General features: G+C 70.1%; 61 protein-coding genes and 1 pseudogene (2 of these 62 cut by a window edge). 33 read left to right on the top strand and 29 right to left on the bottom strand.

The window, feature by feature from the left end:
- On the bottom strand, positions 1–1,153 hold the 5' portion of the coding sequence (locus HUS56_RS00560) for an Nramp family divalent metal transporter (RefSeq protein ID WP_371808280.1). It extends 104 nt beyond the left edge of the window; the window shows 1,153 of its 1,257 coding nt (coding positions 1–1,153); its start codon is at positions 1,151–1,153; the stop codon falls past the left edge of the window.
- Positions 1,154–1,480: 327 nt separating this feature from the next.
- Between HUS56_RS00560 and HUS56_RS00555 the strand changes: the two genes are divergently transcribed.
- The 4 genes from HUS56_RS00555 to HUS56_RS00540 all read left to right on the top strand — a co-directional run bounded on the left by HUS56_RS00555 (position 1,481) and on the right by HUS56_RS00540 (position 3,686).
- On the top strand, positions 1,481–1,792 hold the full coding sequence (locus HUS56_RS00555) for a hypothetical protein (RefSeq protein ID WP_173921457.1): 312 nt from the start codon (positions 1,481–1,483) through the stop codon (positions 1,790–1,792).
- A gap of 79 nt (positions 1,793–1,871) precedes the next feature.
- Entirely contained in the window at positions 1,872–2,567 is a 696-nt protein-coding gene (locus tag HUS56_RS00550; RefSeq protein ID WP_173921456.1) for a TrmH family RNA methyltransferase, read from the top strand.
- Between the two features lie 35 nt (positions 2,568–2,602).
- Positions 2,603–3,238 carry an MSMEG_1061 family FMN-dependent PPOX-type flavoprotein gene (locus tag HUS56_RS00545; protein WP_173921455.1) on the top strand — a complete coding sequence of 212 codons (636 nt, stop codon included), beginning with the start codon at positions 2,603–2,605 and terminating at the stop codon, positions 3,236–3,238.
- Between the two features lie 79 nt (positions 3,239–3,317).
- On the top strand, positions 3,318–3,686 hold the full coding sequence (locus HUS56_RS00540) for a nuclear transport factor 2 family protein (protein ID WP_173921454.1): 369 nt from the start codon (positions 3,318–3,320) through the stop codon (positions 3,684–3,686).
- A gap of 7 nt (positions 3,687–3,693) precedes the next feature.
- Here the strand turns inward: HUS56_RS00540 and HUS56_RS00535 are convergent, their stop codons facing one another.
- The 3 genes from HUS56_RS00535 to argG form a co-directional block, all read right to left on the bottom strand.
- Entirely contained in the window at positions 3,694–4,362 is a 669-nt protein-coding gene (locus HUS56_RS00535; protein ID WP_173921453.1) for a GAP family protein, read from the bottom strand.
- A gap of 31 nt (positions 4,363–4,393) precedes the next feature.
- Positions 4,394–5,866: a cardiolipin synthase gene (cls, locus tag HUS56_RS00530; RefSeq protein WP_173921452.1), complete on the bottom strand. Its 1,473-nt coding sequence runs from the start codon at positions 5,864–5,866 to the stop codon at positions 4,394–4,396.
- A 179-nt stretch (positions 5,867–6,045) separates the two neighbouring features.
- Positions 6,046–7,473 (bottom strand): argininosuccinate synthase, encoded by a 1,428-nt coding sequence (argG, locus tag HUS56_RS00525; protein ID WP_173921451.1) that lies wholly within the window; start codon positions 7,471–7,473, stop codon positions 6,046–6,048.
- Positions 7,474–7,663: 190 nt separating this feature from the next.
- Between argG and HUS56_RS00520 the strand changes: the two genes are divergently transcribed.
- From HUS56_RS00520 to HUS56_RS00510, 3 genes are all read left to right on the top strand, one after another.
- On the top strand, positions 7,664–9,109 hold the full coding sequence (locus tag HUS56_RS00520) for a S8 family serine peptidase (protein ID WP_173921450.1): 1,446 nt from the start codon (positions 7,664–7,666) through the stop codon (positions 9,107–9,109).
- A gap of 122 nt (positions 9,110–9,231) precedes the next feature.
- A complete protein-coding gene (locus HUS56_RS00515; RefSeq protein ID WP_173921449.1) occupies positions 9,232–9,771 on the top strand; it encodes a DUF3151 family protein in 540 nt (179 codons plus the stop codon).
- 1 nt (position 9,772) lies between these two features.
- Positions 9,773–11,059 carry an adenylosuccinate synthase gene (locus HUS56_RS00510; protein WP_173921448.1) on the top strand — a complete coding sequence of 429 codons (1,287 nt, stop codon included), beginning with the start codon at positions 9,773–9,775 and terminating at the stop codon, positions 11,057–11,059.
- 61 nt (positions 11,060–11,120) lie between these two features.
- Here the strand turns inward: HUS56_RS00510 and HUS56_RS00505 are convergent, their stop codons facing one another.
- Positions 11,121–11,342 carry an Rv0909 family putative TA system antitoxin gene (locus tag HUS56_RS00505; protein WP_173921447.1) on the bottom strand — a complete coding sequence of 74 codons (222 nt, stop codon included), beginning with the start codon at positions 11,340–11,342 and terminating at the stop codon, positions 11,121–11,123.
- Positions 11,343–11,445: 103 nt separating this feature from the next.
- Here HUS56_RS00505 and HUS56_RS00500 point away from each other — a divergent pair, with 103 nt between their 5' ends.
- Together HUS56_RS00500 and HUS56_RS00495 are read left to right on the top strand one after the other, a co-directional pair.
- Positions 11,446–12,093 carry a GNAT family N-acetyltransferase gene (locus tag HUS56_RS00500; protein ID WP_173921446.1) on the top strand — a complete coding sequence of 216 codons (648 nt, stop codon included), beginning with the start codon at positions 11,446–11,448 and terminating at the stop codon, positions 12,091–12,093.
- Between the two features lie 122 nt (positions 12,094–12,215).
- Positions 12,216–12,740, top strand: a complete 525-nt coding sequence (locus HUS56_RS00495; RefSeq protein WP_173921445.1) for a hypothetical protein — start codon at positions 12,216–12,218, stop codon at positions 12,738–12,740.
- 51 nt (positions 12,741–12,791) lie between these two features.
- Here the strand turns inward: HUS56_RS00495 and HUS56_RS00490 are convergent, their stop codons facing one another.
- Together HUS56_RS00490 and lpdA are read right to left on the bottom strand one after the other, a co-directional pair.
- Positions 12,792–13,154 (bottom strand): hypothetical protein, encoded by a 363-nt coding sequence (locus HUS56_RS00490; protein WP_173921444.1) that lies wholly within the window; start codon positions 13,152–13,154, stop codon positions 12,792–12,794.
- Positions 13,155–13,343: 189 nt separating this feature from the next.
- Positions 13,344–14,744, bottom strand: coding sequence for a dihydrolipoyl dehydrogenase (gene lpdA, locus HUS56_RS00485; RefSeq protein ID WP_173921443.1), 1,401 nt, complete (start codon positions 14,742–14,744; stop codon positions 13,344–13,346).
- A 155-nt stretch (positions 14,745–14,899) separates the two neighbouring features.
- On the opposite strand from lpdA, the gene HUS56_RS00480 reads away from it, so the two are divergent.
- From HUS56_RS00480 to HUS56_RS00420, 13 genes are all read left to right on the top strand, one after another.
- A complete protein-coding gene (locus HUS56_RS00480) occupies positions 14,900–15,904 on the top strand; it encodes a DMT family transporter (protein WP_371808279.1) in 1,005 nt (334 codons plus the stop codon).
- Positions 15,905–16,226: 322 nt separating this feature from the next.
- Positions 16,227–16,586 carry a GntR family transcriptional regulator gene (locus tag HUS56_RS00475; RefSeq protein WP_173921441.1) on the top strand — a complete coding sequence of 120 codons (360 nt, stop codon included), beginning with the start codon at positions 16,227–16,229 and terminating at the stop codon, positions 16,584–16,586.
- Complete coding sequence (locus tag HUS56_RS00470) at positions 16,583–17,491, top strand: ABC transporter ATP-binding protein (RefSeq protein ID WP_173921440.1); 909 nt, start codon at positions 16,583–16,585, stop codon at positions 17,489–17,491. The genes HUS56_RS00475 and HUS56_RS00470 overlap by 4 nt, the downstream gene beginning before the upstream one ends.
- Complete coding sequence (locus HUS56_RS00465) at positions 17,488–18,255, top strand: hypothetical protein (protein ID WP_173921439.1); 768 nt, start codon at positions 17,488–17,490, stop codon at positions 18,253–18,255. Before HUS56_RS00470 ends, HUS56_RS00465 begins: the two co-directional genes overlap by 4 nt.
- 194 nt (positions 18,256–18,449) lie before the next feature.
- Positions 18,450–19,157 carry an ABC transporter ATP-binding protein gene (locus HUS56_RS00460; protein WP_173921438.1) on the top strand — a complete coding sequence of 236 codons (708 nt, stop codon included), beginning with the start codon at positions 18,450–18,452 and terminating at the stop codon, positions 19,155–19,157.
- A complete protein-coding gene (locus HUS56_RS00455; RefSeq protein ID WP_173921437.1) occupies positions 19,154–20,476 on the top strand; it encodes an FtsX-like permease family protein in 1,323 nt (440 codons plus the stop codon). The genes HUS56_RS00460 and HUS56_RS00455 overlap by 4 nt, the downstream gene beginning before the upstream one ends.
- Complete coding sequence (locus tag HUS56_RS00450; RefSeq protein WP_173921436.1) at positions 20,473–20,805, top strand: chorismate mutase; 333 nt, start codon at positions 20,473–20,475, stop codon at positions 20,803–20,805. The genes HUS56_RS00455 and HUS56_RS00450 overlap by 4 nt, the downstream gene beginning before the upstream one ends.
- The gene (locus tag HUS56_RS00445; RefSeq protein WP_173921435.1) at positions 20,802–21,740 is read left to right on the top strand and encodes an SDR family NAD(P)-dependent oxidoreductase; all 939 of its coding nucleotides are present in this window, start codon (positions 20,802–20,804) and stop codon (positions 21,738–21,740) included. The genes HUS56_RS00450 and HUS56_RS00445 overlap by 4 nt, the downstream gene beginning before the upstream one ends.
- Complete coding sequence (locus HUS56_RS00440) at positions 21,737–21,928, top strand: hypothetical protein (RefSeq protein WP_173921434.1); 192 nt, start codon at positions 21,737–21,739, stop codon at positions 21,926–21,928. The genes HUS56_RS00445 and HUS56_RS00440 overlap by 4 nt, the downstream gene beginning before the upstream one ends.
- A 144-nt stretch (positions 21,929–22,072) precedes the next feature.
- The gene (locus HUS56_RS00435; protein WP_173921433.1) at positions 22,073–22,231 is read left to right on the top strand and encodes a hypothetical protein; all 159 of its coding nucleotides are present in this window, start codon (positions 22,073–22,075) and stop codon (positions 22,229–22,231) included.
- Between the two features lie 5 nt (positions 22,232–22,236).
- Positions 22,237–22,464, top strand: a complete 228-nt coding sequence (locus HUS56_RS00430; RefSeq protein ID WP_173921432.1) for a hypothetical protein — start codon at positions 22,237–22,239, stop codon at positions 22,462–22,464.
- A gap of 198 nt (positions 22,465–22,662) precedes the next feature.
- A complete protein-coding gene (locus tag HUS56_RS00425) occupies positions 22,663–23,082 on the top strand; it encodes a pilus assembly protein CpaE (RefSeq protein WP_173921431.1) in 420 nt (139 codons plus the stop codon).
- Positions 23,079–23,654 (top strand): hypothetical protein, encoded by a 576-nt coding sequence (locus HUS56_RS00420; protein ID WP_173921430.1) that lies wholly within the window; start codon positions 23,079–23,081, stop codon positions 23,652–23,654. The genes HUS56_RS00425 and HUS56_RS00420 overlap by 4 nt, the downstream gene beginning before the upstream one ends.
- A 107-nt stretch (positions 23,655–23,761) precedes the next feature.
- Here HUS56_RS00420 and HUS56_RS00415 read toward each other — a convergent pair whose 3' ends face one another.
- The 4 genes from HUS56_RS00415 to HUS56_RS00400 all read right to left on the bottom strand — a co-directional run bounded on the left by HUS56_RS00415 (position 23,762) and on the right by HUS56_RS00400 (position 29,000).
- On the bottom strand, positions 23,762–24,298 hold the full coding sequence (locus HUS56_RS00415; RefSeq protein ID WP_173921429.1) for an NUDIX domain-containing protein: 537 nt from the start codon (positions 24,296–24,298) through the stop codon (positions 23,762–23,764).
- Between the two features lie 36 nt (positions 24,299–24,334).
- A complete protein-coding gene (purL, locus tag HUS56_RS00410) occupies positions 24,335–26,743 on the bottom strand; it encodes a phosphoribosylformylglycinamidine synthase subunit PurL (RefSeq protein ID WP_173921473.1) in 2,409 nt (802 codons plus the stop codon).
- A 31-nt stretch (positions 26,744–26,774) separates the two neighbouring features.
- On the bottom strand, positions 26,775–28,445 hold the full coding sequence (locus tag HUS56_RS00405; RefSeq protein ID WP_173921428.1) for an HNH endonuclease signature motif containing protein: 1,671 nt from the start codon (positions 28,443–28,445) through the stop codon (positions 26,775–26,777).
- Positions 28,446–28,538: 93 nt separating this feature from the next.
- Complete coding sequence (locus HUS56_RS00400; RefSeq protein WP_173921427.1) at positions 28,539–29,000, bottom strand: DUF3817 domain-containing protein; 462 nt, start codon at positions 28,998–29,000, stop codon at positions 28,539–28,541.
- 367 nt (positions 29,001–29,367) lie between these two features.
- Between HUS56_RS00400 and HUS56_RS00395 the strand changes: the two genes are divergently transcribed.
- Positions 29,368–29,931 carry a hypothetical protein gene (locus HUS56_RS00395; RefSeq protein WP_173921426.1) on the top strand — a complete coding sequence of 188 codons (564 nt, stop codon included), beginning with the start codon at positions 29,368–29,370 and terminating at the stop codon, positions 29,929–29,931.
- Positions 29,932–29,971: 40 nt separating this feature from the next.
- On the opposite strand, the gene HUS56_RS00390 is transcribed toward HUS56_RS00395, so the two are convergent.
- Positions 29,972–30,805 carry a siderophore-interacting protein gene (locus tag HUS56_RS00390; RefSeq protein ID WP_173921425.1) on the bottom strand — a complete coding sequence of 278 codons (834 nt, stop codon included), beginning with the start codon at positions 30,803–30,805 and terminating at the stop codon, positions 29,972–29,974.
- Between the two features lie 289 nt (positions 30,806–31,094).
- On the opposite strand from HUS56_RS00390, the gene HUS56_RS00385 reads away from it, so the two are divergent.
- Positions 31,095–32,246: a M14 family zinc carboxypeptidase gene (locus HUS56_RS00385; RefSeq protein ID WP_173921424.1), complete on the top strand. Its 1,152-nt coding sequence runs from the start codon at positions 31,095–31,097 to the stop codon at positions 32,244–32,246.
- A 69-nt stretch (positions 32,247–32,315) separates the two neighbouring features.
- Here the strand turns inward: HUS56_RS00385 and purQ are convergent, their stop codons facing one another.
- Positions 32,316–33,014 (bottom strand): phosphoribosylformylglycinamidine synthase subunit PurQ, encoded by a 699-nt coding sequence (gene purQ / locus HUS56_RS00380; protein ID WP_173921423.1) that lies wholly within the window; start codon positions 33,012–33,014, stop codon positions 32,316–32,318.
- 113 nt (positions 33,015–33,127) lie between these two features.
- A pseudogene (gene purS / locus HUS56_RS00375) lies at positions 33,128–33,361 on the bottom strand (phosphoribosylformylglycinamidine synthase subunit PurS); the annotation flags it as partial.
- Between the two features lie 94 nt (positions 33,362–33,455).
- Between purS and HUS56_RS00370 the strand changes: the two are divergent.
- Positions 33,456–34,787, top strand: coding sequence for a wax ester/triacylglycerol synthase domain-containing protein (locus tag HUS56_RS00370; protein ID WP_173921421.1), 1,332 nt, complete (start codon positions 33,456–33,458; stop codon positions 34,785–34,787).
- A gap of 13 nt (positions 34,788–34,800) precedes the next feature.
- On the opposite strand, the gene HUS56_RS00365 is transcribed toward HUS56_RS00370, so the two are convergent.
- The 6 genes from HUS56_RS00365 to kynA form a co-directional block, all read right to left on the bottom strand.
- Positions 34,801–35,769: a calcium/sodium antiporter gene (locus HUS56_RS00365; protein WP_173921420.1), complete on the bottom strand. Its 969-nt coding sequence runs from the start codon at positions 35,767–35,769 to the stop codon at positions 34,801–34,803.
- Between the two features lie 50 nt (positions 35,770–35,819).
- Complete coding sequence (locus tag HUS56_RS00360; RefSeq protein WP_173921419.1) at positions 35,820–36,176, bottom strand: hypothetical protein; 357 nt, start codon at positions 36,174–36,176, stop codon at positions 35,820–35,822.
- The gene (locus HUS56_RS00355; protein ID WP_173921418.1) at positions 36,173–36,544 is read right to left on the bottom strand and encodes a hypothetical protein; all 372 of its coding nucleotides are present in this window, start codon (positions 36,542–36,544) and stop codon (positions 36,173–36,175) included. The genes HUS56_RS00360 and HUS56_RS00355 overlap by 4 nt, the downstream gene beginning before the upstream one ends.
- A 148-nt stretch (positions 36,545–36,692) precedes the next feature.
- Positions 36,693–37,916, bottom strand: a complete 1,224-nt coding sequence (locus HUS56_RS00350) for a kynureninase (protein ID WP_173921472.1) — start codon at positions 37,914–37,916, stop codon at positions 36,693–36,695.
- A gap of 32 nt (positions 37,917–37,948) precedes the next feature.
- A complete protein-coding gene (locus tag HUS56_RS00345) occupies positions 37,949–38,959 on the bottom strand; it encodes a hypothetical protein (RefSeq protein WP_173921417.1) in 1,011 nt (336 codons plus the stop codon).
- A gap of 69 nt (positions 38,960–39,028) precedes the next feature.
- On the bottom strand, positions 39,029–39,907 hold the full coding sequence (kynA, locus tag HUS56_RS00340) for a tryptophan 2,3-dioxygenase (protein ID WP_256368769.1): 879 nt from the start codon (positions 39,905–39,907) through the stop codon (positions 39,029–39,031).
- Positions 39,908–40,121: 214 nt separating this feature from the next.
- On the opposite strand from kynA, the gene HUS56_RS00335 reads away from it, so the two are divergent.
- Complete coding sequence (locus HUS56_RS00335; RefSeq protein ID WP_173921416.1) at positions 40,122–40,781, top strand: TetR/AcrR family transcriptional regulator; 660 nt, start codon at positions 40,122–40,124, stop codon at positions 40,779–40,781.
- A gap of 60 nt (positions 40,782–40,841) precedes the next feature.
- On the opposite strand, the gene HUS56_RS00330 is transcribed toward HUS56_RS00335, so the two are convergent.
- The 3 genes from HUS56_RS00330 to purD form a co-directional block, all read right to left on the bottom strand.
- Positions 40,842–41,693 carry a VOC family protein gene (locus HUS56_RS00330; RefSeq protein WP_173921470.1) on the bottom strand — a complete coding sequence of 284 codons (852 nt, stop codon included), beginning with the start codon at positions 41,691–41,693 and terminating at the stop codon, positions 40,842–40,844.
- Positions 41,694–41,810: 117 nt separating this feature from the next.
- Entirely contained in the window at positions 41,811–42,749 is a 939-nt protein-coding gene (locus HUS56_RS00325) for a phosphoribosylaminoimidazolesuccinocarboxamide synthase (protein ID WP_173921415.1), read from the bottom strand.
- A gap of 14 nt (positions 42,750–42,763) precedes the next feature.
- A complete protein-coding gene (gene purD, locus HUS56_RS00320) occupies positions 42,764–44,077 on the bottom strand; it encodes a phosphoribosylamine--glycine ligase (protein WP_173921414.1) in 1,314 nt (437 codons plus the stop codon).
- 180 nt (positions 44,078–44,257) lie between these two features.
- Here purD and HUS56_RS00315 point away from each other — a divergent pair, with 180 nt between their 5' ends.
- Together HUS56_RS00315 and HUS56_RS00310 are read left to right on the top strand one after the other, a co-directional pair.
- On the top strand, positions 44,258–45,142 hold the full coding sequence (locus HUS56_RS00315) for a polysaccharide deacetylase family protein (RefSeq protein WP_217423900.1): 885 nt from the start codon (positions 44,258–44,260) through the stop codon (positions 45,140–45,142).
- Between the two features lie 41 nt (positions 45,143–45,183).
- Positions 45,184–45,585: a sterol carrier family protein gene (locus HUS56_RS00310; protein WP_173921413.1), complete on the top strand. Its 402-nt coding sequence runs from the start codon at positions 45,184–45,186 to the stop codon at positions 45,583–45,585.
- A 61-nt stretch (positions 45,586–45,646) separates the two neighbouring features.
- On the opposite strand, the gene HUS56_RS00305 is transcribed toward HUS56_RS00310, so the two are convergent.
- The gene (locus tag HUS56_RS00305) at positions 45,647–46,177 is read right to left on the bottom strand and encodes a hypothetical protein (RefSeq protein WP_173921412.1); all 531 of its coding nucleotides are present in this window, start codon (positions 46,175–46,177) and stop codon (positions 45,647–45,649) included.
- Between the two features lie 270 nt (positions 46,178–46,447).
- On the opposite strand from HUS56_RS00305, the gene HUS56_RS00300 reads away from it, so the two are divergent.
- On the top strand, positions 46,448–46,837 hold the full coding sequence (locus tag HUS56_RS00300) for a hypothetical protein (RefSeq protein ID WP_254431212.1): 390 nt from the start codon (positions 46,448–46,450) through the stop codon (positions 46,835–46,837).
- Between the two features lie 51 nt (positions 46,838–46,888).
- Here the strand turns inward: HUS56_RS00300 and purF are convergent, their stop codons facing one another.
- From purF to HUS56_RS00280, 4 genes are all read right to left on the bottom strand, one after another.
- Positions 46,889–48,346 (bottom strand): amidophosphoribosyltransferase, encoded by a 1,458-nt coding sequence (gene purF, locus HUS56_RS00295; RefSeq protein WP_173921411.1) that lies wholly within the window; start codon positions 48,344–48,346, stop codon positions 46,889–46,891.
- 154 nt (positions 48,347–48,500) lie between these two features.
- A complete protein-coding gene (locus HUS56_RS00290) occupies positions 48,501–49,232 on the bottom strand; it encodes a glutamine amidotransferase (RefSeq protein WP_173921410.1) in 732 nt (243 codons plus the stop codon).
- A 63-nt stretch (positions 49,233–49,295) separates the two neighbouring features.
- The gene (locus HUS56_RS00285; RefSeq protein ID WP_173921409.1) at positions 49,296–49,730 is read right to left on the bottom strand and encodes a PaaI family thioesterase; all 435 of its coding nucleotides are present in this window, start codon (positions 49,728–49,730) and stop codon (positions 49,296–49,298) included.
- A gap of 150 nt (positions 49,731–49,880) precedes the next feature.
- Positions 49,881–50,492 carry a zinc-binding alcohol dehydrogenase gene (locus tag HUS56_RS00280; protein WP_173921408.1) on the bottom strand — a complete coding sequence of 204 codons (612 nt, stop codon included), beginning with the start codon at positions 50,490–50,492 and terminating at the stop codon, positions 49,881–49,883.
- A 79-nt stretch (positions 50,493–50,571) separates the two neighbouring features.
- Here HUS56_RS00280 and purM point away from each other — a divergent pair, with 79 nt between their 5' ends.
- Positions 50,572–51,693, top strand: a complete 1,122-nt coding sequence (purM, locus tag HUS56_RS00275) for a phosphoribosylformylglycinamidine cyclo-ligase (protein WP_173921407.1) — start codon at positions 50,572–50,574, stop codon at positions 51,691–51,693.
- Complete coding sequence (locus HUS56_RS00270) at positions 51,690–52,469, top strand: LLM class flavin-dependent oxidoreductase (protein ID WP_173921406.1); 780 nt, start codon at positions 51,690–51,692, stop codon at positions 52,467–52,469. Before purM ends, HUS56_RS00270 begins: the two co-directional genes overlap by 4 nt.
- A 27-nt stretch (positions 52,470–52,496) precedes the next feature.
- Here the strand turns inward: HUS56_RS00270 and HUS56_RS00265 are convergent, their stop codons facing one another.
- The gene (locus HUS56_RS00265; protein ID WP_173921405.1) at positions 52,497–52,697 is read right to left on the bottom strand and encodes a DUF3073 domain-containing protein; all 201 of its coding nucleotides are present in this window, start codon (positions 52,695–52,697) and stop codon (positions 52,497–52,499) included.
- A 233-nt stretch (positions 52,698–52,930) separates the two neighbouring features.
- Between HUS56_RS00265 and HUS56_RS00260 the strand changes: the two genes are divergently transcribed.
- A complete protein-coding gene (locus tag HUS56_RS00260; protein WP_173921404.1) occupies positions 52,931–54,127 on the top strand; it encodes an FAD-dependent oxidoreductase in 1,197 nt (398 codons plus the stop codon).
- Between the two features lie 400 nt (positions 54,128–54,527).
- On the top strand, positions 54,528–54,840 hold the beginning of the coding sequence (locus tag HUS56_RS00255) for an IS110 family transposase (protein WP_173921403.1). Its footprint extends 764 nt past the window's final position; the window shows 313 of its 1,077 coding nt (coding positions 1–313); it begins with the start codon at positions 54,528–54,530; its stop codon lies off the right edge, out of view.

Below are 54,840 nucleotides of genomic sequence, written 5' to 3'. Positions count from 1 at the left end.
CCCCGAGCACGTCCTTCTTCCTGGTGACCGCGACGAGCGGGACCAGCGCGAACGGGATGCCGAACGAGAGCACGACCTGACTCAGCACGAGGGAGACCGTCGGATCGAACCCGAGGGCGAGGATCACGAGCGCGGGCACCAGGGTGATGAGCCGGCGGGCGAGCAGCGGGAAGCGGATGCGCAGCAGGCCGTGCATGATCTCGGCTCCGGCGTAGGCGCCGACCGACGTCGAAGCCAGGCCCGAGGCGAGCAGCCCCACCGCGAACAGGGTGGCGATCACCGGACCGAGCGACGCCTGCAGTGCGGCGTAGGCTCCCTCGAGGCTGTCGGTGCCCTCGACGCCCGCCAGGTTGGCCGCGGCGAGCAGCAGGATGCAGAGGTTCACCGAGCCGGCGATGAGCATCGCGATCGAGACATCCCACCGCGTCGCACGAAGCAGCAGTCGGGTCGGGATGCCGCGACCGACCTCGATGGGCTCCTCGACCTCGTGGCGCCCGGGGTCACCGCCGGCGGGCCGGCGGCCCGGGGCGAAGCGGTCGCGGCTCAGCGCCGAGTGCGCGTAGATGGCGTGCGGCATGATCGTGGCGCCGAGGATGGATGCCGCGAGCAGCACCGAGTTCGCGTCGGCGAAGCGCGGCACCAAACCCGAGAGCAGCCCGGCGGGGTCGGGCGGCGCGACGAACACGCCGACGCTGAAGCCCACCGTGATGATCACGAGCAGCCCGACGATGACGAATTCGAACGGACGCGCCCCGCGCCGGGACTGGATGACGAGCAGCACGAGCGAGACGCCGCCCGTGATGAGTCCGCCCCACAGCAGCGGCACGCCGAACAGCAGGTTGAGTGCGACCGCGCCGCCGATGACCTCGGCGAGATCGGTCGCCATGGCGACGAGCTCGGCCTGCAACCAGTACGCTCGGCGGCCCCACCTGTTGCCCAGACGTTCGCCCAGCACCTCGGGCAGGCTCTTGCCGGTGACGACGCCGAGCTTGGCCGAGAGGTACTGGATGAGCCAGGCCATCACGTTGCCGAGCACCACGACCCAGACCAGCAGGTACCCGTACTGCGCACCGGCGGTCATGTTGCTCGCGACGTTGCCGGGGTCGAGGTAGGCGACGCCGGCAACGAGGGCCGGGCCGATCAACCAGGCCACGCGGGGTACTGAGGGGCTCGGAGGAGGCACGGCCTTCCCGCCTTCGGCAGCGTGCGTGGCGGACGCGGACGCGGACGCGGGGCCGGGCAGGTCTTCGCGTTCGGAGGTACGCGTCAGTGCGGCATCCGGTGATTTCGGCATACCGAAATCGTAGCGATATTTCGGGAAACCGAAAGCCCCGACACCCCCGCGCAGCAGACGCACTTGCCCACCGAACGGGGTCCTTTCCGCACCGGCGAAACCCGAGTAGCGTTCGCGCGTGGCCGGCCTGTGACTACCCGATCCGAGGGGCCACCGACCGCCTCATGTCACAGAGAGGTGAACATCATGAAGCGAATCACCATCGGATGCGTCGTGGCGCTGGCGCTCGTCGTCGGCGGAGGGGGAGCGGCCTTCGCCGGAGAGACGGGCGGCAATGGCAAACCGGTCCCGGGCGCGGACCGGGCGAACTCCGCCTGTGCGTTCTCGGGTCGCGACCTGCCCGACGAGATCGAAGACAACCCGACCGAGAACGAGAACGACGACTTCGTGACCGGCGGACACGTGCAGAGCTACGGCCAGTGGGTCCGTGGCGGATTCAAGGGTGTCGTGCCGAGCCCGGGTGACGCCTGCCGCGGTGGCTTCGAATTCGGGGGTTGAGTGATCGCTCACGCTCCACCACCGGTCCCGGCGTGAGCGCGCCGGGGCCGGCTGCGTCGCAGCCGACTAGCCTTGCCTCGTGACTGCTGCCGAGCCCGAGCCCGAAGCCGACGGCGCCGACGAGGGCACGTCGTACTCGCACGGCGTCGGGCCGTGGCCCGGCGGACGCGATGCCTGGCCCGTCGGCGAAGAGTACGATCCCGAGTTGCTCGAGCGCGGCGACACGCGCAACGTCATCGATCGGTACCGCTACTGGCGCATGGAGGCGATCGTCGCCGACCTCGATGCGCGGCGGCATCCGTTCCATGTCGCCATCGAGAACTGGCAGCACGACATGAACATCGGTTCCATCGTGCGCAGCGCCAACGCGTTCGCGGCCGACACCGTGCATATCATCGGCCGGCGCCGCTGGAACAAGCGCGGCGCGATGGTCACCGACCGCTACCAGCATCTCGAGTACCACCCCGACGTCGCGGGCTTCGCCGAGTGGGCGCGAGCGGCATCCCTGCCCATCGTCGCCGTCGACAACGTGCCCGGCGCTGTGCCGATCGAGGCGTTCGCGTGGCCCGAGCGGTGCGTGCTGCTGTTCGGCCAGGAGGGGCCCGGACTCTCGGCCGAGGCGCAGGCGGCGGCCGACGTCACGGTCGAGATCACGCAGTTCGGGTCGACCAGATCGCTCAACGCGAGCGCGGCAGCGGCGATCGCGATGCACTCATGGATCCTGGCGCACGCCGAGCGGCCGACGGGGTTCCGCTCGACGCTTCCCGAAGCCTGAGCCCGAGCTGCCGGTCGCCCAGTAGCGTGGGGGTTATGGCCACCCTGGTTGATCGCGGCATCCCCATCACGTCCACGGAAGAGCTCGAGGCGGTGGTCGGCACTCCCGAGCCCCACGTCGCCGCGAAGACGCGGGATCGACTGCACGAGGTCGACCGGCTGTGGCTCGCCGCCGCTCCCCTCGTGTTCATCGCGACCGCTGACGACCGGGGCGACGTCGACGTCTCGCCGAAGGGCGACCCGGCCGGCTTCGCGCTCGTGCTCGACGACACGACCATCGCCGTCCCCGAGCGACCGGGCAACCGGCGTGCCGACGGGTTCCGCAACATCCTGCGCAACCCCCACGTGGGCATGGTGTTCGTGATCCCCGGCCGGGGCGACACGCTGCGCATCAACGGCCGCGCGACCATCGTGCGCGAGGCGCCGTTCCTCGACGACATGGTGGTTCGGGGCCATCGCCCCGCGCTCGCGCTCGTCGTCGACATCGACGAGGTGTTCTTCCACTGCTCCAAGGCATTCCTCCGATCCAAGACCTGGCAGCCCGACACCTGGGCGCCGGATGCCGCACCGAGACGTGCGGTGATCGCCCAGGCCGTCGAGCGCCGGGGCGAGTCGATCGACGCGCTCGACGCGTACTACGGCCCGTCGTACGCCGATCGCATCTACGGGTGACGGGGCCCGCTCGCCGCCGTGCGGTCGCGGCATCCTGAAACCCCTTCACGTGGCATCCGTTCGCCGTTAGCGTGGCTGGATGACCGAGATCACCGACGACCTGCCCGCTCGCCTGCTGCACGAGGAGCACGCCGGATGGAGGGCGATCCTCGACGGTCGGGGCGGCGAGCACTACCAGCGCGCGATGACGCGCGACGCCCTCATGGTGGTCGAGGGGGCGATGCTCGGACGCGACGAGATCCTCGCGGCGTTCCGCAGCGCACCGCCGTGGGACTCGTACGAGCTGCACGAACCCGCGATCATCCGACTCGGCGACCGGGCGGGCATCCTCGTCTACCGGGCGGTCGCCCGTCGCGGCGACGACACCGCAGAGCTGCGCATGTCGACGACATACCTCTACGAGGATGGCGCGTGGCGGGTCGCGGCGCACCAGCAGACGCCGGCCTGACGGCCGGTCACAGCCGGCCCAGGCCCGTGCCGATGATCACGACGCCGATGAGCAGGAGGATCAGCGCGGTGACGGCTCCGCTGTTGCGTGCGACCCAGTCCTTCATGGCGACGAGCCGGGGCTCCATCCGCGCGGGAGCGGCGAGCGTGACGATGATCGGCACGGCGACGGTCGAGGCCCCGACGATCGTGTAGATCGCGATCGCCACCGCCGACTCGGGAAGGGTGAGGCCGTCGCCGCGAAGCGCGAGCCCGGCCGCGATCGCCAGCAGCAGCCCCTTCGGGCGCACGTTGAGCCCGAATGCGACGCCGAACGACGCCCACGGTCGGAACGACGAGACCGCGTCGAGCCACTTGGGCATCGCATCCGTCGGATGACGGCGCACGCGCACCCAGGCGATGATCGCGATCACGACGAGCGCCGCGCCCACGATGATCTCGCCGACGCCGATCACCGTGTCGGGCCGCCGCTGCGACCGCGGCGTCGGGATCGCCTGAGCGCCGAGGGTGCAGAGCGTGACGACCACCGCCATGCCGAGCACCCATCCGAGCAGGAAGGGCAACGCCGACCGGGAGCGGTTCGGCGAGAGCAGGATGAGGATGGTCGCCATGATCGGCACCGAACTGATGGCGACCGCGAGCGCGATCGGGAGGATGTGCCCGAGCGCCTGCAGCATCGTTCCCTCCCCTCCTCTCTTGTAGTGCCGGCTATTGCAGTGCCGACGTGAGCCTCGCGACGCCGTCGAGGAACGTCGCCGACGCGGGTTCCCGCTCCCACGCGTCGAGCGTGAGTTCGCGCCCGATCGCACGATACCCGGCCTCGACCTCGCGCATCTCGGCCACGAACGACGACCCTCGCACGAGCAACGAGATCTCGAAGTTGAGGTTGAACGATCGGATGTCCATGTTGCTGGAGCCGATCACGGCCACGTCATCGTCGATCGAGAGGTGCTTCGCATGCAGGATGTACGGACCCGGGTAGAGGAAGATGCGCACGCCCGCGCGAAGCAGCGCCCCGTAGTACGAACGCTGCGCGTGCCACACCGATCCCTGGTCTCCGATCTCCGACACGAACAGCTGCACCTCGAGACCGCGCAGGCGCGCCGAGGTGATCGCGTACATCATGGCCTCGTCGGGCACGAAGTACGGGCTCGTGATGATGACCTGCTCCTGGGCGGCGTTCACCAGGCCGAGGAAGAGGCGAAGGTTGTTCTCCAATTCGTAGGCGGGGCCGCTCGGCACGACCTGGCAGACCAGCGCATCGGGTGCGGCGTCGACGGGTACCTCGGTCACCGGCACGTGCTCCTCGACGAGGAGGTTCTCGTCGGTCTCGGCGTACCAGTCCGAGAGGAAGACCGCGTTGATCGCCGTGACAGCGGAGCCCGTGACCCGCGTCACGAGCTCCTGCCACTTGAGCCCCCGCTTCAGGTTCTTCGGAGAGTCGTAGCTGCGGTCGATGAGGTTCTGCGAGCCGGTGTACGCGACGCGGCCATCGACGACCACGAGCTTGCGATGGTTGCGCAGGTCGGGTCGCTGGTAGTGACCCTTGAACGGCTGCACGGGCAGCAGGTACCGCCAGACGACGCCGATCCGGTCGAGCTCGGCCACGGTCTGTTTGTGGATCGGGATCTTCGCCGACGCGATGTGGTCCATGAGGAGCCGCACCGTGACGCCGCGCTGCACCGCCCGTTCCATCGCGGCGAAGAAGCCTCGCGTGGTGTCGTCGAAGGCGACGATGAAGAACTCGACATGCACGAAGCGCTCGGCGAGGTCGACGTCGGCGGCCATCCGGTCGATCGACGCCTGGTAGTCGCCGATGAGCTCGGCTCCGTTCCCGCCGGTCGCCGGCAGGGCGCCGAGCACTCGGTTCTGCTCGGTGATCGTGCGGAACCAGGTCGGCCACGTCCACGGGTCGACATCGAGCTCCGCAGCCTCGGCGCGCCGCTCGATCATCGCGTTGATCTCACGCTGCCGCTGCATCCGCTTCCTCGGCAGCTTCACGCTGCCGATGAGCAGGAAGAGGATGATGCCGACGAACGGGATGAGGAAGATCGCGAGCAGCCACGCCATCGCGGCGGTCGGCTTGCGGTCGCGCGGGATGATGATGAGTGCCGCGATGCGGATGGCCAAGTCGGCGAGGATGAGGATTCCGCCGAGCAGGTTCCCCAGCTCGGCGCTCACCTCGGCACCCCGCCCGGTCGTGGTCGAGCGTCAGCCATCGCGTCCTCCCCAGTACGGTCGCGGAGCAGTTGACTGAGTATCGCACCGCCGTCCGTCTCCGGGACAGAGGCGAGGGCGAGCGGTGTCCACATGCTGCGGGTAGAGGAGGCGCGCAGCGCCGTCTCGAAACTCCGCTCGGCTCAGTCGGTGCCGAGGTCGAACGCCGCGGCCTCGAGTGCCGCCTCCGTGGCGTGCTCGAGTTCGGTCTCGGGCTCGCCGGCCGAGATCTCCAGGCCCTCGCCCGACTTCAGGTCGCCCACGAGCTCAGCGGTCGCGCCGCCGACGATGCCCTGCGTCGCGTACTGCTCGAGCCGCGCGCGCGAGTCGGCGATGTCGAGGTTGCGCATCGTGAGCTGGCCGATGCGGTCGTCGGGGCCGAACGCGGCGTCGCCCACGCGCTCCATCGACAGCTTGTCGGGGTGGTAGCTGAGCGCCGGTCCCTCGGTGTTCAGGATCGTGTAGTCGTCGCCGCGGCGCAGGCGCAGCGTCACCTCGCCGGTGACCGCCGAGCCGACCCAGCGCTGGATCGATTCGCGCAGCATGAGCGACTGCGGGTCGAGCCAGCGTCCCTCGTACATGAGGCGACCGAGCCGACGACCCTCGGCGTGGTAGTTCGCGATCGTGTCCTCGTTGTGGATCGCGTTGAGCAGGCGCTCGTACACGATGTGCAGCAGCGCCATGCCGGGTGCCTCGTAGATGCCGCGGCTCTTCGCCTCGATGATGCGGTTCTCGATCTGGTCGGATGCCCCCAGCCCGTGCCGCCCGCCGATCGCGTTCGCCTCGTACACGAGTGCGACCGCGTCGGGGTACTCGGTGCCGTTGATCGCGACCGGCCGGCCCGCCTCGAAGCGTACGGACACCTCCTCGGTCGCGATCTCGACGTCGTCGCGCCACGCCGCGACGCCCATGATCGGCTCGACGATGTCGAGGCCCGCGTCGAGGTCTTCGAGCTTCTTGGCCTCGTGCGTGGCCCCCCAGATGTTCGCGTCGGTGGAGTACGCCTTCTCGGTGGAGTCGCGGTACGGGAACCCCCGCGCGACGAGCCACTCGCTCATCTCCCTACGGCCGCCGAGTTCGGTGACGAACGCGGCGTCGAGCCACGGCTTGTAGATGCGCAGGCGGGGGTTGGCCATGAGCCCGTAGCGGTAGAACCGCTCGATGTCGTTGCCCTTGTAGGTGGAGCCGTCGCCCCAGATGTCGACCCCGTCTTCTTTCATGGCGCGTACGAGCAGCGTGCCGGTGACGGCGCGGCCGAGCGGCGTGGTGTTGAAGTACGTCTTGCCCGCCGAGCGGATGTGGAACGCGCCGCACTGCAGGGCGACGAGTCCCTCCTCGACGAGTGCGGCCTTCGCGTCGACGGCGCGGGCGATCTCGGCGCCGTACTCCTTGGCCCGGCCCGGCACCGCGTCGATGTCGGGCTCGTCGTACTGCCCGATGTCGGCGGTGTACGTGCACGGCACCGCACCCTTCTCGCGCATCCACGCGACCGCCACCGAGGTGTCGAGGCCGCCCGAGAAGGCGATGCCGACGCGTTCGCCGACAGGAAGGGAGGAGAGCACTTTCGACATGCGCTCAAGCCTACTTCGCGCGGATGCCGCGGCCTGCGCGGGTGCGTTGGACCGCACCGCGTCTGAACCGGCCAATAGACTCGCGGGACCGGTCGCGGGCCCACCACGCCAGCTCTCGTCGCATCCACTGGACGGACCGGGTTGCCGACCCGACCGGTCGGCTGCTCACTCATCACCAACGGAGGAATGAATGAAGAAGAACAAGGTGATCGGCGCGGCATCCGCAGTGGCCCTCGCCGTCGGTCTCATCGGCACGGCTGTCGCACCCGCGGCGGCCGAGTCCGGCCCCGAGACCACGTACCTCGTGCTCGCACCGCAGGGCAAGAGCACCGACAAGGCTGCGGCGCGGGTCGCAGCGGCCGGCGGCAGCGTCGTCGCCGCATACGACCAGATCGGCGTGCTCGTCGCTCGGTCGTCGAGCACCACGTTCGCCGACGCGGTGGTCGGCGGGGGTGTGCAGTCCGTTGCATCGACCGAGGGGCTCGGCACGACGCTCATCGACGATGAGGTCGCCGAGGTGGTCGACTCGGCGGCCCTCGAGGCGACGGGCGATCCCACGGGCGAGCCGCTCTGGAACCGCCAGTGGGACATGGCGCAGATCGACGTTCCTGCTGCGCACGCCATCACCACCGGTGACCCGTCGATCGTAGTGGGTGTGCTCGACTCGGGCATCGACGCAACGCACCCCGACCTCGCGACCCAGGTCGCCAAGGACCAGAGTGCCTCGTGCATCGGCGGTGTCGTCGACACGAGCCAGGCCGCGTGGAGCCCGACGACGTCGTCGCACGGCACCCACGTGGCGGGCACCATCGCCGCCGCCATCAACGGCATCGGCATCGCGGGCGTGGCACCTGGCGTGAAGGTCGCCTCGGTGAAGGTCGTCAACGACGAGGGGTTCATCTACCCCGAGGCCGCGATCTGCGGTTACCTCTGGGCCGCCGACCATGGCATGCCGATCACGAACAACAGCTATTACATCGACCCGTGGGAGTTCAACTGCGTCAACGACCCGCGCCAGCGCCCCGTCTGGCAGGCGGTGCAGCGCGCGCTGAGCTACTCCGCGAACAAGGGCACCCTCACCGTCGCTTCGGCGGGGAACAGCAACGTCGACCTGCAGCACAAGTTCATCGACGCGGGAAGCCCGAACGACGGCAGCTCGCCCGTCGAGACGCGCGAGATCAACAACGCGTGCCGCGACCTGCCTGCGGAAGCCCCCGGCGTGGTGACCGTCTCCGCCGTCGGCCCCGGCGAGGTCAAGAGCTACTACTCGTCGTACGGTCAGGGCGTCGTCGACGTGGCGGCTCCCGGCGGTGACACGCGTTGGCGCAACCCGGCGGTTTCGACGACGACGGATGCCGTGCTCTCGACGGTCCCCGGCGGATGGAGCTACTCGCAGGGCACGTCGATGGCCGGCCCGCACGCTGCCGGCGTCGCGGCCCTCGCCCTGTCGGCGCACCCGGGCATGCAGCCGGGCCAGCTGGCGTCGTTCCTCGAGCGCACGGCGACCCCGCTCCCGTGCCCCGAGGGCGTCTACGACCCGCGTCCGGGGCTGCCCTACCAGGCGACCTGCACGGGCGGGAACCGCAACGGGTTCTACGGCGCGGGCAACGTCAATGCGCTGAACGCGGTGCAGTGATCGCCTGAGCCGAGCGGTCATGAGGGGCCGGGCCGAGCGTCCGGCCCCTCTGCGCTGCCTCGTGGTTCACAGGCCCACAACGTGGTTCACGGGCCCGAAACGTGCCCACGATAAGGTTGAGTGTGGCCGCAGACGAACCAGCAGAGCACGAGCCCGCGCTCGCCGACGAACCCGACGTGCGCCAGGCACTCGCCGAAGTGGATCGAGCCTCCATCGCGTCCGTCGTGGCGCGGCATCCGTCGTCGCCTCTCGCGTGGGCCGAGCTCGCCGACGTCGCCGACTCCGAGGGGCGCTGGGTGGAAGCTCTCGCCTTCGCCGCGATGGCCGTCGACCTGGCCCGCGAGCAGCTCTCCGCGGCCGGGTGGACGCCCGGCTCCCGCGTGCCCTGGTCGGCCGAGCCGAACCGGGCGTACCTTCGCGCACTCGACGCGAAGCGCCGCGCCGCTCTCCAGCTCGGCCTCGACGAGCGCGCGTCCCGGCTCGCCGACGAGCTCGCCTCTGCCGATGCCGAGGCACCGGCCCGCATCCGTTCCGAGTTCACGCCGACCCAGCTGATGACCGTCGTCGGGGCCGACGGCGTGTTCGATGCGGCATCCCGAACCGAAGGCCACACCGGCGAGCCGCTCGCCGACCCCACCGCCGACGCGGCAGGAGAGGACTGAGATGCCCGCAGCCGTACTCATCGGGGCGCAATGGGGCGACGAGGGCAAGGGCAAGGCGACCGATCTGCTCGGTTCACGGCTCGACTACGTCGTCAAGTTCAACGGCGGCAACAATGCGGGCCACACCGTGGTCATCGGCGACGAGAAGTACGCGCTGCACCTGCTGCCGTCGGGCATCCTCACCCCGGGCGTCACGCCCGTCATCTCCAACGGCGTCGTGGTCGACGTCGAGGTGCTGTTCGAGGAGCTCGAGGGCCTCGAGACCCGCGGGGTGGATGTCTCGAAGCTCCGCATCTCGGCCAACGCCCACCTGATCACCCAGTACCATCGCACGCTCGACAAGGTGACCGAGCGATTCCTCGGCAAGCGCCAGATCGGCACGACCGGCCGCGGCATCGGGCCGACGTACGCCGACAAGATCAACCGCGTCGGCATCCGCCTGCAAGACCTCTTCGACGAGAACATCCTGCGGCAGAAGGTCGAAGGCGCTCTCGACCAGAAGAACCACCTGCTCGTCAAGGTCTACAATCGCCGCGCGATCGGCGTCGACGAGATCGTCGACGACCTGCTCTCGTACGTCGATCGGCTGCGGCCCATGGTCACCGACACGTCGCTGCTGCTGCACCAGGCGCTCGAACGCGGCGAGACCGTGCTGTTCGAGGGCGGCCAGGCCACCATGCTCGACGTCGACCACGGCACGTACCCGTTCGTCACCTCGTCGAACGCCACGAGCGGCGGCGCGGTCACCGGTTCCGGCATCGCGCCGAACCGCATCGACCGCGTGATCGGCGTGGTGAAGGCGTACACGACGAGGGTGGGCGCGGGTCCCTTCCCCACCGAGCTGTTCGACGAGTGGGGTGAGTTCCTCTCCGAGAAGGGCGCCGAGTTCGGCACCACCACCGGCCGCGCTCGCCGCACCGGGTGGTACGACGCGCCCATCGCGCGGTACGCCGCCCGCATCAATGGCGTCACCGATTTCGTGCTCACGAAGCTCGACGTGCTCACCGGTCTCGAGAAGATCCCCGTTGCGGTCGCCTACGAGGTCGATGGGCAGCGGGTCGACGAGGTGCCCGTCTCGCAGTCCGACTTCCACCACGCCGTGCCCGTCTACGAGGAGTTCCCGGGTTGGACCGAAGACATCTCGGGAGCGCGGGCGTTCGACGACCTGCCCCCGAACGCCCAGAGCTACGTGCGCGAGCTCGAGGCGATGAGCGGTTCACGCATCTCGGCGATCGGCGTCGGCCCCGGTCGCGATGAGATCGTGCAGGTGCACGACCTGCTGACATGAGCGAGGGCGGATGCCGCGACTGCGCGGCATCCGCCCTGCTCGGTTGTTCGTGGTCGGCGGCCTACGGCTCGGTGCCGATCTTCTTGTCGATGTTGTCGCGCACCTCATCGATCTTGGCGTCGTGCTCGTCGGGCGCGACCTTCTTCGCCGCACCGGCGACGCCGTCGAGGATCTTGTCGCTGATGTCCTCGGCCTGCTCGCTGTTGAGGGCCTCGTTGATCTTGTCCTTGTTCTCCTCGACGAACTCCTGCGCCTTCTTGCTCAGGTCGTCCAATGCACCCATGTCCGCCACCATCCCACCTGTCGGATCGATACCCTCGTCATGGTAGAAGGCGGCACCTGCCCTGCGGAAGTGCTGGGAACGCCTGCCGTGCCAGACTCGTCGGGTGACCGCGATCCGCCCCGCCGACGAACCGCTCATCGGCCGATTCGTCCAGCTCACCCCGTTCGTCTCCGAGGACATCCCGGCGTTGCATCGCGCCATCGGGCACCCCGACGTCTTCGCCGGCGGCTACGGCGGCGGTCCTGCGGGTCTTCCTGCCGACCTGCCGGCGTTCGACGCGTTCGCCCGCGGGTACTACGCGGGTGGGCCGGCGGCCATGCCGTGGACCGTGCGCATCGAGGGCGGGCCCGACCACGGTGCGGTGATCGGCGCGACGAAGCTCGGCGACCTCGACCTCGCCGACGAGTCCGCTCATATCGGCTGGACGGCGTACGATCCGCGGGTCTGGGGCACCGCCGTGAATCCCGAGGCGAAACTGCTGCTGCTCGGGCTCGCGTTCGACCACGGCTTCGGTCGGGTCAAGCTGCAGGCCGACGCGTTGAATGCCCGATCCCGCGCCGCGATCGCGAAGCTCGGGGCGCAGTTCGAGGGAATCGCGCGCCGCGACAAGCGCCGTGCCGACGGGTCGTTCCGTGACTCCGCCGTGTACTCGGTGATCATCGACGACTGGCCGGCGGTGCGAACTCGGCTCGAGGCGCGACTTGCGGCCTGGGGCGACCGGCCCGTCGACCTGCGTTCCAGCATCGAGTAGTCCCGTGCACGGAACTCGCGCCGCAGGGACGAGGACGCGCGGCGCATCCTCGTGACAGCTGTCAACCGGGGTCACCCTGATCACGTTCGTCGCTAGGGTTGCCCGCGGAAGGGGGCGCTGCAATGACGTCGATGAGATTGGCGGCAGGCGCGATCGCGGCGGTACTCGCCTTGTCGGCGTGCGCCCCGACCTACGACCAGGAGACCCAGCAGAGTTTCCGACGGCAGGTGGTTGCCGTCAGCAAGGCGAGCGCCGCCGGCGACTGGCAGGGCGCCGTCACCCAGCTCGACGTACTCAGCGAGGAGCTCACCGCCGCACGCGCCGACGGGAAGGTCGACGAGGAGCGATTCAACCAGATCGTCACCGCCATGGACCTCGTCCGAATGGACCTCCAGGCTGCGATCACGGCCGCGGCCCACGAAGCCGAGCGGCAGCGCCTCCAGGAACAGCAGGCACAGCTCGAGCAACAGCTCCAGGACGTGCAGTCGCAGCTCCAGCAGCAACTCGACCAGCTGCAACACCAGAGCAGCGGCTCAGGCGGCGACGACGAATCGGACGGAGATGGCCCGAAGGACAAGGGCGGCAAAGGCCCGAAGGACAAGGGCGACAAAGGGAAGGGGAAAGACGGCAAGGGAGAGAAGGACTGAACGGTCGTGGCCGCGGTCGGGCCGGTCACCCCGGTTCACCGACGGGTTGACCTACACCAACCCCAGTTTTTCGCGGATCACGTCGTCGTCGCCACTGTCGAGGTCGAGCACCTCCCCCGTTTCGTGCTCCGCCGACCAGTCTCTGTCGTGCTGGTTCATCGTGTACGCCAGCATCCAACCGTCGGGTGTCAGGATCATGCTCAGTTCCCGACCGTCGCTCCGTGTGCGCGCGGCCGGATGGGCTTCCACCAATTCGTTGATGCGATCGGTCAAGTCCTGCAGTTCCTCGTCATGGTGTTCGGTCGTTCGAGCCACACGGGCGAAACCGACCACGGCTTGCGTCTTGCCTCCTTTCCGGCAGATCAGTTGGTCGCCGATAATCCCCCATGTGTAACCGCCCTGTGGTGGTAGCACGGTTCGCCCCCCTTATTCGTGTTGATCACTTCACTGGGACTCCCCTCTCACCGTCGACAGGGGACTCCGTTACCCACCGCACAGCCTCGCGAAGTTCCGTGGCCCCGTCGACGGCTTGATCGCTTTGCGCGTCACTGGCAGGCTCGAAGGTTTACGCCAACGGCACAGGTGAACTCCAGTTGTGCTCAACTACATGTTGATCATGTGGCCCGCGAGGCCGTGGAATCCCTCCTGCAAGGCCTCCGACAGCGTCGGGTGCGTGTGCACGTTGCGTGCCAGCTCGAGCGCCCCGAGATCCCACTTCTGCGCGAGGGTGAGCTCGGGCAGCAGCTCCGAGACGTCGGGGCCGATGAGGTGGCCGCCGAGCAGCTCGAGGTACTTGGCATCGGCGATGAGCTTCACGAAACCGACCGGGTCGCCCAGACCATGCGCCTTGCCGTTCGCCGTGAACGGGAACGTCGCGATTTTCACGTCGTACCCCTCATCGCGGGCCTGCTGCTCGGTGAGTCCGAAGCTCGCGACCTGCGGCGAGCAGAACGTCGCTCGCGGCATCATGCGGTAGTCGCCGAGCTCCATCGTCTCGGCCCCGCCGATGGTCTCGGCCGCGACCACGCCCTGCGCCTCGGCGACGTGCGCGAGCATGAGCTTGGCGGTGACGTCGCCGATCGCGTAGATGTGGGGCACGTTCGTGCGCATGAGGTCGTCGATGGCGATCGCGCCGCGGTCGGTGAGTTGAACGCCCGTGGCCTCGAGGCCGAAGCCCTCGACGTTCGGCGCGAACCCCACGGCCATGAGCACCTTGTCGACTTCGAGCGATCCCGGCTGGCCGTCGGCGCCCTCGTACGTCACGGTGACGGATGACCCGTTGTCGGTGACCGTCTGCACCTTCGTCGAGGTGAGGATCGGCACGCCGATCTTGCGGTACTGCTTGGTGATCTCCTTCGACACGTCGACGTCTTCGTTCGGCAGTGCCCGGTCGAGGAACTCGATGATCGTCACGTCGACGCCGTAGTTGCGCAGCACGTACGCGAACTCCATGCCGATGGCCCCGGCGCCGACGATCGCGATCGAACGGGGGAGGTCACGGGACAGGATCTGCGTCTCGTACGTCACGATGTTCTGCGAGAGCTCGACCCCGGGCAGCAGCTTCACGCGCGAACCGGTCGCGATGATCGCGTTGTCGAACGTCACCGTCTCGGTCGACCCGTCGGCCTTCGTCACGTCGATCGTGTTCGCGTCGCGGAAGGTGCCGCGCCCGTCGAACTCGGTGATCTTGTTCTTCTTCATCAGGTAGTGCACGCCCTTGACCCGGCCCTCGGCCACCTGTCGGCTGCGGTCGTAGGCGACCCCGTAGTCGAAGGTCACGTCGCCGCTCATGCCGAACTGCGCGGCCTGTGCGTGGAAGATGTGGGCGAGCTCCGCGTTGCGCAGGAGCGCCTTCGAGGGGATGCATCCGACGTTCAGGCACACCCCGCCCCAGTACTTCTCCTCGATCACGGCGGTGCTGAGCCCCAGCTGGGCGGCGCGCACCGCGGCGACGTACCCGCCGGGACCGGCGCCGAGGACGACGACATCGAAATGGCTGGTCATCCCGTCAGCCTAAGCGGCGCGGCGGGGTCGGCGCCAAGTGACGACGGATGCCGCGCCGCCGCGTTCCGCGCCGCAACTGCCGACCTTCAGCGGATTCCGGACAGGCACCTCGGGATCGCTCCACGCCGGTCGGTGGGCGGGCGTACGCTGCATCGGTGAGCACAACCACGACCATCGATCGGCAGGGCGCCGCGCCCGCGGCATCCGCTTCGAAGCATCCCGGCCGGCTGTCGACGTGGCTGCAGTTCCTCGCGATGGGCGCCGTCTGGGGAGCGAGCTTCCTCTTCATGAAGGTGGCGCTCGAGGGCGTCTCATTCGGGCAGGTCGCCTGGTCGCGCACGCTGCTCGGTGCGATCGCGCTGGGCATCATCGTGCTCATCACCCGGCCACGGGTGCCGCGCGAAGACGGCACGCCGGGCCCGGTGCTGCCCCGCGAACGCGTCGTGTGGCTGCACTTCCTCGTGGTCTCGCTCACCACGTGCGTCATCCCGTACATCTGCTTCGCATGGGCCGAGCAGTTCGTCTCGTCGAGCCTCGCGTCGATCTACAACGCGACGACGCCGATCATGACGGCGCTCATGGCGACGCTCGTCTTCCGGGTCGAACGGCTCGGCCTCGGCCGGTGGGCGGGCGTCGGTGTGGGCATCCTCGGCGTGCTCGTGATCATCGGGCCGTGGCAGTACCAGGCCATCACCGGCAGCCTCGCCGGCCAGCTCGCGTGCCTCGTTGCGACCCTCTGCTATGGGTTCACGTTCGGCTACCAGCGGCGATTCCTCAGCCAGCGGCCGATCGCACCGGCGACGTTCGCGTTCCTCTCCATCGGCGTCTCCGCCGTCGTGATGCTCGCGCTGACGCCGTGGCTCGCGCTGTCGCCGATCGAGCTCGACTGGACGATCGTCGGCTCACTGCTGGCCCTCGGCGTGCTGGGCACCGGCCTCGCGTACATCTGGAACATCAACGTGCTGCGCGCCTGGGGCCCGACCGGAACGTCGACGGTCACCTACGTGACTCCCGTGGTGGGAGTCGCGCTCGGCGTGATCCTGCTGGGCGAACGGTTCTCGTGGCACGAGCCCGTGGGCGCCGTGCTCGTGCTGTTCGGCATCCTGCTGACGCAGGGCCGGCTCCCGATGCCCCGCCGGCGCACTCCGGTGGTCGAGTAGCGCCCTCAACGCCCCGGTGGTCGAGGAGCGCCCGCCGCACTCCGGTGGTCGAGGAGCGCCCTCCGCACTCCGTGGGTCGAGTAGCGCCCGCCGCGCCCCGGTGGTCGAGTAGCGCCCTGCGCACTCCGGTGGTCGAGTAGCGCCCGCCGAAGGCGGACGCGTATCGAGACCCGATGCTCGCAGGCAGACCTCGACACGCGCTGGGCATTGCCCGGCGGTACTCGACCAGCACATGCAACTTGACAGGCGGTCCCCTACATGGTTGGTTAGTTACACAAGTAATGAACCAACAAGGTTCGGTACGCGCACCAGATAGGCCGGCATGGACGAATCGCGACCGATCTTCCTCCAGATCGCAGAACAGGTCGAGAACGACATCATCGACGGCTCGCTGCCCGAGGGCAGCCAGATCCCGTCGACGAACGAGTTCGCCGCATTCCTCCGAGTCAACCCGGCCACCGCACTGAAAGGGGTGAATCGCCTTGTCGATGACGGAATCGTGGAGAAGCGACGGGGGATCGGCATGTTCGTGACCCTGGGCGCGAGGGCACGGCTCATCGAGCGTCGCAGGGCTCAATTCGCCACCGAGTACATCAGACCTCTCATCGTCGAAGCCGAGAAGCTCGGCATCGACATCGACGAACTCGCGGGGCTCCTCCGCGCGGAAAGGATCAACTCATGACCCGCACCGTGGTCCGCGCCAGCGGACTCACCAAGCGATACGGCTCGTTCACCGCCGTCGATGCGGTCGACTTCTCGCTCGAAGAGAACCGCATCTACGGTCTGCTCGGCCGGAACGGCGCCGGCAAGACCACCGTGATGCAGATGCTGACCGGCCAGATCTTCCCGAACGGCGGAGAGCTCGAGGTGTTCGGCCGCGCGCCCGCCGAGCATGCCGATGTGCTGCGGCGCATCTGCTTCATCGCGGAGTCGCAGCGCTACCCCGACAGCTTCAACGCCTCGCACGTGTTCACGGCGGCACCGTGGTTCTTCGAGAGCTGGGATGCCGCGTTCGCCGAGCGCCTCGTCGACGACTTCCGGCTCCCGCTCAAGCGGTACATCAAGAAGCTCTCACGCGGACAGCTGTCGGCGGTCGGCGTCATCGTCGGTCTCGCGTCCCGGGCACCGCTGACCTTCTTCGACGAGCCGTACCTCGGCCTCGACGCCGTCGCGCGGCAGATCTTCTACGACCGGCTCCTCGAGGACTACGCCGAGCACCCGCGCACCATCGTGCTCTCGACGCACCTGATCGACGAGGTCGCGAACCTCCTCGAGCACCTGCTGGTGATCGATCAGGGTCGAATCCTGCTCGACCGCGACGCCGACGAGGTTCGCGGCTCGGCCACGACGGTGGCCGGCGGCCGAGCGGCCGTGGAGTCGTTCGTCGCCGATCGGGCAGTGATCGGCCGTGAGGGCATCGGCGGACTGGCATCCGTCACCATCGACGGCCGCCTGAGCCAGGCCGACCGCATCCAGGCCGCCGAACTCGGCTTGGAGCTGGCGCCCGTCTCCCTCCAGCAGCTCATCGTCCACATGACCGGCACCGACCTGCGTGCCGACGCAATCGAACAGGAGGTGGCCGCATGACCGCCGTCATGGACCGACCGCTGGTCGGCACCGAGCCGCGCTCGCGGTTCCAGGAGATCTGGCGCATCGTGCGCCTGCACGCCGTGACACCCTCGGTGTTCTTCGGGATTCCCTGGATCATCCTCGGCGGCGCGTGGCTCGTCATGCTCGTGATCGGCATCATCGTCACGGGTGCGGGCGCCGATCCCGTGGCGATGGGCGAGGGCATGCGCTACAGCTGGGCGGTTCTCTCGCCCCAGTGGTACCTGATCGCCGTCGGCGTGCAGGCCATCGGCATGACGCTGTCGTTCGCACTGGGATTCGGGGCCACCCGGCGCGACTTCTGGCTCGGCACGAGCCTGATGTTCGGCATCGTGTCACTGCTGAACGCCATCGCCATCGCCACGCTCGTGCAGATCGAGAAGGCGACCGGGGGCTGGTGGGTCGGCATCTCGATGTTCGACGCACTCTGGTACGGACAGGACGGGTGGCTGGTCGACTTCTACACGACGCTCGCGCTCCAGCTCTTCGTGCTCTTCATCGGAGCGAGCGTCACGACCGTCTACCTGCGGTGGCGGATGCGCGGCATGCTGGCCCTCGCGGCCGGTGCCATCGCCCTGGTGCTCGGCGTGGTCGCCACGTTCACGTTCACCGAGAGCTGGCCGGCGGTGTTCGACTGGTTCATGGGCCTCGGCGTCGTGGGCGTCTTCACTCTCGTCCTCGGACTCGCCGCGATCTGCGCGATCGGCGGCTACCTGGTGATCCGGCGGGCGACGCCCCGCTGATCGCCGGCACAGACCGCGGCGCGGCATCCGATCGGGGACTCGGATGCCGCGCCGCACTGTCGTCTCGGAGCCCTCGGGGCGGCGCATCGTGGTTCTCGACTCGAGCAGGTCATCCTCGAGAATGACGGATGCCGCGTGATGATGCGACTGCGGCCCGACGCGGGCGCCGCGCCCGCCACGGCAGGCTCGAATGCATGAGTTCCTTCGTGATCGAGGCATCCGGCCTCAGCAAGTCGTTCGGTCCGACCCGCGCACTCGCGGGGGTCGACCTGTCGGTTCGAACCGGGGAGTCGCTCGCCATCATGGGCGCATCAGGTTCGGGCAAGACGACGCTGCTGCACTGCCTCGCGGGGATCACCCGTCCGGATGCCGGGACCGTCGGCTTCCGGTCCGGCACCGGACAGGTGGAGATCACGGGACTCAGCGAGCGCGAATGTTCTCGACTGCGCCGGGAGGCGTTCGGGTTCGTCTTCCAGCAGGGGCTCCTCATTCCCGAGCTCACGGCGGTCGAGAACGTCGCGCTCGCACTCATGCTGAACGGGATGCCGCGGGGGCGCGCCGAGCAGCACGGTCGCGGATGGCTGGCCGCCCTCGGCCTCGCCGGCATGGAGGATCGCCGCATCGGGCAGCTGTCCGGCGGGCAGGCGCAACGCGTGGCGATCGCGCGGGCGCAGGTGACCGGGGCCTCCGTGGTCTTCGCCGACGAGCCCACGGGTGCCCTTGACTCGACCACCTCGTCGGAGGTGATGCAGGCGCTGCTCGACTCCACCACCGGCCAGGGACGCACCCTGGTGCTCGTGACGCACGACGCCAGCGTCGCCACCCGGTGCTCGCGGATCGTCGACATGCGCGACGGACGCATCGTCGGCGAGCGGGTCGGCGCGGCGGAGGTGGCCGCGTGATCGCCGGGGTCGGGTGGCTGCTCGCGCGTCCGGGCACGACCGGAGCCACGGCAACCGCCCTGCCCGTCGTCGCGTTCGCGATCATGACGGCACTGCTGCTCACCGTGATCGGCGGGGCCCAGTCGTTCTGGACCTGGACCGACGACATCGCCGTGACCTACCAGGCGCTCGCCGTGATCGCGCTCGTGCTCCTCGTCGCGCCGCTCGCCTCACTCGGCGGGGCCGCCGCCCGCCTGTCGGCTCGGCGACGCGACGACCGACTCGCCACGCTGCGGCTGCTCGGCGCGACGCCCGAAGCCGTGTCCGCGCTCGCCGTCATCGAGTCGGTCGTGCTCGCAACGCTCGGCGCGCTCGTGGGAGTCGTCGCGTACTTCGCGCTCGTGCCGCCGCTGGCGCTCATCCCGTTCCGCGGGGAGGCGCTCGGCGTGGAGGGTGTGCTGCTCGGTTGGCCGGCGCTCATCGCCGTGCCGGTCGGCGTGTCGCTCCTCGCGGCCGTGAGCGCCGTGGTCGGGCTCCGGCTCGTGGTGATCTCGCCGCTCGGCGTGCGGACCCGCCAAGATGCCCCGAAGCTGCACTGGCTGCGCCTCCTGGTCGGAGTCGTCGTGGTCGTGCTGGCCGTGGGGATCGTCGCGGTGCTGCGGGTCGCGGCATCCGCGGTCCTGATCCTCGCCATGCTCGGCCTCGCGTTCGGGGCGGCGCTCGCCGTGCAGAACCTCGTCGGACCGTGGGTCATCCGACTCGTGGCGCGAGCGCAGGTTCGGACGGCCAGGACTCCCGCGAAGCTGCTCGCCGCGCGCACCGTGCTCGAGTCGCCGAAGGCGGCGTGGCGGCAGGTGTCGGGTGTCGCCATGACGAGCTTCATGGCCGTCTTCGCCGGGTCGGGCGTGGCGGTGCTGAACGCGTTCGGCGAGGCACCCGACCTGGAGTCCAGGCTGCTCCTCGACGACATCCGCACCGGGATCCTCATCACCGTGATCGGGTCCTTCCTCATGGTGGCGTGCTCGGTCGGCGTGAACCAGGCCGCGGCGATCCTCGACCGGCGCGATCTCTACGAGTCGCTCGCCAAGCTCGGCATGCCGACGAGCACGATGGATGCCGCTCGCCGACGGTCGGTGATGTCGCCGCTGCGCATCACCGCCTTCGGTGCGGCACTCACCGCCGCCGTGGTGATGCTGCCCCTCACCGGCGTGACGCTGATCGTCGCGCCGCTGTCGCTGGCGGTGATCGCGGCCGTGCTCGCCGGTGGCATCGGCGTCGTCTGGCTGGGACTCGCGGCGACGCGTCCCCTGCTCGGGCGCGCGGGTAGGGTCGAAGCATGACTGACGGCGCCATCGACGAACGCGATGCCGCGATGAGCGAGCTGCTCGGCATCCGCTCGAGCATCGACAACATCGACGCGGCCCTCATCCACCTGCTCGCCGAGCGCTTCAAGTTCACGCAGCAGGTCGGCCGCCTGAAGGCCGCGCACGGCCTCCCGCCGAGCGATCCCGATCGCGAGAAGCGTCAGATCGCCCGCCTCCGGGCGCTCGCGGTCGACGCTCACCTCGACCCGGCGTTCGCCGAGAAGTGGTTCAACTTCGTGGTCGCCGAGGTCATCCAGCACCACGAAGAGCTTGCCGTCACCAACGGCACGGCCGACGAACTGTGAGCTGGTACCCGCTCCCGCTGCCGTCGCTGACCGGGCGTCGCTACCTCGTGACCGGTGCGAACGCGGGGCTCGGGTTCTTCACGGCGGCGCGGCTCGCCGGTGCCGGCGCGCATGTGGTGCTCAGCGGGCGCAGCGCCGAGCGGTTGGATGCCGCGGCGGCGGCCATTCGCGGTGTGCGGGCCGCGGCATCCGTCGAGACCATCGTCATCGATCAGTCGTCGCTCGAGTCGGTCGCGGCGGGAGGCGAGCGATTGCTCGCGTCGCCGCCCCTCGATGGCGTGGTGGCGAACGCCGGCATGGTGCATCCGCCTCGCAGGCGGCGCGAGTCGGTTGACGGCAACGAGCTCGTGCTGGCGACGAACGTGCTCGGCCACTTCGCGTTGCTCGGCCGGATGCTGCCGCACCTCGCCGAGCGGGCCCGCGTCGTCTCGCTCGGGTCGCTCTCGACCCAGCTCTCGACATTCCGTGTCGACGATCTGCAGCTCGAGCGCGGATACGACCCGTGGCGGGCGTACGCGCAGTCGAAGATCGCCGCGCAGGCGCTCGGGTTCGAGCTCGATCGGCGCATCCGTGCCGGCGGGATGCCGGTGCTGAGCGTCGTCGCGCATCCCGGCTACTCGATCAGTGGACGCACCCCGAAGGTCCCCGGCGTGAAGGAGCCGTCGCGCGGTCAACGATTCGTGGATGCGCTCCAGGCGCCGTTCGCGCAGGGCAAGCACCGCGGCGCCGAGATCGTGCTGCACGCCCTCACGGCACCCGAGGTCGAGAGCGGTCAATACTGGGGGCCGCGCCTGCTGACCCGGGGCGAACCGACGCTGCACGTGCCGACGCGCGTCTCGGTCGACCCGCTCATCGGGGCGCGTGTCTGGGCGTTCGCCGAGCAGGCGACCGATCGAGCGTTCAAGGTCGGCGCACGCGCCGGCGGAGCTCGATGACCGTGACCCGCCGCTGGACGTCATCGCCGCGCGTGCGCCGGGTGCTCGCCCGCGTGGTGGTCGTCGTCGGCATCCTGCTCGCCGTGATTGCGATCGTCACCGGTCGGTGGGCGCTCCTGTTCGCCGGCATCATCGCGATCGGGCTGGGGGCCGCGCTCGGGCCCGCGCGGATCCGCCGCGACGACTGACCGCCGCGTGCGATTCACCTGCGGGCAACCGCCGCTTCGCGTGTGGTTGCACCGTGGTACGTAGCCTCGACCGAGTCCACATGCGGCGTTCGCCGCCCGCATCATGGTCACGCGGCACGACGCCGCCCGCTGGAGGACTCGATCATGTCCACACACCGACGTGCGGCGGATCTCGCCGTGGACGGCCCCTGCCCCGACGACGAGTTCGACGAGTTCGACGAGCTCGACGAGCTCGACATCGACCTCCTCGTCGACGCACTCGGCCTCACCGCTCGTCGGGCCCGCCGTCGCTCCACCCGATAGCGACGGTGCACACCATCCAACGAGTCGGAGCTCGCGATCTCATCATCAAGCCCTCCCCGTCGCCATGGTCTGGAACTCGCCTGACCGGCCGCACGACGCGCTGGCCGCGCCCGAGGTTCGACGAGCTCGTCGGTCCGACGCACCCGCTCGCCGAACTCGACATGGCACTCGACGAGGCGTCCAGCGGACTGTTCCATCGCGTCGGCGTCGAACCCGGCCGGCGTCTCGCGTGAGCCGCTCCTCGACGAGCGACTCCTCGCCGGATTCGGTGCCGGAGTGCCGGAGTGCCGGAGTGCCGGAGTGCCGAGGTGCCGACGGACGACGCGGAAGAAGCATGCTCGGAAGGCTGCCACAGCTCCGCTCGACGCGAAGTGTTCCGGGGAGCGAGTGGATCCCTCGACGTGGCCCCGGGATCCGGGCAGCATGGGGAGATGATCAGCAGGGAGCTTGCGCTCGCGCTCAGGGACGCCGGGCTCGTCTGGCACCCCGAATCGGGCGACCGCTTCCAGCTCGACCTGGCCGATGAGGTGGAGGCGGAGGTCGAGGCCGATGTCTTCACGGTGAGCGAGATGACGATCGAGGCGCGGCGCTACCCCACGGGCACGATCCTCGCCTTCAACGGCACGACCGAGTGGGCGCTCGACTCCGTCGCGTTCGCCGACGCCGTCTGGCTGCCGCGCGAAGACCAGCTGCGCGAGCTCCTGCGTGCGACGTTCCGCTCGCTGCGGCGACTCCCCGACGCCTTCGAGGTCGAGATCGAGCTCGCGGGGGAGCGGCGGCGCTTCGAGCATCCCGATGTCGCCGAGGCGTACGGACTCGCCCTCCTCGAACTGGTGGGCAGGTCGCGATGACGGATGCCGCGAACCCGCCGCGTCCCGTCGACGCTGGCGCGGCGCACGACGCGGTGTCGCGAGCGGCGACCGCCGTCGCACGGGCGGTCGCGTCCCTCGCCGGCGCCGACGCCCGCACCGAGACGCTCGCGGAGCTCGTGCCGGGGCGCCGGGTGCTCGGCATCCCGCGTGCGGCACGCATGGCCGCGATCGGGCGCGTGTGGCGCCTGGGCGTGGTGCTGCTCGACGCCGACGGCGCCGTGTACGGAACCGGCCGCGTCATCCGTGCGGAGCGTCCGGCGCGGAAGAGCATCACGGCGAACGCGGTCGCCGAGCAGCGCGCGCTTCGCGCGGCGGCGATCAAGGGCGGCATCCCCGAGGGCGAGACGGTGGACTTCGCGGCGCCTCCGGTCGATTTCGATGCGCTCGCCCACACCGGGGCATCCGGCCCGCTCGTGCTCGGCGGCGACGGCCGCGGCGGCGCCAAGGTGCTCGTGCGATGGAGTCCCACGCAACCTGATGCGCTCATCGGGTTCGAGGCGTACCTGATCGATCGCGTCGACCTGCTCGTGCACCCGCCCGCAGGTGCATGAATCCGCTCGCGGGTGACGCGGATCGGTTCTCCTGAAGCGGGCGAGTCCTCGGGGTCGGGGGAGTCTCCGAGTCGGGCGAGTCCTCGGGGTCGGGTGAGTCCTCGCGGTCAGGAGTCGCGAGGGGGTCCGTCCTCGTCGCGAGCACCGCTGGGCTCGAACCCGAACGCGGTGATCGCCGGAAGGGACCCGGCGACCATGCCGTCGAGCACGAACCGCTCGTGGTGCACGACGTTCGCGGGCAGGTCTTCGAGGTCGAACCAGCGCAGCTCGTCGGCCTTGGGCTCGAGCAGCCGCGGATCGCCCGACCACGCTCGGCACGCGAAGAAGAAGTCGACCCGCTGATCGATGGCGGCGTCGGATCCGGTGCGGTGCATCGCCGTGAGCGGCGTGAGCGCCTCGGGCGCGATCGCGACGCCGATCTCCTCCGCAGCCTCGCGGATGAGGCCGACGACGACCGACTCGCCGGCCTCGACGTGGCCGGCCGCCGAGGCGCCCCACCATCCGTCGTAGTACCCGGTGCCCGCTCGCAGCTGCAGCAGCACTCGGCCGCCGTCGAGCAGGAACACGTAGGCGGCCGGGATGACGGTGAAGCGGCCGTGCTCGGCGGCGTAGCCCGCCGTGTACTGCTGCCGCCCCTCGCTCATCGCCGAGTCCGCGCCCGCCCGCCGCCGCGCCGCACGTCAGGACCCGACGACGCGGCCGAACGCGTCGGCGAGGGGCGCACGGTTGACCGAGCGGAGCTCGCCGACCGGCACGGTGAACAGGCCCTGCACCTCGAGCGCGCCGGAAGCGGCATCCGTCACGCCGATGCGACGAACGGGATAGCCTCGGCCCTCGCAGAGTCCGCGGAACTTCACGTCGTCTTCGCGAGGAACCGACACGATCACCCGCCCGGCGGACTCGGAGAAGAGCATGGTCGCCGCGTCGATGCCGGCGTCCTCCATCGCCTCAGCGAGCACGATGCGCGCGCCGGCGCCGAAGCGGCCGACCGCCTCGGCGAGCGCGACCGCGAGGCCGCCGTCGCTGAGGTCGTGTGCGGAGTCGATGAGTCCCTCGATGGCCGCGGCGTTGAGCAGCTCGGCCAGTGCCTTCTCGCGGGTGAGGTCGACCGCCGGCGGGCGCCCGCCGAGGTGCCCGTGCACGACGTTGGCCCATGCCGACCCGTCGAGTTCGGAGAGCGTGTCGCCGAGCAGGTAGATGTTGTGGCCGTCGTCCTGCCAGCCCGAGGGGATGCGCCGCGCGACGTCGTCGATGACGCCGAGCACCGCGATCACGGGGGTCGGGTGGATCGGCACGTCGCCGGTCTGGTTGTAGAAGCTGACGTTGCCGCCCGTGACGGGGATGCCCAGCTCGAGGCATCCGTCGCTGAGGCCCTCGACCGTCTCGGAGAACTGCCACATGACCTCGGGGTTCTCGGGCGAGCCGAAGTTCAGGCAGTCGCTGACGCCCATGGGCGCAGCTCCCGTGACCGCGACGTTGCGGTACGCCTCGGCCAGCGCCAGCTTCGCGCCCTGGCGCGGGTCGAGCTGCGAGTAGCGTCCGTTCGCGTCGGTGGCCACCGAGACGCCGAGTCCCGACTCCTCGTCGACCCGGATCATGCCGGCGTCGTCGGGGTAGCTCAGCGCGGTGTTGCCGAGCACGTACTTGTCGTACTGGTTCGTGACCCACGCGGCATCCGCCTGGTTGGCACTGCCGATGAGCCGGAGGAACTGCTCGCGCAGCGCCTCGGGCGTCTGCGGGCGCTCGAGGTCGGATGCCCCGTCGGCCTGCAGCGCGTCGAGGTACGACGGGTAGGCGACGGGGCGCTCGTAGACGGGCCCGTCGACTGCGACCGTGCGGGGGTCGACGTTCACGATCTCTTCGCCGCGCCAGGTGATCGACAGGCGGCCCGTGTCGGTGACTTCGCCGAGCACGCTCGTCTCGACGTCCCACTTGCGCACGACCTCGAGGAAACCATCGAGCTTCTCGGGGCGCACGATCGCCATCATGCGCTCCTGGCTCTCGGACATGAGGATCTCTTCAGGCGTGAGCGTGGGGTCGCGCAGCAGCACCTCGTCGAGCACGATCGACATGCCGCCATCGCCGTTCGACGCGAGCTCGGACGTCGCGCACGAGATTCCGGCCGCGCCCAGGTCTTGGATGCCCTCGACGAGGTCGCCGGCGAACAGCTCGAGGCAGCACTCGATGAGCACCTTCTCGGCGAACGGGTCGCCGACCTGCACGGCCGGACGCTTGGTGGGGCCGCCCTCGGCGAACGTGTCGGACGCGAGGATCGACGCGCCGCCGATGCCATCGCCGCCCGTGCGGGCGCCGAAGAGCACGACCTTGTTGCCGGCGCCCTTCGCGTTGGCGAGGTGCAGGTCTTCATGCCGAAGCACGCCGACCGCGAGGGCGTTCACGAGCGGGTTCGCCTGGTACACCGGGTCGAACCAGGTCTCGCCGCCGATGTTCGGCAGGCCGAGGCAGTTGCCGTAGAACGAGATGCCGCTGACGACGCCGTGCACCACGCGAGCCGTGTCGGGGTGGTCGATGGCGCCGAAGCGCAGGGCGTCCATGACGGCCCCGGGCCGCGCGCCCATCGAGATGATGTCGCGCACGATGCCGCCGACGCCGGTCGCGGCGCCCTGGAACGGCTCGATGTAGCTCGGGTGGTTGTGCGACTCGATCTTGAACGTGACCGCCCAGCCCTCGCCGATGTCGAGCACGCCCGCGTTCTCGCCCATGCCCACCATGAGGTGCCGCTTCATCTCGGGCGTGACCTTCTTGCCGAACTGGCGCAGGTAGATCTTGCTCGACTTGTAGGAGCAGTGCTCGCTCCACATGACCGAGTACATCGCGAGCTCGGCGCTCGTCGGGCGGCGGCCGAGGATGTTGCGGATGCGCTCGTACTCGTCGGGCTTGAGGCCGAGCGCCGCGTAGGGCTGCTCCTTCTCGGGCGTGCTCGCGGCGACCTCGACGGTGTCGAGCTTCGCGGTCCCTGAGCCTGCCGGGGTCCCTGAGCCTGCCGGGGTCCCTGAGCCTGCCGCGGTCCCTGAGCCTGCCGCGGTCCCTGAGCCGGCCGAAGGGGGCGTCTCCTGCGCGGCCGGCATGGCCCCTGAGCCGGTCGAAGAGGCGGGGGCTTCAGTGGTCACGGGTGCGAGCTCCAGGGACGGCGGCGAACGGATGCCGCGGGGCGGGTGCCGGACCGTGCAAGTCTCCCCGCGCGCGTCGCCCCCCGTCGGCGCTCGCACGCCCAGTGCCTGCCGGCCATGTGGCAATGCTCTTTCCCCCGCCTCGCGGCACCTGGCGCCCGAGCGGCACGCCCACATGACCCGGCGGACCTGCATCGACGGTGACGCCGACCGCCGACCGCACCGTGCGGTCGGCGAGATGACGGCCGACCAGGTGGTGCGGTGAGATGTTACCCGGACGCGGGCGCTGCTCGGGGTCGAGATGCGGCGGCGGAATGAACCAGCTGCGATGGTTGCGGATCTCGATACGCCAGCCGTCGTCGTGGACGCGATGGTGATGATGCGTGCACAGCATGATTCCGTTGGCGAGGTCGGTGGGGCCGGAATCTCGCTTCCACCAGCGGCGGTGGTGCGCCTGCGTGTGCGAGGGCGGGCGCATGCAGCCCGGCCACGCGCAGCCGCCGTCGCGCTCGAGCAACGCGAGCTTCTGCGCGGCGGAGAAGAGCCGCGACGATCGGCCCAGGTCGAGCACCTCGGAGCCGCGGACCAGCATCGGCGTGATTCCGCACGCTGCGATGAGCTCGAACGCGGTGGCCGCGGAGACGGGCTGGTCGATGCCGTCGATCGTCGCGTGCCCCCGGCGGGACTTCAGCCCTTCGACGTCGATGCGGGTGACGACGACGGTGGACCGGAGCGCCGCGGGTGCATCGGCGCTGGAGAGTGAGAGTCGGGCGATGTCGGCGAGGGCGTCGGCGTTCATCTGGGGGATCGTGCGGTCTTCGGCGACCAACGGATCAGCCTGTACGGGACCCGCGGATCCGTCGGACGACCCGGTTTCGCCGAAGGGCCGCTTTGCGTCGCGAGCGCGATGCAACTCGGCGCCGACGAGCGTCTCGATCGCGAGCTTGATCGGTGCGCCGTTCGCGGGGTCGAAGGCGCCCCGAAGGTTGATCATGCCGCTCGCGTCCTCCCAGACGGAGAGTGCTCGGCGCGACCGGAGTTCATCTTCGCGCGGCTTCACGCCGTCGGGGTCGAGATGCGCCTCGAGCTGTTTCACGAGTCGGGTGACGCCGTCGACGCCGACGTGTGCCGCACGGTCGACGAGCAGCTCTTCGGCAGCGTCTCGTTCGTCGCGTGCGACGCTCGGCGAGAGGCCGTCGAGGAACCGCCGTATGACATCGGCGGCGACCACCGAGATCGTGGCACCGTCGAGCGCTTGGGCCAGGCGCGGGTGGCGCGCGGGCAGGTTCTCGCCCGAGAACGACTCACGTCTGCTCGTCGCCCGGCCGAGTGTGACGAGCCGTGCGGCATCGGAGTAGCGCCCGCCGGTCGCCTGCGCGATGAGGCGCTCGGCGGACGGGTGGCCGTGACGTCGCGCCAGGTCGGCGTCACCGCCGCGCGACCGTTCAGCCACGCCCGCGGCGCACCGGGCCTGCAGGGCTTCGACGCGGCGGCCGAGCCGGGCCAGCGCCTCGGCTGCCCGCACGAGCCCGTCGTCGCTCATGGCGAGGACGTCGCCCTCTGCGTCGGATGACGACCCGGGCAGTGCGCCGGCCCAGGTTTCGAGCACTTCGCCGCACGCGACCTCGAGCTCGAGGAGGGCGGCGGGGGTGCTCGACATGCTCCGATTCTAGCGGGATCCGGACATTCAATCGAAGATACCTTCGATTGTGGAGAAGTCGGAAAGGGTGATTCCCACAACCTCCGCCGGTCGTCACGCCTCGCGGCCTCCGGGCGGGCCGATCACGAGGAGGGCGGCGAACACCGCCGCGATTCCGACGGCAGCGACCACGGTCAGGAGCACCGGGCGAGCGAGGAACCAGCGCAGCATCCGGTTCACCCAGGTTCCGTCGGCGGGGTGGTCGCCCGCCTCGTGCCGCCAGCCGCCCTCGAGGCGACCGCGTCGGATGAGCCAGAGCTCGAACGGGATCGTCGCGTACGGCACGACCGCGGTGAGCACGGCGAACGCCATGAGCCCGATGCTCCAGCGCTGGTTTACGCCGACGAGCACCGCCTGGAAGGCGTAGGCGAGGAACACGAAACCGTGGATCGATCCGCCGACGAGTACCGCAGCGTCGAGGCCGGCCGCGTACCTGAGGACGAGGGCGGTGATGAGGATGGTCCAGGTGACGGCCTCGGCGAATGCGAGGATGCGGAAGAGGCGCTTCGGTGACACGGATGCTCCATGGCTCGGGAGTCTCCATCGTGTCAGGCGGCGGCTGGGAGGCGCATCGAACGAAGGTCGGATCGCCCGTGGCGTCTCGAATCGCCCGGTGGGAGACTCGGACCATGGCGAAGCACGATCCCCAGGTCGACGCCTGGTTCGAGACCTACGAGAATCCGCAGCGCGAACTCGTGCTCGCCGTGGGCGAAGCGATCCTGGATGCCGATGAGCGGATTGCCGAGACGATCAAGTGGAAGCCTCCTCTCGAGGGTGGCCCGCATCCTCGACGCCGACGAACTCGACGCGATGACGGACGCCCTCCAGCGACTCATCCGGCAGTGGCTCGTGCTTCGTGACGGACCGGGCTGAAGGCGGGAACATGGGGAGCACCGACGACGGGCCGGCAGGCTCCCGACGGGAATCCCGGACGGGTCGTGTGTCGCGCACGGTGGCGACCGAGGCCGCGCTCATGCTCCGGGCCTACCGCTCGGAGTCGGCGATCTACGGGGTCGTGCTCGTGAGCTCGCTCATCGCCATCGCCTGGCGTGAGAACACCGACCTCGGGGTACTCGTGTTCACGCTCGGCGCCGTGGTCGTGTTCTGGCTTGCGCACGTCTATGCGGGCACCATCTCGCGCGAGGACACCGGTGCACCGCGGCTGCGCGCCATTCTCGCGGCGGCCCGCTCCTCGGCCTCGCACTCGTCGGGGATGCTGCTCGCGATGATCCTGCCGACGATCTTCCTCGTCCTCGCAACCCTCGGGTGGCTCGACGAGTACGTCGCCTACTACCTCGCGCTCTGGGTGGGCACCGTCGTGCTCGCGATCATCGGCTGGTGGACGGCGGCGCGCCGCGGCGGCCACTGGGCCTGGCGGCTCCTGAGCGCGCTCGTGACGGCCAGCCTCGGGCTGCTCATCATCTGGCTGGGATCGATGGTGCACTGACGACTGTGGGATCGGCGTCGTCGGGCCCGGGTCGGCGATCTCAGTCGTCGCCGAGCGGCGAGTGGTGATCGAACGCTCGCTCGCCGTGCTTCCAGTAGCCGGTCACGGCGATCTGCTCGGTGGGCAACGCCAGCTCGCGGCGCAGGCATCGGCGCACGTCGGCCATCGCCCCGGCCTCGCCCGCGGCGAAGACGAAGGTGCGTGGGCCGATCTCGCCGAGCGCGCGGACCGCGTCGATGAGGTCGTCGGGCCGGTCGACCCAGGTGACGGATGCCGCGCCGAGCAGGTCTGCGTACTCACCCACGCCGGCGCGGTCGGCGGCGACGACCACGCGTACCTCGGCACCCTCGGGCGCGCCCGCGACCCAGCGAGACAGCGCCGGAAGGGCGGTGGCGTCACCGACGAGCACCAGCCCGTCGATGTCGTGGGGCAGGCCGCGCGAACCCCTCGGGCCACCCATCGCGACGACGTCGCCCACGGCGACGCGTTCGGCGAAGACCCGTGCGGGACCGGTGTGCTCGTGCAGCACGAAGTCGAGATCGAGTGCGGCGTCGTCCGATGCGGCGGGCCTCGGCAGCGGAGTGAAGTCGCGCGCAATGGGCGCGGATCCGGCCGGACGGACGACTCGCCCGTCGACGACGGTGGGCGCCACCAGCTCACCGGTCTCGGGATCGGGCAGGAACAGCTTGACGTGATCGGTGGGGCCCAAGCTCGAGAAGTCGTGGAGGTCGGGCCCGCCGAGCGTCACGCGGCGGATCTGGGGACCGACCTCGCGAACCGCCGTCACCTCGGCGGCGCGGATTCGGAAGACGTGACGAGTTCCCTCACGGGTGAACGCAGGGGCGGGGGGCGTGGAGGCAGTGGCCTCGGGCATGCGGACTCCTTGTGGTGCCATGCGGGCACCGTCGACGGGCGCGCCAAGTGCTGACCGCGCCTCGTCCATTCTCGGCCACGTACCGGAGAACCCGCTCAGAGCCGGAGACTCGCATCAGACGTGGACGAATGGCGTACAAATGTTACGCGGTGCGGACAACCGTCTCTTGTGAAGCGGAGATGAATCTCCGTAGGCTCCCCTGCAAGCCCTCGGAACGAACGGCCCGCTCGGCCGGGTTCCGAGGGCTCGTGTCGCCAATCGCGGCATTCCGTTTGCAAGGGAGTCAACGATGACCATCAGCACGAGACCACCGAAGCGCCGCCGACGTACCGCTGTCGCGCTGGCGGCCGGCGCCGCGTTCGCCATCGCAGCGCCGCTCGCCGCGACCGCACCGGCCACGGCCGACGCGAACTTCCCCTCGACCGAGGGGAATACGAACATCGCGAGCATCCTCACCTACGCGGATGTCGTGAAGGAGCTCGACCGGCTCGAGCGCACGTCGCGGTTCGGAATCGACGTGTCGACCCTCGCCGAGATCGGCACCGCGGTCAACACGTCCGAACAGGGGCGCGACCTCTACGTCGCCACGGTCGGCGACGGGCCCGAGGCCGTGTGGCTGCAGGGTCGCATCCACGGCAACGAGCCCTACGGCGCCGATTCGCTGCTGGCCGTGCTCAAGGAGCTCGGCACCAACGGCTCGCCCGACTGGGCGCTGCTGCGCGACACGTACACCTTCCACGTCATCCCGACGTACAACCCCGACGGCACCGACCTGAACATCCGCCACACGATCCTGCAGGACGGCTCGAACAAGCGCATCGACCTCAACCGCGACTGGGGCGTCGGCAAGTTCGAGGCCACCGAGTCCGAGGCGTTCTACGAGTACTGGACGATGGTGGACCCGGCCTTCGCCATCGACATCCACCACCAGGGCCTGAAGCGCGAGCGCGGCGACGGCGACGAGGTGACGCTGTCGCTCGGCATCTCGCTGGCCCCCGGTGGGCCGACGCTGCCCGGCATCGAAGGCGGCGCCTACGACGTGCTGACCCGTCAGATGCAGGTGCACGTCTATGACGAGCTCTCGAAGTACGGCTACATCAACATCGATCGCTACGACGTCGGCCGCGGCGTCGAGATCGACATCAAGGGCGGCGTCGTGTCGGCCATGATGCTCGGCCTCGACTACAACGGGCTGAACCCCGAGGGCCACAGCAACCCCGCGATCTTCTTCGAGACGAGCGGCAACTCGTCCGACGGCAGCCTCGGCCAGAAGGCGCGCGGCAAGTCCATCAACCAGAACGTGCTCGCCCTCAAGGAACTGCTCCTCGGCATGGCGACCGGCGAGGTCCAGCAGGAGGACGCGGCTCGCTGGGACGAGATCCCGCACGCCCCGGTGACGGCCTACCAGACCGACGACGGCATCATCCCGGCGTCGTTCTGACGCGATGACGAACGGCGGCAGGTTCACGCATGGGACCTGCCGCCGTTCGGCGTCTGCCGAAGGCTGGAGTCAGGCCTCGACGAGCGCTCGCCGCACGACCGACGTGAAGAACCCGAGGCCGTCGACGCCCGACCGCATCGCGGCGGCAGTGTCGGGACCGAAGCCGGGCTCGACCGCGTGCTCGGGGTGCGGCATGAGCCCTACGACGTTGCCGTGTTCGTTGGTGATGCCGGCGATGTCGCGCAGCGATCCGTTCGGGTTCACGTCGACGTAGCGGAACACGACCCGCCCCTCGCCCTCGAGCCGGTCGAGCACGTCGTCGGAGGCGATGAACCCGCCCTCGCCGTTCTTCAAGGGAATGGTGATCTCCTGCCCCTGCTCGAACCCGCTCGTCCAGTCGGTCGAGGCGTTCTCGACCCGCATCACCTGGTCGCGGCAGATGAACGCGCCGTGGTCGTTCCGGATCAGCCCGCCCTCGAGCAGGCGTGCCTCGGTCAGCATCTGGAAGCCGTTGCAGATGCCGAGCACGGGCATGCCCTGCTTCGCGGCATCCGCGACCTCGTTCATGATGGGGCTGAGCGAGGCGATCGCGCCGCAGCGCAGGTAATCGCCGTAGCTGAATCCGCCCGGCAGGACGAGCGCGTCGACACCCTCGAGGTCGTGCGACCCGTGCCACAGTGCGACGGGCTGAGCGCCCGCGAGTCGAACCGCCCGCTGCGCGTCGCGATCGTCGAGCGAGCCGGGGAAGGTGATGACACCGATGCGCATGTCGTCTCCTCTCAGTGCGTCTCGCCGGCGGGAGCGACGTACCCGGTGTCGGTGTGTTCGGATGCCGCGTGCACGGCCTCCTCGGCGAGCTCGGCGTTCGACTGCTCGAAGTGGATGCCCACCACGTCTTCGATGACCGAGTTCGAGAGGATGTCCTCGGCGATCTGCCGGACGCTCGCCTTCAGCGCGTCGTCGATCGGGCCCTCGACCGAGAGCTCGAACCGCTTGCCGATGCGCACGCCGGTGATCGCTTCGTGCCCGGTGCGGGCGAGGGCGCCGACGACGGCCTTTCCCTGCGGGTCGAGCAGTTCGGCCTTCGGCATGACCTCGACGACGATGGTGGGCACTGCGGTGCTCCTTCGGTGGGGGGTGGGGATGCCTCGATTCTATCGGCGCGGCGCACGCCCCTCGACCGTGGCGAGGTCGCCGTAGACTGCGGCCGTGGCTCGCCGATGGGCAGGGCGCGAGCGGCTGACGGCCGCCGACGCGTCGAACATCGTGATGGACGCGCCCGACCAGGTCAACGCGTTCCTCATGGCCGGCGTGCTCGCTCCCGGGGGCCCGATCGGCTCCGACGGCTCGGTGGATGTCGAAGGGCTCCGCGCCGCGGTCGCCGCGGTCATGCCATCCACGCCGCGCCTGGCTCAACGAGTGGTGCCCGACGGACGCGGCTTCGCGTGGGAGCCGGTGCCGCTCGACCTCGGCCGCCACGTGCGCCTGGTCGACCAAGTCGACGGCCTGCCCGGGCTGGAGGCGCTCTGCGCGCGACTCATGGTGACGCCGCTTCCGCTCGACCGGCCGCTCTGGGAGCTGCTGCTCGTGCCGGGCGTCGCGCCGCAACGCGTGGGCGTCGTGTTCCGCATCCACCACGCGATGGCCGACGGACTCGCCGCGGTGCGGCTCATCCAGCTGCTGCTGCGTCCGGCGACGGGCGAGACGGATGCCTCGTCGTCGCCGTCTCCCGAGAAGGCCGCCGCCGAGACGTCCACGACCGGCCTGCCGATGCGGCCGCCGGTGCCCGTGCACCGCACCCTCCGCACCCGGCTGCGGACGCTGGCCTCGGGCTGGGAGCGCACCGCCGCGGTGCTGCGCCCGGCGGTGCCGCCCACCGTGCTGCTCGGCCCGATCGGCCCGCGCCGCGGCGTCGCGTTCGTCGACACGCCGCTCGGGGCACTCGACGCGGGTGCCGACACGGTCGGCGCCACCGTGAACGATGCGCTGCTGGCAGCGGTGGTCGGGGCCGCCGAGGCGGCGCTCGGCGCCCGGGGCGAGCCGGTGCCGCCGGTGCTGCCGGTGAGCGTCCCGGTCGCGCTCGCCCAACGTGGTCGCTCGGGCAACGCCGTCGGGGTGATGCTCGTGCCCCTGCCGACGGGTGAGGCCGAGGTCGCGGTCCGCCTCCGCCGCATCGCCGCGTTGACGCGGGAACGCAAGGCCGACGCGCGCTCCCGGGGGTCGTTCGAGCTGACGCGGACCCGGTTCGGTGCGCGCCTGTTCATGCGGCTGGTGCGGCATCAGCGACTCATCGTCATGTTCGTGACCAACGTGCCGGGCCCGCGGCATCCGCTCGCGCTCGCCGGGGCGCCGCTCGAACGGGTCTGGCCGCTCGCGGCAATCCAGGGCAACGTGCGGCTCGGCGCCGCCGCGCTCTCGTACGACGGCGTGCTCCGCTGCGCTGCGCACTGCGACGCCGACGCCGTGTCGGCGAAGGTCTTCCGCGAGGCGCTGCGGAGCGAGCTGGCCCGGGTGGCGGCGCTCGCCGAGGGCTCCGGCTAGCGGAGACCCGCCGTCACGTTCGGGAGATCACGAGGTACGCGAAGTACGCGAGATATGCGCTGACGAAGATGGCGCCCTCCAGCCGCGACACCCGCCGATGGCTGATGAAGACCGGCATGCACGCCAGTGTCGCGGCCACCATGACGGGGATGTCCACGAAGGCGAGCTCGGGCGGCACGGGGATGTCGCCGATCGGCACGACGCTCGTCACGCCCAGGATCAGGAGGATGTTGTAGACGCTCGACCCGATCAGGTTGCCGACGGCGATGTCGCGCTCGTTGCGGAGCGTGGCCACGATCGCGGTGACGATCTCGGGCGCGCTCGTGCCGATCGCCACGATCGTCAGGCCGATGAATGCGTCGGACACGCCGAAGAGGCGGGCGAGCTCGACGGCGCCGTCGACGAGCCAGTCGGCCCCGAAGCCGATGATGACGAGACCGACGAGGAGCATCACCGCGTTGACGAGCAGCTGCCTGGTCGGGTGCTTCGTGAGCCGGACCGCGTACTCCTCGTCGAACTCGGCGCGGACGGCCACGCTCTCGCGTCTCGCATTTCGCACCGTCAGCACCGTGAAGAGGACCGCGCCGGCGATGAGGATGACCCCCTCGAGCGTCGTGAGCCACCCATCGAGCCCCATGAGGAAGAGGACGAACGCGGCACCGATGATGAACGGCAGGTCGAACCTGATCGTCTGGCTGCCGAGCGGCAGCGGCCGGATCACCGCGACGAGGCCGAGGATGAACAGCAGGTTGAACGTGTTCGTGCCGGCGATGTTGCCGACGGCGAGCGCGCCGTTGCCCTGGAGGGCGGCATCGATGCCGACCGCGAGCTCGGGAAAGCTCGTGCCGATCGCGACGATCGTGAGGCCGATGATGAGGGGCGAGATGCCCAATCTCGCCGCCAGCTGGGCGCCGCCTCGCACGACGAGCTCTGCTCCCCCGATCACGGCGACCACGCCGACGATGAAGACGAGGGCGGCCATACTTCACCATATCGGCGGGTCCACCGGCCCCCGATGCGACCGCCGGAGGCTCAGCGGCGCAAGGCTCCCCGCACGATCGAGCCCAGCCACACGAGCACCGCGACCGCGGCTGCGCCCGCGAGCACCGCCACGAGCACGGGGTGCTCGCGATACTTCACCTCGAGCCACGGGCCGGCGTCCTGCATCGCATCCTCCACCTCGCTGCGCGACTCCCGAGCGGGCGTCGACGCGCTGCTCGCGGCGTCGGCCACCGCCGCTGCGCCACGTCGGGCAGCCTTCGCGGCGGCGGACTTCATGGCGTCGAGCGTCTCGGCGGTCTCCTGCGACGCGCGGTCGGCGGCCGCCCTCGCCTCGTCGATGGACTGCTGTGTGCGGTCGTCACCGCGCTGCGCGTCGACGCCGCTCATCGCCGCCGACCCAGCCGTCGCGTGACGGCCGCGAGCAGCACGACGGCGCCGACCGCTGCACCGATCACCACGCCGGGACGCCGGCGGTACTCCTCCTTGATCTTCTCGGTCCACTCGCCCGTGACGCGCTTGGCCTGGTCGGCGAAGTCGTCGAGATCAGCCTGCTGCGCAGCGTCACGCAGCGTCGCGCCCGCCTGCTTCGCGGCATCCGTCAGCCTGCTTGCCGGCGATCCCGAGGGCGCACCCACCGAGTCGACCGGTTCGCGGTCGCCGGGGTGGCGATCCTCGCCGGGGCCGGCCGGCGCGGCCGTGGCCTCGCCCGACGTCGTGCCCTGCGGTCCAGTGGGTGTCGTCTGCTCATCGCTCATGCTCGTCGCTCCTTCGGTCGCAGCGCGCCCCGGCGGTCGAGGGCGCTGAGTCCCTCTCAGCATCGCCGTGCGCACTTCCGACGTCGAGGGCGTTGACACGCGGCGACGAGCCGTTCATGCCGCCGGACGGGATCCGGCCCGGTCGGCCTTACGCCAGCCCGGCCCGCTCGGTGAGCACCTCGCGCAGGATGTCGCGGGTTGCGGCGAGCCCGCGGTGCACCTCCTCGAAGCTCGTCGACAACGGGGACAGGCCGATCCGCAGGCCTCCGGGGTCGCGGTAGTCGGGGATCACGTCGCGCTGCCAGAGCCGGGCCGTCACCTCGCGCATGGCGAAGTGGTTCAGCGTGACGTGTCCGCCGCGCTCCTCGGGATCGATCGGGGATGCGAGGGTCACGCCGAGCGGGCCCAGCCACTCGTCGGCGACCGTGATCGCGAACGACGTGAGCGCGACCGACTTCGCGCGGATCGCCGGCATTCCCGCCTCCTCGATCATCGCGAGGGTGTCCTCCATGGGAAGCATCCCGACGATCGGCGGCGTCCCGCTGATGAAGCGACGGATGCCGCGAGCCGGCGTGTACTCGGGCCCCATCCCGAACACATCGGCCGTGCCCATCCACCCCTGGATGGGCTGCGCGAGAAGGCCCTGCAGGTCGTCGCGCACGTACGCGAAGGCCGGCGAGCCGGGTCCGCCGTTGAGGTACTTGTAGGTGCATCCGACGGCCAGGTCGAACTCCCAGTGGTCGGCCCGCACGGGAACCGAGCCCGCGGAGTGGCACAGGTCCCAGAGCACGAGCGCGCCGGCGTCGTGGGCGATGCGGGTCAGCTCGGGCGCGTCGGCGAGGTACGCCGATCGGTACGCGACATGGCTCAACACGACGAGCGCGGTCTCGGGCCCTGCGGCCTGGGCGAGCTGTTCGGGCGTCACCCCCGACGCGGTGTCCACGTCGATCCAGCGCAGTCGCATGTCGCGCTCCCGAGCGATGCCCTCGAGCACGTAGCGGTCGGTCGGGAAGTTGTCGCGATCGACGATGATCTCCCGGCGGGCGGGGTCGCGGGCCAGCTGCGCGTCGACCGCGGCCCTGGCGAGCTTGTAGATGAGCACCGTGGTGGAGTCGCCGATGACCGTCTGCCCGGCCTTCGCCTCGATCACGGCGCGTCCGATGCGGTCGCCGATCTCGAACGGCAGCTGCATCCACGCTTCGTCCCATCCGCGGATGAGCCTGCCGCCCCAGTCGTCGTGCAGGAATCCAGCCATGCGGTCGATCGCCGACCGGGGCGGACGCCCGAGTGAGTTCCCGTCGAAGTAGACGAGGTCGGTTTCGGCTCCCGCGAACCGCTTGCGGTAGTGCGCGAGCCCGTCGGCTCGGTCCATCCGCCGGGCGTACGCGAGGTGGGGGTCGAGCGTCACAGGTCCTCCAGGTCTTCGGCGGGCACGATGCCGGCACCCGTGAGCCACCGCGCCAGGTCGGCGGGCGTCTCGGGCGGCGGACCGGGCACGAACGTCGCGATGGCGTCGGTGCGAGTGCGGCGCGGCCACGGGTCGGTGAGTGCGGTGAGCACATCGGATGCCGCGAGCCCGGCGGCGACGAGGGCGGCGACCTCCTCGGGATTCACGCCGAGCGGCTGCTCGCCGTTCCCGAGATCGGTTCCGTAGAGCACGCGTCCGCCCGCCGCATGGAACCTCGCGAGGTTGTCGATCGCACGATCGCGATCGGGCGACGGCGCACCGTAGCTGGTCACGAAGATGGTGGAGATCCAGCGCTGCCCCGCGGCGATGGCGCGAGCCAGCAGCGCATCGTCGACCTGCTCGGTGAAGGGCGTGTGCGCGAGCACGTCGACGCCGGCGTCGACCGCGAGCCGCGTCATCCCGTCGCCCTCGACGTGCGCGACGACCGGAAGCCCGCGCTCGTGGGCGGCGGCGACGATCGCATCGAGCGTTCGCCGGTCGAACACCGGTCCGACGTCCGCGTTCAGTGCGACCTTGACGACGGATGCCCCGAACGACTGCTGCTCGCTCACCGCGATCGAGACGGCGTCGGGCAGCGCTGAGCGCCCATCGCCCGCCACTGGGTCGAGCTCGCGCGCCGATCCGGCGGGCGCCCACGGCCGGCCGACGGGATACCCGCCGGGAGCCGTGAGGAAGGTGCCCGCGAAGTCGACCTCGGGCAACCCGTCGCGCTGCCGACCGGCCGCGACGAGCTCGAGCGGCGCCCCGAGATCGACGACCCCGGCGATCGCGGTGTCGGCGAGCGCCTCGGCGCCGACCAGCATGAGGTGCACGTGATGGTCGACGAGCGGCGGCAGCGCCGTGCCGACCTCGCCGGGGTGCTCGCCGCTCAGCGAGCGACGGACCCGGCGGGCGAGCGGGCCGAGCGCTGCAAGGGGGTCACCTCGGGCGACGTCGGGGTGCGGCATCCCCGGCGTTCGCCCGACACGACCCCCGTACGAGGCGGAGCTCTGCGAATCGGCGGCGCGCGGCATCCGTCACCCCGGGATCTCGGTGCGCACGGCGTAGAGCTCGGGGAAGAACGTGAGCTCGAGGGCGCGCTTCAGGAACGGTGCGCCGCTGGATCCCCCGGTGCCCGTCTTCGAGCCGATGATGCGCTCCACCGTCTTCAGGTGGCGGAATCGCCAGAGCTGGAAGTTCTCCTCGAGGTCGATGAGCTCCTCGCAGGTCTCGTACGCGGCCCAGTTGTGGTCTGGATCGGCGTAGATCGTCGCGAACACGGGGACGAGCTCGGGGTGGTACGTCCAGGCGAGGGTGACGTCGCGCTCGAGCACGTCGGTCGGGATCGCGTACCCGGCGCGGGCCAGCATGCGGAGGAACTCGTCGTAGAGGCTCGGCGACTCGAGTGCATGCTGCAGCATCGCGCTCGCCGAGGAATCGGACTCGAAGATCTGGAGCATCTTCGCGTTCTTGTTGCCGAGGACGAACTCGACGGCACGGTACTGTGCCGACTGGAATCCGCTCGCATTGCCGAGCACGCCGCGGAACTGCCCGTACTCGCTGGGTGTGAGCGTCGCGAGCACCGACCACTGCTCGGTCAGCGTCTTCTGGATGTGCTTGACGCGCGCGATGCACTTGAGCGCCTGGGCGAGCTCATCGGACCGGAGCAGGTCGCACGCCGTCTCGAGCTCGTGCAGCACGAGCTTCAGCCAGAGCTCGGTCGTCTGGTGCTGGATGATGAACAGCAGCTCGTCGTGATGCTCGGGCCGCGAGATCGGCCGCTGGGCGGAGAGCAGCGTGGGCAGGTCGAGGTAGCCGCCGTAGCTCATGCGGTCGCTGAAGTCGGTGACGACGGATGCCTCGATGCGGCGGGTGTTGCCGGCGACGGGCTCGTCGGGTACATCGTTGTCGGGCACGACGTCAGCCTAATAGCCATGCGCCCCAGCGGTTCGGGCGCGACGGGCGCCCCCTCCCGGCCGGAGCCGGCTGATGCCCGCCGCGCCGCGTCCCTCCCCCCGAGGGCCGCCGGCCCCGCTTCAGCGAAACGGAGTCGACTCTCCGAATAGTACCTGGTCCGCACCGCGGAGGAAACTCGGGGCGGAGAGTGCACTCCGGGCGTACAGTGAATTCGTGAACTCGACGGCGTCGACCCGACGCGACGCGCGACGCAACCACCAACGGCTCCTCGCCGAGGCGAGGAGGCTCTTCGCGGAGCGCGGCATCGAGGCGCCGCTCGACGAACTGGCCGTCCGGGCGGGCGTCGGCGCCGGCACGGTCTACCGGCACTTCGCCAACCGCGACGCCCTCGTGCGGGAGCTCTACGACATCGGCGTGGGCGAGTTCCGCGACCTGCTGCCCGAGATCACCGAGGCCGAGACCGGATGGCTGTCGGTCGAGCTCTACCTCGAGCGCCTGGCCGAATGGCTCGCCGAACGGCCGTACGTACCCGGTGTCATGCGCCGAATGTCCGAGATCGATCCCGAGTACCGCCCCGGAGCCGAGTTCGAGGACGTGATCAACGGCATCGTCGATCGGGCGAAGTCGGAGGGCTCGCTCCGCCCCGACGTCACCGGAGTCGATCTCGCCGTGCTCGTCGACATGCTCGGCTCACTCGGCCAGTACGGGGGCGCCTACCTGCCGTACTGGCGGCGCCAGCTCGTCATCGTGCTCGACGGTCTTCGCGCCGGAGCCGACCCGACGCCGTTGCCCGGCGTCGGGCAGGCGTTCGACGAGTTCCACGACATGACGCACGCGAGGTCGCCGCGACCCGGCCCGACGGTGATCGAGTAGCACCCGGCGCAGCCGATGCGTATCGAGATCCGCGTCTCGATACGCGTCGCCTTCAGCGCGCTACTCGACGTCCGACGCCGCGCGCACCTCGACGAGGTTCGCCCACGGGTCGTCGAACGCCAGTGTGCGACCGTCGTCGCGCGTCTCGACGCCGTAGTGCGACATCCGCTCGCCGAGCTCGCCGAGGTCATCGGCTCCGGGCACGACGATCTCGACCTTGCCGAGGCCCAGGGCCGGGCTGCGACGGCCGGCGCCCGCGCTGTTCCAGGTGTTCATCGCCATGTGGTGGTGGTAGCCGCCGGCCGAGACGAAGAGCGCCTGACTGCCGTACGTGGTGGTCGTCTCGAAGCCGAGGCGATTCACGTAGAACTCGCGTGCACTCGGGATGTCGCCCACCGAGAGGTGCACGTGGCCGACGATCGCGTCGCCCAGCCCGGTGCCCGCGGTCGCGGCATCCACTGCGCCCTGGCTCAGGTGCTCTGCGAGGTAGCGGTTGGGGTCGAGGAAGATGGTCGCCATCTCGACCTGGCCGTGCACCCAGCTCCACTGCGAGCGGTCGCGGTCGAAGTAGAGCTCGACGCCGTTGCCCTCGGGGTCGGTGAAGTAGAACGCCTCGCTCACGAGGTGATCGGAACTGCCGGTGAACGTGCCGGGGTACCGGATGGCGACCGAGTACACGGCGGCGGCGAGCGCCTCGCGCGTGTCGAAGAGGATCGCCGTGTGGAAGAGGCCGGCGCTTCGCGGCGATGCGTGCTTCAGCTCGGGCGCGTACTCGAGGATGACGACCGGGGTCGTGCCGCGGCCGAGCACCGCGACGGGGCCGTCGTGGCTGAGGAGCTCGAGGGTGACGCCATCGCGGTAGTAGCGGATCATGCCATCGAGGTCGCCGACCCGCAGCGTGACGGCCCCCATGCCGGTGTCGGCGGCCAGCAGGCCGCCGGTTGGGAGTTCATTGGTTGTAGTCACAACTATTGCAACCGGTGTGTCGCGGCGGGTATTCCCGCTTCTGCACGTGGCATCGGAGGCCCCTCAGGCTGCGCCGGTGAGGCGTTCCACCAGGGTTCGATAGCGGTCGGCGGTCTGCTCCACGATCTCGTACGGCAGCGTGGGTGGTTCCTCGACGGCCTCACGGTCCCAGTTCGTCGCGAGCCAGTCGCGCACGATCTGCTTGTCGAAGCTCGCCATGCGCAGCTCCGGCGTCGCTTCGGAGACGTAGCCTGCGGCATCCCAGTACCTGCTGGAATCGCTCGTGAGCACCTCGTCGGCGAGGGTCACGACACCCGTCTCGCGGTCTGCACCGAACTCGAACTTCGTGTCGGCGAGGATCAGTCCGCGATTCTCGGCGATGGCGGATGCGCGCGCGAAGATCTCGAGCGACAGGTCGCGCAATCGGGTCGCGACCGGCTCGCCGACCAGCTCGATGGTTCGCTCGAAGGAGATGTTCTCGTCGTGCTCGCCGAGGGGCGCCTTCCATGCGGGCGTGTAGATCGGCTCGGGCAGCCGGTCGCCGTCGACGAGCCCCTCGGGCAGTCGGATGCCCCCGATGGCGCCCGTGGCCCGGTACTCCTTCCACCCACTGCCCGTGAGGTAGCCACGCACGACGCATTCGACCGGGAACATGTCGAGCGTGCGGCAGAGCATGGAGCGGTCGGCGATCTCGCCCGGGATCTCGGGCAGCCCGCGCTGCTCGTGCGGCGCGGCGAGATGGTTCGGCACCTCGGGCAGCTGATCGAGCCACCAACGCGTGAGGCGGGTGAGCAGCGCCCCCTTGCCGGGGATGGCCGGCTCGAGCACCTCGTCGAACGCGCTCACCCGGTCGCTCGCCACCACGAGCACGACCGGCGAGAGCTGCAGGGGATCGCCCGTCCACGAGTCGTCGTCGGTCATCGCCGCCGTGGGAACATACAGGTCGCGGACCTTGCCCGAGTAGACATGGGTCCAGCCGAGCAGGTCTGCGGCGTCGGTCATCGTCGTGGCTCCCCTCAGCCCGCCACGCGGGCCGCGATGTCGGTGCGGTACTGCCCGCCTTCGAGCCGCAGGTGGCCCAGTGCCTCGTAGGCACGCTGCCGTGCCACGGCGAAGTCGCTTCCGACGGCGACGACGTTGAGCACGCGACCGCCGGTCGCGACGAGCGGCGGCCGGCCACCCGCCTCGGGAGTCGCGCCGATGGCCGTGGCCGCGTGCGCGAGGTGCACCCCGGGCACGGATGCCGCGGCGTCGGCCCCCTCGATGACCCGGCCGGTCTCGGGCGCCTCGGGATATCCCTCGCTGGCGAGCACGACCGTGACGGCGGCATCGGAGCGGAACACCGGACGCGCCATCGACCCGCACCCACCCGTGGCCGCGGCATACATCAGGCTCGACAGCGGGGTCACGAGGCGGGGCAGCACGACCTGGGTCTCGGGATCGCCGAATCGCGCGTTGAACTCGATGACCCGGATGCCCCGGGGTGTGATGATGAGCCCCGCGTAGAGCAGCCCGATGAACGGAGTCTGCTCCTCGGCGAGCTGCCGCACGGTCGGCAGCGCGATCGTCTCGATCACCTCGTCGACGAACGCCTGCTCGCTGCCGAAGTCGTCGGCGAGCCAGGGCAGCGGCGAGTACGCCCCCATGCCGCCCGTGTTCGGGCCCCGGTCGCCGTCGCGGAGTCGCTTGTAGTCCTGCGCGGGCGCGAGCGGCAGCACGTTGGAGCCGTCGGAGATGAGGAACAGCGACACCTCCTGGCCGTCGAGGAACTCCTCGACGAGCACCGGCCCCTGTTGCAGGTAGTGCGTCGCGTGCGCGAGCGCGGCGTCGCGGTCGTCGGTGACGAGCACGCCCTTGCCCGCCGCGAGACCGTCGGCCTTGATGACGTGCGGCGTGCCGAACTCGTCGATCGCCTGCTCGACGTCGGCGAGGGTGGTCGCGAGCGTCGCTCGCCCGGTCGGCACTCCCGCGGCCTCCATGACGCGCTTCGCGAACGTCTTCGACCCCTCGAGCGCGGCGGCGGCCTTGCCGGGGCCGAACACGGCGATGCCGCGGGGCCGGAGCGCGTCGGCGACACCGGCGACGAGCGGAGCCTCGGGACCGATCACGACGAGTTCGATGTCGTTGTCCATGGCGTAGTCGGCCACGATGACGGGGTCGGTCGGGTCGAGCGCGATCGTGGTGACGCTGCCACGCGAGGGCGAGGTGGCGGATGCCGCGATGCCGGCGTTGCCGGGAGCCGCGATGATCTCGTGACCGGCCTCCTCGTCGAGCAGCGCGAGGATGATGGCGTGCTCTCGCGCGCCCGAGCCGAGGACGAGGATTCTCACCGATTCAGGGTATCGGATGGGTGCGAGCCGTCCCCGTCGATCCAGCCTGTGCGGCGCGCTCGAACCGGGGCGCGCCGCCTCGCTGCGGCGGTCGACGGCGAGCGCGTTGGTATGTTGCGGCCGGGAGCGGGGGAGCACTTCCAGGAACCCGCCCGTCGGGCGAGGCTCCTCCGACCGCTGATGGACGTGAAGCCCGGCGACGTCGAGCACCGGCCGGCCGGCCGAGCGCCTCGGGTGATCTCGCGCCGGGTCCTGCTCGCGGGCCTCGCCGCGGCCGCCACCGGTGCGCTCTCCGCTTGCGCACGTGTCGATGCGCCAAGTTCGCATGCCGTTCAGGCGTCCGCCGCGCCTGATGCCGCAGCACCAGGTCCGCAGCCGGCGCAGGCGCAGGGACCGATGCAGCCGGCGCCGCTCGCCCCGCTCGTCGAGCGCTTCCCGGTTCCGAACGAACCCATCAGCGGACTGCCGACCGACGCGCCCCTGCTCGCCTGGACTGCCGATGACGGCACGAGCTCCGAGGTGATCGCGGCATACGCCGCCTTCGCGGCCGCCACCGGCACCCGCCTGACGTTCTTCGTCACCGGGACCTACCCGTCCTGGGCCGAGAACGCCGAAGTGCTCCGCCCGCTCGTCGACGCCGGCCAGGTGCAGCTCGCCAACCACACCTGGAGCCATCCCGATCTCACCTCGCTGTCCGACCAGGACATCGTCGACGAGCTCCAGCGCACGCACGACGACATCGGCGAACGTTTCGGCGTCGATGCTCGGCCGTTCTACCGGCCGCCGTTCGGGTACTACGACGATCGCGTCATGGCCGTGGCCTCGGGCATCGGGTACACCACGCCGACGCTCTGGTGGGGATCGCTGGCCGACTCGGGCCTGGTCTCGGAACAGCGGATCGTCGAACTGGCGACGGAGTGGTTCCAGCCGGGGCACATCGTGATCGGGCACCTGAACTTCGATCCGGTCACGCGCGTGTTCGCCGAGCTCCACGCCATCATCCGGGAGCGCCGGCTCACGACGGTGACCCTGAACGACGTGTTCTCGAGCGACCAGCACCCGTGACCCCGCCGCCGGGTGTCGTCGGAGTGCGGGAGGATGGAGCCATGGCACGAGCGCGGATCGACGACGAATTGGGGCGGGCCGCCCTCACGACGGTGCAGGCGATCACCGAGAAGAACGGCGGCGTCGCCGACGCCGACCGGCTTGCGGCATCCGTCGACCGCACAACCGTCGCGTTGGCGGTGCGGTACACGCTGCAGCTGCTGGCCGAGCAGGCACCCGGCGCCGCCGTCGAGGTGCGCGTGCCGCCGCACGCCGCGGTGCAGTGCATCGAGGGACCCAAGCACACTCGCGGCACGCCGCCGAACGTGATCGAGACCGATGCCGCGACCTGGCTCGGGCTCGCTACGGGCGAACTGTCGTGGGCCGATGCCCGCGCCGCCGGACGCGTGCAGGCGTCGGGTCAGCGTGCCGACCTGAGCGAGCAGCTGCCGCTGCGCCCCTGAGTTGGTCGCCCAGCCGCTCTCACCCTGATCCCCACGGCGTCAGACCCGAGACCCGACGGCATCAGAGCGGAACGGCCTCGCGCTCGAGCCGCTCCAGGCGGTCTGGTGCGACCAGGCCGAGCGCGGTCACGTCGTGGAATTGCACCGTGACTCCAAGCAGTCGCTGGGCGTCATGAATCGCATCGAGCACATGCCAGTCGTCGGCGGTCAGGTCGGTTTCAACGAGCAGCTCGAGCAGATCGGCGTCGTCGTCGCGCCAGCGATCTCCGATGATGCGTGGACTGCGGCCGCCGTGCCTGGCGAGCAGAGCGAGGAGGTCGCTGCGTACGACCGTGAGACGATCGCGGAGCGGGAGCGACATGAGGTCGCCACCGGCCGCCGCGAGGAGGCGCGCACCCTCGGTCGATCCCGAAGCTGCTGCGGCACGTTCGGCCGATGCAGCGGCCCCTCGCCTGATGTCGTGCTCGTGCAGGTCGATGAAGGTCCGCACCGCATCGCGGACGACGTCCTTCTTCGTACGCCGCAGGACATGCGCCAGGTCGGCGGCCATTCGATCGGTTTCGGTGTGGATCTTCACGGTCCGCTCGGGCATGGTCGAACCGTAGCCCGGCGGCTCACCACGTCGAGGGCGTTGCCGGGCCGACGTGACGAACCGGTCGAACCCCGCATCTGTGGAGGCCGAGTTGTCGGATCTCGGATCCCAGGCCTCAGCTCCGAGATGGATTCTGCAACGCCGAGACGGCCTCTCTTCGGAGGTTGCGGTGCCGAAGTGCCGAAGTGCCGAAGTGCCGGCCGCGGGCGAAAGGAACGGTCTGTTCCTGGGCCCGACGCGGGCCCGCTCGAGGTGCGCGACAATGGAGGGGTGAGCGGAACCCAAGACTCTCCCGAGCAGCCCGACCGCACCCCAGTGGTCCGGTACGACTTGCACCCGGCAGAGCCGGTCGAAACGGATGTCACGAGCGACACGGTCACGGTGCGCCGCGCGCCGCGGTATGGACGGTTCATCCTGCTCGGCGTGATCGTCGGAGCGATCGTCGCGCTCATCCTCACGTTCGCGTTCACCGGTCAACCGGTGGAGGGTGAGCTCGTGCAGTTCGACAAGGGCCAGGTCTTCGGGTTCCTGCTGCTGGTGTGCGGCACCATCGGTGCTGCACTCGGCGCCGTCGTCGCGCTCCTCATCGACCGCTCGTCCGCGCGGCGCGCCCGGTCGGTCGCCGTCGAGCACGAGTCCACGCACCGCGTCGACGAGTAGCGGTGCTGGTGCCCGGAGGGGGCGGCGCCACAGGGCGGAGCTCAACCGAGCTCAGCTGAGCTGCGTCTTCTCCACCCACTCGAGGTACTCCTCGGTGACGGTGCCAGTGATGTAGTCGCCCGTGAAGCACGACAGGTCGAGCTGGTCGATGTCGGTGCCCTGCGTGATCGCCGCCCGGAGGTCGGCGACCTCCTGGTAGATCATGTGGTCGGCGCCCAGCTCGCGCGCGATGTCGGGGATCTTGCGTCCGTGGGCGATGAGCTCCTGCCGGCTCGGCATGTTGATGCCGTACACGTGCGGGTACCGCACCGGGGGAGCGGCCGAGGTGAACGTCACCTCGTTGGCGCCCGCGGCGCGAGCCATCTCGACGATCTCCTTCGAGGTGGTGCCGCGCACGATCGAGTCGTCGACGATGAGCACGTTCTTGCCCTTGAACTCGGTGCCCATCGCATTGAGCTTCTGGCGCACCGAGCGCTTGCGCTGCGCCTGGCCGGGCATGATGAACGTGCGGCCGACGTAGCGGTTCTTGTAGAAGCCCTCGCGGTACTCGATGCCGAGCTTGCGGGCCACCTGCATCGCGGCGGGGCGCGAAGAGTCGGGGATCGGCATGACGACGTCGATGTCGCCCTTGTCCATGTGCGTGGCGATCGTGTCGGCGAGCCGCTCGCCCATGCGCAGGCGCGCCTCGTAGACCGAGATGCCGTTCATCACGGAGTCGGGGCGGGCGAGGTACACGTACTCGAACGAGCACGGCACGAGCCGCGGGCTCCTGGCGCACTGCCTCGCGATCATCTCGCCGTCGAGCGTGATGAACACCGCCTCACCGGGTTCGACGTCGCGCACGACCTCGTAGTCTCCGTTCTCGAGCACGAGCGACTCGGATGCCACGATCCACTCGTCAGCACCGGCATCCGTCGTGCGCTTGCCGAGGATGAGCGGCCGGATGCCGTACGGGTCCCGGAACGCGAGCAGGCCATGCCCCGCGATCATGGCGATGACCGCGTACGATCCCTCGACGCGCTCGTGCACCTGCGCGACGGCCTGGAACACCTGGTCGGGATCGAGCTCGAGCCCCGTGATCAGCCCCTGCAGCTCGGTGGCGAGCACGTTCAGCAGCATCTCGGTGTCGCTCGTCGAGTTCACGTGACGCCGGTCGATGTTGAACAGGTCGGCCGACAGCTCGCGCGTGTTCGTGAGGTTGCCGTTGTGCACGAGGATGATGCCGTACGGCGCGTTCACGTAGAACGGCTGCGCCTCCTCCTCGCGCTCGGCCGCGCCCTTCGTCGTGTACCGCACGTGGCCGAGGCCCATGTTGCCGAGCAGCGAACGCATGTCTCGCGTGCGGAACGCCTCACGCACCTGCCCGCGCGCCTTCGTCATGTGGAAGACGGGGCCGTCGGCCGTCGCGATGCCGGTGGAGTCCTGGCCGCGATGCTGCAACAGGAGGAGGCTGTCGTAGATCTGCTGGTTGACCGGCTCGGTGGAGACGATGCCGACGATGCCGCACATTCGAGCGATGGCTCCTCGGGGGTCGGGTGAAGCGTCCGAGTAGGACGATCCATCCTCCCACACCTGCGCGTGTGAGCCGGCTGAGCGGATGCCGCTGCTCAGGTGAGCGGCAAGGCGGACGCCGATGCCCGCGGCATCCGTTGCCCCCGCCGAGCTACCGCGCGTAGCGCTCGACGAAGTTCCGCAGCATCCGGTTCGGGTGCGACACGGGAGCACGCCGCACCGACGCCATGGTCGCCTCGATCTCGTCGTCGGCGAAGTATCCGTAGCCGCTGTAGGCGTGGATGCGCAGGACGATTCCGTCGAGGTCGAGCTCGGGGTGGAACTGCGTCGCGTACACGTTCTGCCCGACCCGGAACATCTGCACCGGGCAGGTCGGCGACGAGGCGAGCCGTATCGCCGTCGGCGGAAGGGTGCGGATGGCCTCCTTGTGCCCGACGAAGGCGTTGAACGTCGAGGGCATGCCGGCGAGGAGCGGGTCGGACGCCCCGGCCTCGGTCAACGTGACCGGCACGACGCCGACCGGCTCCGAGTACGTGCGGTCGATCGGTGCGCCCTGGTGGGCGCCCAACGTGCCGACGCCATAGCAGGCGCCCAGGAACGGGAAGTCCCGAGGCACCACCTCGTCGAGGAGGGCGCGGAACTCCGCCTCGACCCGGTGCTGCACCGGCGACTTCAGCTCGGGCGGGTCGGAGGCGTTGAACGGTCCGCCACCCACGAAGATGCCCGACAGGGCGTCGAGGTCGAGCGGCGGCATGGGCTCGGCCTCGAGCCGGACCCGAATGAGATCGCGCTCGTCGAGCCCGGCGTAACGCAGGAAGAGCTCGTACTCGGCGTCGGCGGCAAGGTCCTCCGCCCGCGTGGCGAGGAGGACGAACGGCTTCACGGCTCCCACGATATTCCCCGGTCGCGGCGCGCGTCAGGCCGAAGCCCGCCGCTGGTGCTCCGCTCAGTACTCCGACGGCCGGGGGAGCACCGCCATGGTGCAGCGTGAGACGCACACGAGGCGTCCCTGCTCGTCGGTGATGCGGATGTCCCACACCTGCGTCGTGCGGCCCCGGCTCAGCGGCCGCGCCTCGCCGTAGACCCAGCCCTCGGCGACCGGTCGCACGTGGTTGGCGTTGATCTCCATGCCAACGCAGTAGAACGACTTGGGGTCGACGGTGAACGTGGAGCCCCAGCTCGCGAGCGTCTCGGCGAGGGCGACGGATGCCCCGCCGTGCAGCACGCCGCCCGGCTGGCGGGTGCGCCCGTCGACCGGCATGCGGCCCCGCAGCGAGTCCTCGGTCAGTTCGGTCAGCTCGATGCCGAGGGTGTCGATGAGGGTGCCGTCGCGACGGGTCTTCGCCCAGTCCAGTGCGGCGTCGTCGAACCAGATGCTCATGGCGTCGAGTCTGGCATGCGGTCGTCGAGTAGCGCCGCCGAAGGCGCCGCGTACCACCCCGGTCGTCGTGTAGCGCCGCCGAAGGCGCCGCGTATCACCCCGGTCGTCGAGTAGCGCCGCCGAAGGCGCCGCGTATCGAGACGTCACCCACTACGCCAGCTCGGCGATGATCGGGTGGATGGCATCGTCGAACGCCGAGGCATCCGACCTCAGCGAATCCGTCACCGCGACGCTCATTGCGCCGATCCACCACACCCCGGGAGCTGCGAGCGGCAGCACCTCGACGTTGAGCTCGAACGAGTGCGCACGCCGGCCGACCTCGCGTTCGTGCTCGGCGATGGTGCCCGCGTAGGCGCGGTACGAGTCGCCGCGCCGCGACGCGGATGCCGAGCGGTAGCCCTCGTGCGCCCAGTCGGCCCACGCGCGAGCGGCCTCGGCGTGGGGCACGACCGCCGCCGCGAGCACCTCGGCGCCCGAGACCGGCAGCGCGACCTCGGTGTCGTAGGCGTCGACGAGCTCGAGCGGGACGGGCGATGGGTGGGCCTCGGGCTCGACGGTCATGGCCCACCAGGCGCGCCACTGGCGTTCGAGCAGATCGTGCTGGTCCATCTCGAGGCGGGGACCGACCGGCCCGACGTCGCGGAGGTGGGGCAGTTCGACGGGGGAGGCGATCGCGAGCACATCGCGCAGGTAGAGGGCGAGGAGCACCGAGCGACTCGCATTCTCACGAATCACCCACGACGGCGTTCCGCCCGCGTGCATGGCGATATTCTACGTCGGCGCACGGTCAGGCCCGGGTAGGCGGGGCGGGTGATCGAAGCCGGGCGGGTAGCCTTGCAGGGTGACCGCGAACTCCTCCTACGCCGCCGCCGGAGTCGACACGCGGGCCGGCGACCGGGCCGTCGAGCTCATGAAGGAGGCGGTGGCCAAGACGCACGGGCCGAACGTGCTCGGCGGGGTCGGCGGGTTCGCCGGTCTCTTCGACCTGTCGTTCGCGAAGCACTACGCGAAGCCCCTGCTCGCGACCTCGACCGACGGCGTCGGCACCAAGATCGCGATCGCGCAGGCGCTCGACAAGCACGACACCATCGGACAGGATCTCGTCGGCATGGTCGTCGACGACATCGTCGTCGTCGGAGCGAAGCCGCTGTTCATGACCGACTACATCGCGTGCGGCAAGGTCGTGCCCGAGCGCATCGCGACGATCGTCACCGGCATCGCACGCGCCTGCGCCGAGACCGGCACCGCCCTCGTCGGCGGCGAGACGGCCGAGCACCCCGGACTCATGGGCGTCGACGACTACGACGTGGCCGGCGCCGCCGTCGGTGTGGTCGAAGCCGATCGGCTGCTGGGTGCCGAGCGCGTGCGCGACCGAGACGCGGTCATCGCCATCGCGTCGAGCGGCCTGCACTCCAACGGCTACTCGCTCGTTCGCCACATCCTCACCGGTCGGCAGGTCGACTACGCCGACCAGTCCGCTGATCTCGGCGCCACGTGGGGTGAGGCGCTGCTCGAGCCGACGCGGCTCTACTCGGGGCCGCTCGTTCGCCTGCTCGAGAACGAGCGGCTCGGGGCATCCGTGCACTCGCTCTCGCACGTCACGGGCGGCGGCATCGCAGCGAACCTCGCCCGCGTGCTGCCGCCGGGCTCATGGGCCGAGATCGACCGCGCGACCTGGTCGCCCGCGCCCGTCTTCCGCGTGCTGAGCGACCTCGCCGGCACCTCTCTCGAGAGCGCCGAGGGCACCTGGAACCTCGGCATCGGATTCCTCGCCATCGTCGAAGCGGATGCCGCTGCCGACGTGATCGCCGAACTCGGCGCGCTCGGGCTGCCCGCCTGGCAGGCGGGCACCGTCGCGGTGGGGCCGCTCCCACGGGGCGACGCGCCCGACGACCGGTGGGAGCAGGGTGCCAAGGGCGTCGACGGCGGTGCCGTGCGGCTCGTCGGATCGTACGCGTCATGACGATGCGCGCCGCCGTCTCGATCGGCATCATCTGCACGACCCCGCCCGAGGTCGTGCGCGCCCTCGCTCCGCGCATCGAGCGCCTCGGGTTCTCGACGCTGTGGATCAACGACCTGCCTCAGGCCGACTCGCTCGTCGGGCTCCGCGCGGCAGCCGCTGTCACGCAGACGCTCGGGCTCGCGACGGGTGTGATCCCGCTCGACCGCCGGCCGGCCGACGCGCTCGACCTGGGCGGTCTGCCCGCCGAGCGCCTGACGCTCGGCATCGGCTCGGGGCGTGCGCGGCATCCGCTCCGTCTCGTCGAGCACGGCATCGAAGCCTTGCGAACCCGCACCGAGGCGCGGGTCGTCGTGGGTGCGCTCGGCCCCAGGATGCGGCGTCTCGCCGCCGAGCGATCCGACGGCGTGCTGCTCAACTGGCTCACGCCCGATGCCGCCCGCAAGGCCACGACCGAGCTGCACGAAACCGCGGCGGCGGCGAGTGTGCCCGAGCCCGGGCCGCGCGCCGTGCTCTACGTGCGTACGATCGTCGAGCCCGCCGCTCGCCCCGTGCTCGAACGCGAAGCGGCCGTCTACGAGGCCGTGCCGTCGTATGCGGCAAACTTCGAGCGCCTCCGCATGCGCGCCATGGATGCGACGCTGACGGATGCCGCGGGGCTCGCCTCGTTCGATGTCGTCGACGAACTCGTGCTGCGGGCGATCACTCCCGCGAACTCGCTTGCCGAACTCGAGCGTTTCGTCGAGGAGACCGCGCGCTGGCGGTCCGAGATGGCCTAGGCTCCGCGTGACGCGCGGAATTCGGGGTTACGCGCGCTGCTCGTCACCGGTGACGTAGGTGTCGTCGTCGTCGGCGTACTCGGCCCACTTCGACGCTTCATCGGTGTAATCGTCATGCCGCGAGCCCGTGAGCTCGCGCTCAAGCGCCGTGTAGTCGGTGTTGGGGCTGAAGTACTTCAGCTCCCGAGCGACCTTCGTGTGCTTGGCTTTCTGACGGCCGCGCCCCATGCGTGACCCCCTTACGACATCTGGCCGGGTGGGATGGCCTTCACCCGGCACTCATCTGATAAATGGAATTCGTCCGGCTGCCAGTTTAGCACCGAGGGCAGACCCGTCCGGCCTCTTCCACAGCACCGCCGTGTGACCCCGTCGTGTGATCCCTTCCTGCGGCGCGGGACTGCCGACGGGTCGTCCACCTCCGTGGGTGGTCGTTCAGCAATCCATGCTGAGATGGTCGGGTGATGAGCCCTGAACGGGTCGCCCCCGAACGCGTGAAGGTCGTCGTCATCGGTTCCGGACAGGCGGGACTCTCGGTCGCCTACTACCTGCGGCGATTCGAGCTCGTCGCCGACGATGACTTCGTGATGCTCGACCGCGGCCCCGGGCCGGGTGGAGCGTGGCAGCATCGATGGTCATCCCTGCGCCTCGGCACGGCGCACCGGGTGAACGACCTCCCGGGCATGGGCGAGCTCGGCCTGAGCTTCGACACCGCCGACCGGAACCTGCCGGCCAAGGAGGTCGTGGCCGACTACTACGGTCGCTTCGAACAGCACTTCGACCTGCGGGTGCGTCGCCCGATGAGCGTGCGACGCGTGTCCAACGCCGGCGCCGATCTGCTCGTCGAGTACGACGATCTGAGCCCCCAGCCGGTCGAGGAGGAGAGGGCCAAGGGCCTGTTCGGCCGGCGTCGCAAGACGTTCCAGGAGCCGAAGCCGACGCCGCCGCCCCGGCACGAGATCACGACCCAGTTCCTCGTCAACGCGACCGGCACTTGGGGGTCGCCGTTCGTGCCCTACTACCCCGGCATGGCGGACTTCGAGGGACGGCACCTGCACACCTCCGACTACACCGGTGCAGAGGAGTTCCGGGACCAGCACGTCGTGATCGTGGGAGGCGGCACCTCCGCGATCGGCTTCATGCTCGAGCTGGAGGATGTCGCCGCTGGACTCACGTGGGTCTCGCGACGCCCGATCGACTGGCTGGATCGTCAGGAACTGGATCTCGAGGGAGCCTCCGCAGCCGTGGCCATGCAGGACGAGGCCGCACGGTCGGGTCGGGCATTGCCGAGCATCGTGAGCGGCACCGGCGTGCCGAAGAGTCGCCGCGTCGCCGCGGCGATCGACCGCGGTCTGCTCATCGCCCGGCCGATGTTCGACCGCATCGAGGCCGACCGGGTGGTCTGGGACGGCAACGGCAACGGCGGCCAGGGCGGAATGGCCCGCGCGGATGCGATCATCTGGGCCACCGGATTCAGGCCCGAGCTGCGCCACCTCGCCCCGTTGCGGCTGCGCGAGAAGGCGGGCGGCATCACGGTCGGCCAGGGCGCGTCGTGGAGCGATCCGCGCATCTTCCTCGCGGGCTACGGTCCGCAGGCGTCCACGATCGGCGCGAACCGTGCAGGGCGCATGATCGCGCGCCAGATCATGGCCATGCTCTAGCCGCATCTGCTGGTCGAGGAGCGCGGCGCACGGCGGCGCGCGTCTCGAGGGGCTGGCTTGGGCCCCGTCTCGATACGCGTCGCCTTCGGCGGCGCTACTCGACGACCCGTTTGCTTCGGCGGTGCTCCTGGACGACCGGTTTGCTTCGGCGGCGCTACTCGACATTGAGAATGGTGGTGGCGGTCTCGGGTTGGGTCTGACCTGCTACTCGACGGACTCGTTGTGATGTCATTCGGCCGATTTGTCGGCCCTGCTCGGGGCTTGTCGATCACGTCGGTTCGGGAGACCGGGCCGGGCGTGGGATGTGACCTAATAGGACCCTGTCCGCCGACTCTTCAATGTCTTGTCCGCCCGGCCCGGTGCGGTCATCCGATCGATCACTCGAGAGGAGACACCCATCATGCTACCCACCCCGAACGCGCCCGTCCCGGGCACGACTGTCGTCGTCGGTGTCGATACGCACACGGACACCCATCACGCGGCAGTGCTTGATCTGAACGGCCGGCTCGAAGGCGACGCCGCGTTCCCGGCGACGCCGGCCGGTTACCAGGCACTGGTGGACTGGGCCGGCTCGTACGGGATCATCGACCGGATCGGGGTCGAGCTGACCAGCTCGTACGGTGCCGGCTTGACTCGGGCGCTGACCGGTGCAGGGATCCACGTCCTCCAAGTGAACACCACCGACAAGGCCACCCGCGCCCGACGCGGCAAGG

It is taken from the genome of Agromyces sp. Marseille-P2726, assembly GCF_902809835.1.
GTDB lineage: Bacteria > Actinomycetota > Actinomycetes > Actinomycetales > Microbacteriaceae > Agromyces.
The sequence above is the reverse complement of the archived record's forward strand: the minus strand, read 5'-3'. Positions and strand labels throughout refer to the sequence as shown.

Coding starts and splice junctions, on each gene's coding strand:
- HUS56_RS00555 (WP_173921457.1), top strand. CDS start 1,481: ATGAAGCGAATCACCATCGGATGCGTCGTGGCGCTGGCGCTCGTCGTC.
- HUS56_RS00545 (WP_173921455.1), top strand. CDS start 2,603: ATGGCCACCCTGGTTGATCGCGGCATCCCCATCACGTCCACGGAAGAG.
- HUS56_RS00540 (WP_173921454.1), top strand. CDS start 3,318: ATGACCGAGATCACCGACGACCTGCCCGCTCGCCTGCTGCACGAGGAG.
- HUS56_RS00535 (WP_173921453.1), bottom strand. CDS start 4,362: ATGCTGCAGGCGCTCGGGCACATCCTCCCGATCGCGCTCGCGGTCGCC.
- argG (WP_173921451.1), bottom strand. CDS start 7,473: ATGTCGAAAGTGCTCTCCTCCCTTCCTGTCGGCGAACGCGTCGGCATC.
- HUS56_RS00520 (WP_173921450.1), top strand. CDS start 7,664: ATGAAGAAGAACAAGGTGATCGGCGCGGCATCCGCAGTGGCCCTCGCC.
- HUS56_RS00510 (WP_173921448.1), top strand. CDS start 9,773: ATGCCCGCAGCCGTACTCATCGGGGCGCAATGGGGCGACGAGGGCAAG.
- HUS56_RS00505 (WP_173921447.1), bottom strand. CDS start 11,342: ATGGGTGCATTGGACGACCTGAGCAAGAAGGCGCAGGAGTTCGTCGAG.
- HUS56_RS00495 (WP_173921445.1), top strand. CDS start 12,216: ATGACGTCGATGAGATTGGCGGCAGGCGCGATCGCGGCGGTACTCGCC.
- lpdA (WP_173921443.1), bottom strand. CDS start 14,744: ATGACCAGCCATTTCGATGTCGTCGTCCTCGGCGCCGGTCCCGGCGGG.
- HUS56_RS00475 (WP_173921441.1), top strand. CDS start 16,227: ATGGACGAATCGCGACCGATCTTCCTCCAGATCGCAGAACAGGTCGAG.
- HUS56_RS00470 (WP_173921440.1), top strand. CDS start 16,583: ATGACCCGCACCGTGGTCCGCGCCAGCGGACTCACCAAGCGATACGGC.
- HUS56_RS00465 (WP_173921439.1), top strand. CDS start 17,488: ATGACCGCCGTCATGGACCGACCGCTGGTCGGCACCGAGCCGCGCTCG.
- HUS56_RS00460 (WP_173921438.1), top strand. CDS start 18,450: ATGAGTTCCTTCGTGATCGAGGCATCCGGCCTCAGCAAGTCGTTCGGT.
- HUS56_RS00450 (WP_173921436.1), top strand. CDS start 20,473: ATGACTGACGGCGCCATCGACGAACGCGATGCCGCGATGAGCGAGCTG.
- HUS56_RS00440 (WP_173921434.1), top strand. CDS start 21,737: ATGACCGTGACCCGCCGCTGGACGTCATCGCCGCGCGTGCGCCGGGTG.
- HUS56_RS00435 (WP_173921433.1), top strand. CDS start 22,073: ATGTCCACACACCGACGTGCGGCGGATCTCGCCGTGGACGGCCCCTGC.
- HUS56_RS00425 (WP_173921431.1), top strand. CDS start 22,663: ATGATCAGCAGGGAGCTTGCGCTCGCGCTCAGGGACGCCGGGCTCGTC.
- HUS56_RS00420 (WP_173921430.1), top strand. CDS start 23,079: ATGACGGATGCCGCGAACCCGCCGCGTCCCGTCGACGCTGGCGCGGCG.
- HUS56_RS00415 (WP_173921429.1), bottom strand. CDS start 24,298: ATGAGCGAGGGGCGGCAGCAGTACACGGCGGGCTACGCCGCCGAGCAC.
- purL (WP_173921473.1), bottom strand. CDS start 26,743: ATGCCGGCCGCGCAGGAGACGCCCCCTTCGGCCGGCTCAGGGACCGCG.
- HUS56_RS00405 (WP_173921428.1), bottom strand. CDS start 28,445: ATGTCGAGCACCCCCGCCGCCCTCCTCGAGCTCGAGGTCGCGTGCGGC.
- HUS56_RS00395 (WP_173921426.1), top strand. CDS start 29,368: ATGGGGAGCACCGACGACGGGCCGGCAGGCTCCCGACGGGAATCCCGG.
- HUS56_RS00390 (WP_173921425.1), bottom strand. CDS start 30,805: ATGCCCGAGGCCACTGCCTCCACGCCCCCCGCCCCTGCGTTCACCCGT.
- HUS56_RS00385 (WP_173921424.1), top strand. CDS start 31,095: ATGACCATCAGCACGAGACCACCGAAGCGCCGCCGACGTACCGCTGTC.
- purQ (WP_173921423.1), bottom strand. CDS start 33,014: ATGCGCATCGGTGTCATCACCTTCCCCGGCTCGCTCGACGATCGCGAC.
- HUS56_RS00365 (WP_173921420.1), bottom strand. CDS start 35,769: ATGGCCGCCCTCGTCTTCATCGTCGGCGTGGTCGCCGTGATCGGGGGA.
- HUS56_RS00360 (WP_173921419.1), bottom strand. CDS start 36,176: ATGAGCGGCGTCGACGCGCAGCGCGGTGACGACCGCACACAGCAGTCC.
- HUS56_RS00355 (WP_173921418.1), bottom strand. CDS start 36,544: ATGAGCGATGAGCAGACGACACCCACTGGACCGCAGGGCACGACGTCG.
- HUS56_RS00350 (WP_173921472.1), bottom strand. CDS start 37,916: ATGGACCGAGCCGACGGGCTCGCGCACTACCGCAAGCGGTTCGCGGGA.
- HUS56_RS00345 (WP_173921417.1), bottom strand. CDS start 38,959: ATGCCGCACCCCGACGTCGCCCGAGGTGACCCCCTTGCAGCGCTCGGC.
- HUS56_RS00330 (WP_173921470.1), bottom strand. CDS start 41,693: ATGGGGGCCGTCACGCTGCGGGTCGGCGACCTCGATGGCATGATCCGC.
- HUS56_RS00325 (WP_173921415.1), bottom strand. CDS start 42,749: ATGACCGACGCCGCAGACCTGCTCGGCTGGACCCATGTCTACTCGGGC.
- HUS56_RS00315 (WP_217423900.1), top strand. CDS start 44,258: ATGGACGTGAAGCCCGGCGACGTCGAGCACCGGCCGGCCGGCCGAGCG.
- HUS56_RS00310 (WP_173921413.1), top strand. CDS start 45,184: ATGGCACGAGCGCGGATCGACGACGAATTGGGGCGGGCCGCCCTCACG.
- HUS56_RS00305 (WP_173921412.1), bottom strand. CDS start 46,177: ATGCCCGAGCGGACCGTGAAGATCCACACCGAAACCGATCGAATGGCC.
- purF (WP_173921411.1), bottom strand. CDS start 48,346: ATGTGCGGCATCGTCGGCATCGTCTCCACCGAGCCGGTCAACCAGCAG.
- HUS56_RS00285 (WP_173921409.1), bottom strand. CDS start 49,730: ATGAGCATCTGGTTCGACGACGCCGCACTGGACTGGGCGAAGACCCGT.
- HUS56_RS00280 (WP_173921408.1), bottom strand. CDS start 50,492: ATGCACGCGGGCGGAACGCCGTCGTGGGTGATTCGTGAGAATGCGAGT.
- HUS56_RS00270 (WP_173921406.1), top strand. CDS start 51,690: ATGACGATGCGCGCCGCCGTCTCGATCGGCATCATCTGCACGACCCCG.
- HUS56_RS00265 (WP_173921405.1), bottom strand. CDS start 52,697: ATGGGGCGCGGCCGTCAGAAAGCCAAGCACACGAAGGTCGCTCGGGAG.
- HUS56_RS00260 (WP_173921404.1), top strand. CDS start 52,931: ATGAGCCCTGAACGGGTCGCCCCCGAACGCGTGAAGGTCGTCGTCATC.